The sequence below is a fragment of the Streptomyces sp. NPDC037401 genome (assembly GCF_055602345.1).
This window is the reverse complement of record NZ_JBVJWO010000021.1, coordinates 41,409-98,544: the sequence shown is the minus strand read 5'-3', so window position 1 is coordinate 98,544 and position 57,136 is coordinate 41,409. Positions and strand designations below refer to the sequence as shown.

Genomic DNA, 57,136 nt, shown 5'->3' with positions numbered 1-57,136 from the left:
CGCGGCGGAAGCTGATCCCGTGCGTGGCGCCGTTGCGGTCGACCTCGACGTCGAGCCGGGCGGACAGCGCGTTGACCACGGAGGCGCCGACGCCGTGCAGGCCGCCGGAGGCGGCGTACGAGCCGCCGCCGAACTTGCCGCCCGCGTGGAGCTTGGTCATGACGACTTCGATGCCCGACAGGCCGGTCTTGGGCTCGACGTCGACGGGGATGCCGCGGCCGTTGTCCCGGACCTCGACGGAGTTGTCCTCGTGGAGGATCACTTCGATGTGGTCGCAGAATCCGCCCAGGGCCTCGTCGACGGAATTGTCGATGATCTCCCAGAGGCAGTGCATCAGGCCACGGCTGTCCGTGGACCCGATGTACATCCCGGGCCGCTTGCGGACCGCCTCGAGTCCTTCGAGGACGAGCAGGTGCCGCGCGGTGTAGTTGGAGCCGTCCCGGTCTGCTCCGGTCAGCAGCGCGCTGGAAGGCACGGACGTGTCGGCGGTCACGCAGTTCGCTCCTCGCTGAATTTCTTTTCTGGCCCGGTCGGGCGCAGGAGTGGCTCGGTTACCGCTCAGAGGGTACCGAGGCCTGGTAGAGCCGGTGCAACGCCACCCTTGCGGCATCTTCAGCCTAGTGCAGATCCGTACGGATGTTCGATCCCTCGATGGGGTGAAGCAAACATCACGTTCCCTTCGAGGCATGAACCATTTAGGGTTCGGGCACGTCCTCATGAACAACCGGCAACCCCGCCGGGAGACCATGGACTGCGACCGACAACGCCAAGCAACGCGAAACCGTAGAGCAACGCAATACGGCTCCTTCGCCGCCAACCGGCAACAGCCGGCCAGCTCGGAAGGAAAAGTTTCGAGGAAAAGCCGCGAGCGGGAACGTTTTCGGCCTGGTTGGATGTTGACCCTGGTACGACAGCTCGTCGAGCTAGAGAAGAGGCGACGTGACTACTGTTCTGACACCCGCGACCCCGCTGACGGCCGCTGACCGATGCGACCGTTGCGGCGCCCAGGCATATCTGCGCGTCGTCCTGCTGAGCGGCGGTGAACTGCTCTTCTGCGCCCACCACGGCCGCAAGTTCGAGCCGGAACTCAAGAAGATCGCCGCGGAAATACAGGATGAGACTGAGCGGCTCACGGCCGCTCCGGCCAGCGCCGACACCGAAGACCGCTGACAGGCCTCCATCCCGACGAGCCAGGACCGGTCCAGGACCGGTCGACGGGCGGCCCCCCTGTGAACCAGGGAGGCCGCCCGTCCTCATGTCCGCACGCCGTTACGGCATGCGCTCAGCCGGTCACGAGGCCTGCCAGCGGGGCGATCCGGGTATAGACCCCCGGACTGTCGGCCCTCCCGCAGCCCCGGCCCCAGGACACCAGGCCGATGAGGCGCCCGTTGGCCACCAGAGGCCCCCCGCTGTCCCCCTGGCAGGCGTCCCGGCCACCCCCGGCGTCTCCTGCGCACACCATCTCGCCAGCCGCGTAGCGGCCCTCAGGGCCCCCGGGATAGGCCTCCCCGCAGACCTCGTCGGGGAGCACCGTCACCCGCGCGGAACGGAGCCCGGTCGCGTAGTCGCCGAACCCGCTCGTGTCGCCCCAGCCGTACACGTCCGCCTCGGTGCCCGGCGCGTAGGCCGGATCCCCGGGACCGGCCAGGGGGAGTACGTAGTGTGCCGGAACGGCTTCGCCGAGTGTCAGTACGGCGAGATCGCCGGTATTCGTGAACCGGTCGTACGCGGGATTGATCCGCGCCCCCACGAGCGCGATCTCCCGGCCCTCGTCGGCTCGCAGCTCCGCACGCCCGGTGATCACCCGGAGGTCGCGCAGCGCCTCGACGGGCCCGCCGAGCACCTGCGGGGCCAGGCAGTGCGCCGCGGTGAGCACCTTGGTCGGCGCGACCACCACACCGCCGCAGAACTGTCCCGCACGGATACCTCCGAACCGGTCACGGCTCGCGAGCGCCACCACCCAGGGGCTTTCGGCGGCAAGGACCGGCCTGCCGCCGATCACCACGCTGTCCGCGGCCGCGGGCGGCGCGGGTGCCAGCGGCGCCAGGGCCGCCCCCGCCGCCAGGGTCAGCGCGCCCGCCAGGGTGCAGGCAAAGGGACGACGCATGGGACCTCCTGACTCTGTGTGTACATGACTCCACCCAGAGTGGTACGACCCGGTCCGGCCCGCACCCTCGCGCCCGCACCTTCACCCGTGCATGGCGAAGGCCCGGCCCCGAGGGGGACCGGGCCTCCGGACCGGGCTCCGACCGCGGCGCCGCCGGAAGCGGCGCCCGGATCAGTCGAGGTAGTCGCGCAGGACCTGGGAGCGCGAGGGGTGCCGCAGCTTCGACATCGTCTTCGACTCGATCTGGCGGATCCGCTCGCGGGTCACGCCGTAGACCTTGCCGATCTCGTCGAGGGTCTTCGGCTGCCCGTCGGTGAGGCCGAAGCGCATGGAGACCACGCCGGCCTCGCGCTCGCTCAGGGTGTCGAGCACGGAGTGCAGCTGCTCCTGGAGGAGCGTGAAGGAGACCGCGTCGGCCGGGACCACGGCCTCGGAGTCCTCGATCAGGTCGCCGAACTCGCTGTCGCCGTCCTCGCCGAGCGGGGTGTGCAGGGAGATCGGCTCGCGGCCGTACTTCTGGACCTCGATGACCTTCTCGGGGGTCATGTCGAGCTCCTTGGCCAGCTCCTCCGGGGTGGGCTCGCGGCCCAGGTCCTGGAGCATCTGGCGCTGGACGCGCGCGAGCTTGTTGATCACTTCGACCATGTGCACCGGGATACGGATGGTGCGGGCCTGGTCCGCCATGGCGCGGGTGATCGCCTGGCGGATCCACCACGTGGCGTACGTGGAGAACTTGTAGCCCTTGGTGTAGTCGAACTTCTCGACCGCGCGGATCAGGCCCAGGTTGCCCTCCTGGATCAGGTCCAGGAAGAGCATGCCGCGGCCGGTGTAGCGCTTGGCCAGCGAGACCACGAGACGGAGGTTGGCCTCCAGCAGGTGGTTCTTGGCCCGGCGGCCGTCCTCCGCGATGATCTCCAGCTCGCGCTTGAGCTTGGGGGCGAGCTTGTCGGCGTTCGCCAGCTTGTCCTCGGCGAACAGGCCCGCCTCGATCCGCTTGGCGAGCTCGACCTCCTGCTCGGCGTTGAGGAGCGGGACCTTGCCGATCTGCTTCAGGTAGTCCTTGACGGGGTCCGCGGTGGCACCTGCGACGGCGACCTGCTGGGCGGGCGCGTCGTCCTCGTCGTCGTCGGAGAGCACGAAGCCCTTGGCCTCGCCGCCCTCCTCCTCTTCGCCCTCGCCGGCCTTCGCCGTGCCGGGACCGTCTCCGAGCGCCTCTTCCCCGCCGGGCTCGTCGCCGTCCTTCTTCCCCGCGGTCTTCTTTGCCGCCGTCTTCTTCGCAGCGGTCTTCTTGGCAGGCGCCGCCTTCTTGGCCGCCGCCTTCTTGGCCACGGCCTTCTTCGCCGGCGCGGCCTCTGCCTGGGTCTCGTTCTCGATCTCGCCGGCAAGCGCGTCCACGTCGGCCGCACCGACCGCCGGGGCCTCGTCCGCCGCGGTCTTCACGACGGCCGCCTTCGCCGCTACGGTCTTCGTGGCCGTGCGCTTGACGGGCGCCTTGGCTGCGACGCTCTTGCGGGTGCGCTTGGGCGACTCCGCGGCACTGACCATCAGCGTCACACCCTCTTCCTCGAGGATCTGGTTGAGGCTGCGCAGAACATTCTTCCACTGGGTTGGCGGAATTTGGTCGGCCTCGAAGGCCCGACGCACGTCATCGCCGGCGATCTGCCCCTCGGCCTTGCCTCGCTCGATGAGCGCCATCACAGAGTCGGACTCGGCGATCTCCGGCGGGAGCGTACGGGATGTGCTGGCCGACACGAACAACCTCTCGGAACGATGGGAACGGCTTCCGACCCCGGCCTGGTGCTGGACCGGAGCCGACGACCACCAGCGGGGATGGGCCGGCGGCGCGGGCAGGGCCGGGGAGCTGTACAGCGCCCACAACGGCTGCTGTCTTCCCTCCGTCGGCCATCACCTCTTAGGTCATCGCTCGACCTCGCGGAGCGTTACGCCCAATCTTCGTGGCCCGAGTCACACCGTCTACAGGCAAAACCTCTCATACGGTCCTATGGCGGCGCGGCACCGACCCGTCCGGCGCGCCGCGCTCACACCTGTGTCGCCGGACCCCGAGAGGTCCGGCGACACGCGTGTCGGCCCGCCGCCGCGGCGGCGGCGCGGGGTGCCTGCCACGGCCGTGCCCGCCCGGCGCGTCAGTGCTCGCGCGGTGCCGGGACGACGCGCTCCACCTCCGGATGGACCGTCAGGAGCTGACGCATGGCGTTCTCGGCCCCCAGGGCGTCGCCGGCGGCGAGGGCCTCGACGATCCGGCCGTGGTGGGCGACGGAGGACTCGCTGGGCCGCTCGCAGGCGGTCACGGCGCTGCCGGAGACCTGGAGGGCCGCGGAGACGATCCCCGAGAGGTGCTCCAGCATGCGGTTGCCCGCGACCTGGATCAGGAGGGCGTGGAACTCGTTGTCGGCGCGGGAGAAGGTGATCCCGTCGCCCTGGGCCAGCGCGTGGCCCATGATCTCGACCATGTCGGACAGCCGCTGCTGGATGTCCTGGCGGCCGTGTCCGGCGGCGAGGCGGGCGGCGAGCGGCTCGATGGTCCAGCGCAGCTCGTTCAGCTCGCGCCGCTGGTCCTCGCGCTGCGGCCCGAAGGCGCGCCACTCGATGATGTCGGGGTCGAGGAGGTTCCAGTCGCTGACGGGACGGACCCGGGTGCCGACGTTCGGACGGGCGCTGACGAGGCCCTTCGCCTCCAGGACGCGGAGCGACTCGCGGACGACGGTGCGGGACACCTCGAAGCGCTGGCCGATCTCCTCGGGGACGAGGGGCCGGTCCGCGCCGAGGTCGCCGGAGACGATCATCTGGCCGAGCTGCTGGACGAGTTGGCCGTGCAGGCCACGGCCGCGGCTGCCCGCCGCACGACGGCCGACCCGGCTCAGCTCGACGTCGGCGCCGTCCCAGTGGGGCACGCCGACGCGGTCGGGGGCGGGGGCCTCCGCGTAGGGGTAGCGGTCGAGTTCGCCCGGGCCGGCGAGGCCGGAATCGGCGTGGCGGGCGGCGGTCATCATGGTGTGCGCAAGGGTACTCACGAATCCTTTGTCGGCCTCGGTTCGGCGCCCCTTGAGGTCTTTGGTGAAAAGCACACGAAAGGGTGATCGGTGCCACCTGCGCAATTGACGACTTATCGTAAAGAACCGGGCGCTTTTCGGGGAGTTGCGGTCCCCGGAGTGCGATCCGGACTTCCTGCGCATCCAAACGATCACCAACGGACCCTGTTGCGAAGGCCGGTGAAGCCATACGCGCACAACAGGATCACCAGCGACAACGCCAGGGCCGTGCCGACGGGTTGGGCCAGCACGCGGAACGCCCCCAGGACCAGCCGGTCGGCCTCGGGAGGCCAGTGCGCCCACGTCATCCCGCGCAGCCGCTCGGCGATCCCGGAGGTCTCGTACACCGACGGCCCCGCGAACGCCTTGCGGACGAGCGGCACCACGAGCACCGGTACGGCGAGCACGGCGGCCATCCCCGCTGCGGCGGAGCGGAAGACCCCGGACGCCAGGACCCCGGCCCAGGCACAGCCGACCAGCAGCCCGGCCCAACTCGCCGCCGGGGAGACCCAGTCCCGGGGAACGCGCACCAGGTCGGTGTCGAACACCAGGCGCAGCGCGGCGCCGTCGGCCACGACGGCCAGCGCCCCGATGGCCAGGGCCAGCGCCGCGGAGATCACGAGCTTGGCGGTGAGCAGCCCCAGCCGCCGGGGCACCGTGCCGCGGTCGGCGGCGAGGGCGGGGTAGCGGTACTCCTCCCCGAAGGCCAGCGCGCCCAGCAGTCCGGCGCCGAGCGCGGCAGGCGGCAGCGGCAGGAGTTGCGGCCAGGCGGCCAGCAGCCGGGGCTGCGGCAGGCCGCCGGAGCGCGCGATCAGCAGGGTGAGCAGGGCGGACAGCACGACCGCCGCTGCCGAGACGACGGCGACGGTGCGGGTGCCCGCGGCGCGGCGCAGCTCGTACCGGAAGGGGCGCAGCGGCCCGCCGACGCGGCGCACGGCCGAGGCAGGTCCGGCGGCCCGGGAGGGCTCGGGGGCGTCCGGTCCACCGGCGGCGCCTGTGGGGCGGGAGGCCGTGGTGGCGGCGTCGGGCGGACCGGCGGGGCGGGGAAGGGAGACCGGTCCCGAGTCGCCTGTCTCGTCGGCGAGTTGGTGGACGAGTACACCGTGCAGGAAGGCGGTCTCCCCGACCTCCGCACAGCTGCTGCCGTAGACGGAGAGCCGGTTCCCACCCTCCTCGACGACCTCCACCGACTTCTTCGAGGCCCGGGCCTCGCGGCCGAGCAGGGCCGCCAGGCGGGGGGCGTGCGGGGTCCGTACGGCGACCCGCGGGCGCAGCCGGGTCCGGGCGAAGTCGACCGCCTCCTGGTCGGCGAGGAGCCGCCCGCGGTCGATGCTGACGACGCGGTCGGCGCTGCGGGCGGCCTCTTTGGGGTCGTCCGTCGTGAAGAGGACGGCGCCGCCGAGGTCGGCGTGGCTGCGCAGCAGTCCGTGCAGCCAGAGCTGCTCGCGCGCGGAGAGGCCTGCCGCGGGCTGGTCGAGCAGGAGGGTGCAGGGGTCGGCGAGCAGGGCGGTGGCGAGGCCGAGCCGCCGGTCCATGCCTGCGGAGAGCGAGCCGATCCGCTGGTCGCGCAGCCCGGCGAGGCCGACGACTTCGAGCATCTCGTCGGCCCTGGAGGCCGGCACCCCCACGGCGGCGCAGAGCATCCGCAGCTGGCCGCGGACGGTCCGGGCGGGGTGACCCGGCACATCGCCGAGGAGGGCGCCCACTTCGCGGGCGGGGTGGGCGATCCGGTGGAGGGGGCGGCCGCGGAAATACGTGACTCCGCGGCCGGGCTCCAGCTCCAGCATCAGCCGGAGGGCGGTCGTCTTGCCCGAGCCCGGCTCACCGAGCAGGGCGGTCACCGTCCCGGGCCGCGCCTCGAACGTGAGGTCGTCCACGGCGGGCGGTAGGTTTCTGCGGGGGGCACTGGTCAGTCCGATGGCCTGGAGCATCGCTTCTCCCGCGGGTGGTGAGACCGCTCTGCGGCGCGGTGAATACCACTGGAAGATAACGCGATATGTCCGATTTTTAACGCAACTCGGCCCGGCATGCTCCGAACCTCCCCCGTCAGACCTCCGGGCGCAGCATCGGCGGGTTGAGCAGCGTGGCCCCGCCGGCCCTGAAGAGCTGGGCGGGGCGGCCGCCCTGACGGGTCGTGGTGCCGCCGGCAGGGACCAGGAACCCGGGGGTGCCGGTCACCTTCCGGTGGAAGTTGCGCGGGTCCAGTGCGACCCCCCAGACCGCCTCGTACACCCGGCGCAGCTCGCCCACGGTGAACTCGGGCGGGCAGAAGGCGGTGGCGAGCGAGGAGTACTCGATCTTGGAGCGGGCGCGCTCGACCCCGTCGGCGAGGATCCGCGCGTGGTCGAACGCCAGCGCGGCGGGCCCGTCTCCGTCGTGGCCGAAGCCGCCGTCGTCGCCGAGGAGTTCGTCGACCGGAGCCCAGCGGGCACTGTTGGCGTCGCCGCCTGCCCGCGGGGCGGGCAGGTCGGGGGCGAGGACCAGGTGGGCCACGCTGACGACGCGCATCCGCGGGTCCCGCTTGGGGTCGCCGTACGTCGCGAGCTGTTCCAGGTGGGCGCCGTTGCCGGCACCGGGCTCGGCGGGGTCGTGGGCGCACAGCCCGGTCTCCTCGGAGAGCTCCCGGGCGGCGGCGGCCGCCAGGTCCTCCTCGCCGCGGACGAAGCCCCCGGGCAGCGCCCAGCGGCCCTGGAACGGCTGCTCGCCCCGGCGGACGACCAGCGCGCAGAGCGCGTGGCGCCGCACGGTGAGCACGACCAGGTCGACGGTGACGGCAAAGGGCGGGAAGGCCGACGGGTCGTAGGGCATGACGCGATCATAGTCGTCTCCCTGACGATAAACAGTCCTTTGGTGATCTCCTTCACCGGGCACCCCGGGGCGGGTGCCGATCGGGCCGGGGCCGGCCCGATCGGCGAGCGGCGCCTCAGACGCCGAGCTGCAGCGCGTCGGCGGCCTCCTCCACCATGCCGAGGCCCAGTCGGCTGACGCGGACGGAGAACGGCTCCCCGGCCACGCGCAGGCCGGACAGTCTCAGGGCGCCCAGCGGCGCACCGGCGAGCGGGAACAGGGCCACCGTGCCGGCCGGTGCGTCCGGCCGGATGCCGGCCAGGGCGGTCAGCACGTGGACCCCTGCCGCCGCCGGCACGGCGGCCGGCCGGCAGGCGGCGGGATGCGGCAGCGGGGCGCTGCCCGCGGTGCGCTGCGGGGCCGCGTACATCTCGGGAAGCCGGTGGCCGAAGAATTCGGCGGCGTCCATGAAGCCGCGCAGCAGGGTCCCGGCCTCCTTCTCCAGTCCGGCGGCGGCGAGGCCGGCGACGGCAACCGCGGTCTCGTGGACCCGGACGGCGCCCGAGCGGTGCCCGAAGGGGTTGTGCCCCGGGTCCTTGACGCCGAGGCTGCGCAGCCCCCAGCCCGAATCCATGGAGGGTGCGCCCAGGAGCCTGCCGAGTTGTTCGGTGCGGACGCCGTCGAGGAGCCCGCGCGCGTACTGCCCGCCGCCGAGCAGTCCGGTGTCGAGGAGGTGCGCGGTGACTCCCGCGAGGTACGGCAGCGGGCGGCCGTCGGGGTGGACGGCGGCGGCGGGGGCGCCGCCGGCGGGTCCGTCGATCCAGAAGGCCTCGCCGAACTCGGCTCGCAGGGCGGCGGCCCAGTCGCGCAGCTCGCCGGCTCCCGGGCGGTCGCAGCCGTCCAGGAGGTCGGCACCGAGCAGTGCGGCCCGGTGGGCGTGTGCCTGCGTCTCGCAGCGCCGCGGGCCGCCGCCGGGGTCGGCGAGCAGTCCCCCGTCGGCGGCCTTGCGCAGCCATGCCAGGCAGCGTTCGGCCGCGGGCAGGAGGGCGTCGAGCTCCTTCTCCGGCAGTCCCCAGCGTCTGGCCTCGGCGAGCACGGCAGGGAAGGCCAGCGTGGCCTCCGTGCCCGTGCAGCCGGGGGGCAGCTGCGGGCCCGCTCCACGCAGCGGCCCGGGGATCATCCCGGCGTCGGGGCCGCGGCCGCCGGTCTGCGTACGGGCCAGGGTCCGCATGGTGGCGGCCGCCAGTCCGGTGCCGAGGGGCAGTGCCATCCGGGCGGCCCACAGGGATTCGGCGGGGGCGAGGCCGCAGCGCCAGGGGACGCCGGCTGCGGCGAACATGTCGGACGGCTCGGCCGGGTCGCGCAGCAGCAGGGCGCGCAGGTCGTCGAGGCCGGTGCGCAGCAGTGCCTCGGCCCGCGGGTCGTCGCCCTCGGCCGCGGCTTCGGCCAGGGTGCCCGTCAGCTGGCCCGCCGGGATCCGCGCGGTGCGGTCCTGGAAGGTGCGCAGTTCGATCGTCCGGGACTCCCCCGGGGCGAACTCGAACTCCCAGCGCAGCAGGCCCAGGGCGGCCAGCGCGTCGTCGGGTGCGGGCTCGGCCGTGGTGACGGCGTGCACCCCGAGGCCGCTCCAGCGCAGGCCGGCCGCGTGGACCCCCGCGGGAAGGTCCGGTCCGGCCCGGCCGGCGGCCACCGTGCCCAGCTCGGCGAGGTCGGTGCCGAGCGAGATCTCCACGGGCAGCCGGATCCGGCGGCTCGCGTGGCTGCGCAGGGTGATCCGCTCGGTGCCGTCGGCGTGCCGGATCCGGTCCACGGTGACGTCGGGGTCCGGCCCGGGGTCGGCGCCGGTGCGGACCGTGGCCGTGAAGCCGGCCCGGTCGGCCCCGAGGCTGCGGCCCTGCACCGCCACCGGGTCGCGGCCGGCGACCCTCAGCAGGCAGCGGGACAGGAGCCTGCGGCCGGCCCGGTAGATGCCGTCGAGGCCGCGGCCGGTGAGCTGGCCGTGCTCCGGAGAGATGGCCAGGCACGGGGCGGAGACGGAGATGAGGGCCCCGTGTACGGGCGGGAGTTCGCCTGCGGGCCGGCGGGGCGGGCCGGCGTGCGGCGCGGCCGCGCGGCCGCCGGACGGCGGCTCTGACGGGGGTCTGCGGGCGGGGGGAAGGGTATGGGGCATGCGTCGCCTTGTCTGCGCTCCGGACGGTTCGGCTGGACGGCGGCGCGGGATTGCCCCCTCCACCACCCTGCTGAACGCGTCGGCGGCACGCCGGGTCACGGGCCGGACGCGGGCCCGGGTCCCCGTCACTCCCCGCTCCCCGCGGTGCGCTTCTCCGCCCGCCCCGTGGCCCTGGCACGCCGCCCGGCGGGCGACCCCGCCCGCGGACGGGCCCGGCCGCCCTGGTTGCGGGCGCCGCCCGGGCGCCTGCGGGGCTGTGCGGGGCGACGCGGCTGCTCGCGGCGGCGCCGCTCCTCACGCAGGCACTCCCGGAGGCTCTCCGGGTCGAGCTGCTCGTTGCAGGCGTGGTGCAGGAGCTCGGCGAAGCGGTAGCCGGGGTCGGCCCGCAGGGCGAGGGCCAGGGCGATCCGGGCGTACGGCTCGTCGCCGGTGGACCAGGCGACCCAGCCGGCCAGGGTCAGCGGGGCCGCGGCGTGCTCGTCGTACCCCTCCACGCAGCGGCGGGCGAGGGCCCGCCACAGCCGCAGCGCGGGCAGTGCCTCCTCCCCCTCCATCCACTCCGCCGCGACGTCGCGGATCTCGCGGTCCTGGAGGCCGAGGACGAGCGCGGCCGCCTCCGTGTCGTCGAGGAGCGCGTCGTCCCAGCAGTCCGCGGCCTCGCCCGCGTCCGCGGGCGGCGCCTGGGCGAAGCGCCGGAGCACCCTGCCCGCGAGGGAGATCGTCTCGGCGCCGACCTCCGCGCGGGTGGTGCCGTCGAGCATGCGGGGCACGAGCGCGGCGGCGGCCCGGTCCAGGGCGTGCCCCTGCGCTTCGGCCGCGGGGCCGCCCAGCGGGGCCAGGCGACCCTCCAGGTCCCGCAGCGAGCCGCGTACCTGCAGTCCGGCGTAGGTGGCGGTCGCGGCCGTCACCGAGGTGCCGGGGAGGGCCAGCGGGGTGCCCTCGGGCGGACAGCAGCGCCGGTCGGGGCAGCAGTAGCTCCAGTACCGGCCGCCCGAGATGCACAGCGCCTCCAGCACGGGGACGTCGAGGGCGCCGCAGGCGAGCCGGAGCTTCTGCGCGAGCGGCCGCAGCCCCGTCATCACGTCCAGGCCGCTGCGGCCCGCTTCAGGCTCCCGGCAGAGGAACACGACGATGCCGTCGGGACGGCCGCCGCGCCGGATGCTGCCGGACACCAGGCAGTCGGCGACCTGCCCGGCCAGGTCCTCCCACTCGGCCTGGGCGCGGGGGATTCCGACACGCAGCCGGCCCCCGAACCGGCCGCCGGACCCGTGCACCGCGACCATCACGACCGAGTCGCTCGGATGGAACCCGACCATGTAGGGCAGGGCGTCGGCGAGCTCGCCGGGGCTGCGCAGGGTGATCTGCTCGGCGGGGCGCGACCCCGCGGATTCGTTGAGGTTCGTCATGCCCCGACGGTCCCGCGGACCGGCCGTTTCGCGCGACCCCTGTGGATAAAGTTATCCACAGGCGGGCCGGAGCGTTCGCGCGATGTCACAGGCATCGGGTTGCATGGGGGCATGAACGCAGACCTCAGGGCCTCGGCCGACTCCGTACTCGCACGCCTCGTCGGTGATCCGACAGGAACCGCACGCCTGCGTGAGGACCAGTGGCGGGCGATCGAGGCCCTCGTCGCGGACCGGCGGCGGGCGCTCGTCGTGCAGCGCACGGGCTGGGGGAAGTCTGCGGTGTACTTCGTGGCGACCTCACTGCTGCGGGCCGCCGGCAGCGGGCCCACCGTGATCGTCTCGCCCCTGCTCGCGCTGATGCGCAACCAGGTGGAGGCCGCCGCCCGGGCCGGCATCCGCGCACGGACCATCAACTCCGCCAATCCGGAGGAGTGGGAGACCATCCAGGCCGAGGTGGCAGCGGGCGAGGTCGACGTGCTGCTGGTGAGCCCCGAGCGGCTCAACAACCCCGACTTCCGCGACCAGGTGCTGCCCAAGCTCGCCGCCGCCACCGGCCTGCTCGTCGTCGACGAGGCACACTGCATCTCCGACTGGGGACACGACTTCCGCCCCGACTACCGCCGGCTGCGCACCATGCTCGCCGACCTGCCGCCGGGCGTGCCCGTGCTCGCGACCACCGCGACGGCCAACGCCCGCGTGACCGCGGACGTCGCAGACCAACTGGGCACGGGAGCGGGTACGGACGCGCTGGTGCTGCGCGGGCCGTTGGACCGGGAGAGCCTGAGCCTGGCGGTCCTTCAGCTGCCGGACGCCGCGCACCGGCTGGCCTGGCTCGCCGACCACCTCGACGAACTGCCCGGGTCGGGCATCGTCTACACACTGACGGTCGCCGCCGCCGAGGAGGTGACGGCCTATCTGCGCCACCGCGGCCACACGGTCGCCTCGTACACGGGCAAGACGGAGAACGCCGACCGCCAGCAGGCGGAGGAGGACCTCCAGGCCAACCGGGTCAAGGCGCTGATCGCGACGTCCGCCCTGGGCATGGGCTTCGACAAGCCGGACCTCGGATTCGTGGTCCACCTCGGATCGCCCTCCTCTCCCATCGCCTACTACCAGCAGGTGGGCCGCGCCGGCCGCGGCGTCGAGCACGCGGAGGTGTTGCTGCTCCCCGGCCGCGAAGACGAGGCCATCTGGCAGTACTTCGCCTCGGTCGCGTTCCCGCCCGAGGAGCTCGTGCGCCGGACGCTGGACGTCCTGGCCCGGTCTGACCGGCCCATGTCGCTGCCCGCTCTCGAACCACTCGTCGACCTGCGCCGCACCCGCCTGGAGACGATGCTCAAGGTGCTCGACGTGGACGGCGCGGTGCACCGGGTCAAGGGCGGCTGGACGGCCACGGGCGAGCCGTGGGTGTACGACGCGGAGCGCTACGCCTGGGTGGCGCGGCAGCGGGCCGCGGAGCAACAGGCCATGCGGGACTACGCGGCAGCCGACGGCTGCCGGATGGAGTTCCTGCGGCGGCAGCTGGACGACGAGGAGGCGACGCCCTGCGGCCGCTGCGACAACTGCGCGGGAGCCCGGTACACCGCGGACGTGTCGTCCGCGGCGCTGAACACGGCCCGCGGAGAGTTGGGCCGCCCCGGGGTGGAGCTGGAGCCGCGCCGGATGTGGCCGACGGGCCTGGCCGCGGTCGGGGTGGACCTCAAGGGGCGGATCCCGGCGGGCGAACAGGCCGCCACCGGACGGGCGCTGGGCCGTCTTTCCGACATCGGGTGGGGCAACCGGCTCCGCCCCATGCTCGCTCCGCAGGCCCCGGACCAGCCAATTCCGGACGACGTGGCCAAGGCCGTGGTGGACGTGCTCGCGGACTGGGCCAGGGGCCCGGGAGGCTGGGCGTCGGGCGCGCCCGACGCTCCCGCCCGCCCGGTCGGCGTCGTCGCGGTCCCCTCCCGTACGCGGCCCGCGCTGATCGGCTCGCTCGCCCAACGCATCGCGGAGGTGGGCCGGATGCCGCTGCTGGGCACGCTGGCGTACACGGCCGACCTGCCGGGATACGGCCTTCCCTCGTCCAACAGCGCACAGCGGGTCCGGGGACTGCACGACGCGCTCGCCGTGCCGGCGGAGGTCGCCGACGCGCTCGCCGCGGCGCCGGGTCCGGTGCTCCTCGTCGACGACCGTTCGGAGAGCGGCTGGACGCTCGCCGTGGCCGCGCGCCTGCTGCGCAAGGCGGGAGCGAAGGGAGTGTTTCCGCTGGTCCTCGCGGTTCAGCCCTAGCGTGATGCGTCAGTGGCGGCGCGGCGGGGCAAGGATATGAACGGCATACCGTCTGAATCCGGTCGGTCGAGTCAATTGCTCGTTGCCGCACGCTGACAGGCCACGCAAGAATTGGGGAGCTCCCGCACGGCTCCTCGGCACTGTCACAGGGCCGCGCCGCGGCGCGCCGAAACTCAGCCGTGCCCGTCGACGGGCGTGCAGCCGAAGGGAGGACCGTGGCCTTCGGATTCGCTCCGTCCGCAGCCGTCTCGATGACCGGGTCCGCCGGTACCGCCAACCGCCATGGCCGGCTGCTGGAGCCGTCGGAATGGGCCTCAGCGGGAATTCCCCTGCTGCGCAATCCGCGTGAGCTGGTCAGCGGCCTGCACGCCCGGCACAGCCCAGGACCCTCGACCGCCGTGATCGCCGTCCTCGGCCCCGAGGACCGGCTGGTCGGGAGTGCCTCGTTCACCCAGCGGACGCTGTCCGCGGATGGCTGGGAGTACCGCAACGCCCTGCTGTCACGGCTGCGCCGGGTGATCCCGCACGACCTGCGGCGGCGCACACCGGCCCGGACCGCGGTCCTGCTCTACTGCCGTGAGGGCGACGAGCGGTGGACCGAGGAGGACGGCGCCTGGATGTGGGGCCTGCGCGACGCCTGCACCCTGCACGGCCTCCGCTGCGGGGCGTACATCACGCTGACCAGGGGCGGCTGGCAGGTCCTCGGCGAAGGCCGCGGCGGCCGGCGGCCAGACATAGGCTCGGGACCGGTGAGCCTGGACGCCTCCGGCAGCGATGCCGCCTCCCTCACCCCGCGCACGGGCGGCGGAGCCGTCGAGGTGCTGCGCCGCGCCGCGGCCCGCTGACCCGCAGCCCGTCCGGGCGGTCCCGCCACCGGAGCGCGGCGGGACCACAGGGCGTCAGACGCCCGCGCCCAGAACCGAGTTGATCTGCTGCGGGTCACCGCACACGACCAGCAGCGCGCCCGCCCGGCCCAGGGCCGTGGGCAGCGTTCGAGCGGTCTCGTCGGGAGCGCCGCCGTTGGCCGCGAACACCACGACCGGACGGCCTGCGGCACGCTGGGCCTCGGTCGCGTCCGCGTAGAACACGTCGTCCCGGGCATCGTGCTGCGCCCAGTAGGACGTCTCGCCGAACGACAGCTCGTGCGCCGCCCACGGGTGGGGCTCACCGGTGGTCAGCACCAGGATGTCGCCGGGTGCGCGCCCGGTTTCGAGCAGCAGGTCCACGGCCTCCTCGGCCGCGTCCAGCGCACCCTCTGCCGAGGCCGGGATCAGCTGGATCTGCGGCACGGCGGTCGAAACCGAGGGGGTGGAGGGGACGGAAGGTCCGGCGGCGGGCTGCTCCTGCGCCGTGCGCTGCACGGGCGGGGCGGGCCTGGCAGGACCGGGGCGTCCGGGCCGCGGGACGGCGGCGGGACGCGGACCAGGTACGGGGCGGGGGGTCTGCGCGACCCGGCCGGGGGCCGGGGTGACGCGGGGACCCTGGGCACTCTCGTGAATCTGAGGCTCCTCGGGGATGAGAGGCATAACAAGGATGTCTATCAAACGCCGGTACGAGTATTACCGGCGGGTGGCACATGCATGCGATCAGAAATCGAAGCCGAGTTGGCCTCCGTTTTCCAGTTCCAGCGCTTCCTCGCTCCTGCGGATCTTCTTGAGGTGCTGCCAGCGGGGCAGACCGTCGAGATACGACCAGGAAAGCCGGTGGTACGGGGTAGGCCCCCGCTCCTCCAGCGCCGCGCGGTGCACCGGCGAGGGATAGCCGGCGTTGTCCGCGAAGGCGAAGTCTTCGATTCCGGCGCCCAGTTCCGCCATCATCCGGTCGCGCCGGACCTTGGCGATCACCGAGGCCGCGGCCACCGCGATGCACGAGCGGTCGCCCTTGATGACGGTGCGCACCCGCCAGGGGGCGCCGAGGTAGTCGTGCTTCCCGTCGAGGATCACCGCGTCGGGCCGGACGGGCAGATCCTCCAGGGCGCGCACCGCGGCGAGCCTCAGCGCGGCGGTCATGCCGAGCTCGTCGATCTCCTCGGGCGAAGCGTGCCCGAGGGCGTACGCGGTGACCCACGTCTCCAGGACCTCGGCGAGCGCGTCGCGCCGCTTGACGGTCAGCAGCTTGGAGTCGGTGAGTCCTTCGGGCGGGCGGCGCAGTCCCGTGATCGCCGCGCACACGGTGACCGGACCGGCCCAGGCTCCTCGTCCGACTTCGTCGACCCCGGCGATGATCTTGGCGCCGGTGGTGGCGCGGAGGGAGCGCTCGACGGTGTGAGTGGGTGCTTCGTACGGCATGGCGCCAGCAAGGTTACGCCGCCCGGGGCCGCCCGCGACACCCCGGGCGGCCCCCCTCTCACAGACTGGTCCGCACATCGCATCGCGGACGTTTCCACTCCACTCCGACACGCCCGACCGCTTCACTTCCGCATACATCGCCAGCGGGCCCCGAAGCCTCGGATTTCGCAGCACACTAGGCCAAAAAGCTGGCAAAACTCACATCAACCCCCACACCAGACCGCCGGAACATCGCAGTAGCGAACAGGACCTTCGCGCGCCCTCCCGGTGCGCCCTGCGCACTCCGTCCCGCGACGAAATGGTCCGCGCGCCACCGGCCACGAGCACACCCGTGCCAGGCGGATGGCAGCTAGCGCCCAACGGCCGCCGGCAGCCAGTCCGGCAGCACCTCGGTCTGTTCCAGCCAGGCCCCCGGGACCGTCTCCGGACCGCGTCCTCCCAGCACGCCGCCGACGATGGCGCAGGTGGTGTCCACGTCCCCGCCGACCTGTGCGGTGGTCCAGAACGCCGTCTCGTAGTCGCCCAGGGCGCGGGCGGCCGACCAGAGGGCGAAGGGCACGGTGTCGTGCGCGGTGGTCCGCCGGCCGCAGCCGAGGACCGCGGCCACCGTCGTGGCGTTCCCGTAGTCGAGCATGTCGCGCGCCCTGCGCAGCCCTGCGCCCACGGCGCTGCGCGGAACCAGCGCGATCACCCCGTCCAGCAGCTCGGCGGGCGACGGCGGACCGGCGGGGCTCGCCGCCAGCGCGGCGGCCGCGGCCACGGCCATCGCGCCGCAGACGGCCTCACGGTGCTGGTGGGTCGGGTACGCGGAGATCTCGGCCTGGTGGGTGGCCTGCTCGGGGTCGTCGGCATACCAGGCGCCCAGCGGTGCGATCCGCATGGCGGCGCCGTTCCCCCACGACCCCTGGCCGTTGAACAGGGCGGAGGACAGCTCCCGCCAGTCCTCGCCCTCCCGGACGAGCCGGAGCATGCGGTTCACGGCGGGACCGTAGCCGCGGTCGAAATCGTGGTGCTCGGCGAAGGAGCCCGCCAGGGCGTCCTGGTCGATGCGGCCGTGGTCGGCGAGGACGGCGAACACCGAGCAGGCCATCTCGGTGTCGTCTGTCCACTGCCAGGGGCCGGGCGGCAGCTCGCGCCGCTTGAGCAGCGGGTAGTTCGCGGGGACGAAGAACTGGGAGCCCAGGGCGTCACCCACCGCCAGTCCGCGGAGGCTGGCCAGCGCGCGTGCGAAGCGCCGGTCGGGAGAGGAGTCAGGGGTCATCGCGAGCAACTCTAGCCGTCCAGGTCGTAGGGCTTGGGTGTGGTCCATCTCTCGAAGGGCCGGTCGAGGCGGTAGCGTCCGTCCTCCCCCGGGACCAGCATCCGGAGATCTCCGTTCGGCGGGTTCGACAGGCACTCGAACTCCGCCACCGACCAGTGGAACCACCGCATGCAGAACAGCCGCATCGTGAGGCCGTGCGTGACCAGCAGGACGTTCTGAGGATGGTCGGGCGCCTCGAAGCTGCGGTACAGGCTCTCCAGGAAGGCGCCCACCCGGTCGTACACGTCCGCGCCGGACTCACCCTGGGCGAAGCGGTAGAAGAAGTGGCCGTAGGCGTCCCGGTAGGCCTTCTGCAGCCGGACGTCGTCGCGGTCCTGCCAGTTGCCCCAGTCCTGTTCCCGGAGCCTCGGCTCCTCCCGCACCCGCACCCGGGCCGGATCCAGCCGGAGCTCCCGGAAGGTCTGGAGGGTGCGCCGGTACGGCGAGACGTATGCGCTGACCGCCTCGTCGCCGAACAGCGCACGCAGCCGCACCCCGGCGGCCACGGCCTGGGCGCGGCCCACCGCGGTGAGCCTCAGGGCGTGGTCGGGCTCCCTCTCGTACACCGTGTCGTCGGCGTTGCCCTCCGATTCGCCGTGCCGGAGGAGGACGATGCGCAGCGGTCGTGCCATTCCACGACCCTAAGTCGGACAGCGCCCGAACGGGCGCATCCGAGGGGGCCGAACGGCGCATCAGACGCGGATCACACCGTCCAGGCGCGTTCGAGATCAATGACGTCCCCGGTGAGCGCCTCGATGTCGGCCTCGGTCTGGGCGCGCAGGGAGAGCCGCTCGATCCGCTCCTCGCGGTACTTGCCGTGCTCGGCCTCCGAGTCCCACATCGACAGGACGAGGAACTCCCGGCCCGGCGCCTCGCCGAACAGCCCGCGCAGCATTCCGGGGGATCCGGCCATGGCCGGATTCCACACCTTCTCCTGCATGAGGGCGAAGTGCTCCAGCCGTCCTTCGCGCACCCGGCAGTGCGCGACGCGCAGGACGTCCGCGTCGCCGAAGTGGGGCTGGAAGCCGGTCTTCACGTCGAAGCGGTGGTCGAAGAGCGTGACCCGCGCGTCCTTGAAGGTGCCGTGCTGGGTGGCGGCCAGCCGGTCGTGGGAACGGGCCATGAAGGAGTCGTAAAAGGAACGGCTCTCCCAGAACGCGAAGACGTGCGCGACCCCCTGCCGGCCACGGCTCCAGCCGCCTCCCTGCCCTCGAAAGCCCGGTTCTCCTGGCAGCCCCGCCCATTTTCGCTGCCCGCGTTCGAACCCCCGGCGGTCCACCACCGTGCAGCGAATCCACTTGACCAGCACCGCGCCATCGTACGGCGATCAGCGCGGCCGCGGTCGGACTCCGGCGCAGTAGGTACGAAGCAGTTGCTCCGCATCCGCCTCCGGCAGCGTGATCCCGAACTCCCGGTCGAGCAGCCCGATCAGATCATCGGGCGCGACGGCGCTCCGCTCGGTCTCCCAGCCGGGGAGGAAGCGGGTGAGCTCGTCGTCCACGAGCGCGGCCCGGCGGTCCACCCCCGGCCGCATCGCCACGACTCGCCCGGTGAAGAAGGAGCGCGGGTGCGTGGCGCTCCAGTGGTTCATGAGTTCAAAGTCCACCGGGTACAGCCGCTGCGGCGCGAAGGCGTACAGATCGCGCCACTGCCCGTCGCTCCGCCGGGTGCGCAGCACGAGGACGCCCTCGTCCTCCTCGGCGACGGCGAAGCTCCACGCACCCTGGCGCACCTCGGTGCCCGGACTCAGCGGGACGGGCTCCACCGGCCCTTGGGCGCCGAAACCGGTGTCGGCCAGCCAGGGCCGGCCGTCCACGGTGACGACGAGGAGGGCGTGGGTGACGGGAAGCAGGGCGTCGCCCCGGGTGCGGTTGCGGGCACCGCGCCCGGCCACCTCGAAGCCGACACCCTCCAGGGCAGCGGCGAGCAGGGAGTTCTGCTCGTAGCAGTACCCGCCGCGGCGTCGGCGGACGAGCTTGTCCTCGAGCTCCTTGACGTCGAGCGCGACGGAGCGCCCGAGGGCGACGTCGAGGTTCTCGAAGGGGATGGCACGGGAGTGGTGGCGGTGCAGTTCGTACAACGTGCCGAGGTCCGGCCGGAGTTCCCCCGAGTAACCGATCCTCCGGAGGTAGGCGTCGAGGTCGAGTCCGTCACCGTTCCACATTCCGGCCCCCTGCCGTCGCACTCGCCGCCGCGACCGCGCGGCCCGTTCGCACACATGAGAACACGCCCGGCCGACGGGCCCGGGTGCGGGCCCCCGCCCGCGCACACGCAGGAGGAGGCGGAGCCGATCCTCTCGGCTCCGCCTCCTCCCGGCGGTCAGGTCAGGCCGCTACGGCCTGTCCGGAATCAGCTGCAACCGCTGGTCGAGCCGCAGCCCTCGCAGATGTAGCAGGAGCCGGCGCGCTGCATCTTCGTCCCGCAGGAGAAGCACAGCGGGGCGTCGGCGCTCACGCCGAGCTGCATCTCGACGAGCTCGGCGTTGGTGTGCGCCTGCTTCGGGGCGGGCACCTGGACGACCGGCTGCGGCGCCGGGGCGACGGCCGCCAGCGGGGCCGACTGCGCCAGGGACTCGGTGTCGAGCTCCTCGTCGAGGGGCTCGTAGGAACCGGTGTCCAGGTGGCGCTGGCGCTCCTCGGCGGTGTGGATGCCGAGGGCCGAGCGGGTCTCGAACGGCAGGAAGTCCAGCGCCAGGCGGCGGAAGATGTAGTCGACGATCGACTGCGCCATCCGCACGTCCGGGTCGTCCGTCATGCCGGCCGGCTCGAAGCGCATGTTGGTGAACTTCGAGACGTAGGTCTCCAGCGGGACGCCGTACTGCAGGCCGACCGAGACGGCGATGGAGAAGGCGTCCATCATGCCGGCGAGGGTCGAGCCCTGCTTCGACATCTTCAGGAAGACCTCGCCGAGGCCGTCGTCCGGGTAGGAGTTGGCCGTCATGTAGCCCTCGGCGCCACCGACCGTGAAGGAGGTGGTGATCCCCGGGCGGCCCTTCGGGAGGCGCTTGCGCACCGGGCGGTACTCGACGACCTTCTCGACGGCGGCCCGGATGGTCTCCTCCGTCTTGGCGGTGACCTCCTCCTTCTCCTGCTCCTTCTTCTTGGCGGAGAGGGGCTGGCCGACCTTGCAGTTGTCGCGGTAGATCGCGAGGGCCTTGACGCCGAGCTTCCAGGCCTCGAAGTAGATCTCCTCGACCTCCTCGACGGTCGCCGTCTCCGGCATGTTGACCGTCTTGGAGATGGCACCGGAGATCCACGGCTGGATCGCGGCCATCATGCGGACGTGGCCCATCGGGGAGATGGAGCGCTCGCCCATGGCGCAGTCGAAGACTTCGTAGTGCTCGGTCTTGAGGCCGGGCGCGTCGACGACGTTCCCGTGGTCGGCGATGTGCGCGACGATCGCCTCGATCTGCTCCTCCTGGTAACCCAGGCGGCGCAGGGCCTGCGGGACGGTGCCGTTGACGATCTGCATCGAGCCGCCGCCGACGAGCTTCTTGAACTTGACCAGGGCCAGGTCCGGCTCGACACCGGTGGTGTCGCAGGACATCGCGAGACCGATGGTGCCGGTCGGCGCGAGGACGGAGGCCTGCGAGTTGCGGAAGCCGTGCTTCTCGCCGAGGCGCAGGACGTCCTGCCAGGCCTCGGTGGCCGCCGCCCAGACGGGGGTGTCCAGGTCGTCGGAGCGCGGGGCCACGGCGTTGGCGTCGGCGTGCTGCTTCATGACGCGCTGGTGCGGCGCGGCGTTGCGGGCGTAGCCGTCGTACGGGCCGACGACGCCGGCGAGCTCGGCGGAGCGCTTGTACGCCGTGCCGGTCATCAGCGAGGTGATCGACGCGGCGAGGGTGCGGCCGCCGTCCGAGTCGTACGCGTGGCCGGTGGCCATCAGCAGGGCGCCGAGGTTGGCGTAGCCGATGCCCAGCTGGCGGAAGGCGCGCGTGTTCTCGCCGATCTTCTGGGTCGGGAAGTCCGCGAAGCAGATGGAGATGTCCATCGCCGTGATGACGAGCTCGACGACCTTGGCGAAGCGCTCGACATCGAAGGACTGCTTGCCCTTGCCGTCGTCCTTGAGGAACTTCATCAGGTTCAGCGAGGCGAGGTTGCACGAGGTGTTGTCCAGGTGCATGTACTCGCTGCAGGGGTTGGACGCGGTGATGCGGCCGGACTCGGGGCAGGTGTGCCAGTTGTTGATCACACCGTCGTACTGGATGCCCGGGTCGGCGCAGGCCCACGCGGCCTCGGCCAGCTTGCGGAAGAGCGCCTTGGCGTCGACCTTCTCGATGACCTCGCCGGTCATGCGGGCGCGCAGGCCGAACTCGGTGCCGTTCTCGACGGCCGTCATGAACTCGTCGTTCACACGGACGGAGTTGTTGGCGTTCTGGTACTGGACGGACGTGATGTCGTCGCCGCCCAGGTCCATGTCGAAGCCCGCGTCGCGCAGGGCGCGGATCTTCTCCTCTTCCTTCACCTTGGTGGCGATGAAGTCCTCGACGTCCGGGTGGTCCACGTCGAGCACGACCATCTTGGCCGCGCGGCGGGTGGCGCCGCCCGACTTGATCGTTCCTGCGGACGCGTCGGCGCCGCGCATGAAGGAGACGGGGCCGGAGGCGTTGCCGCCGGAGGAGAGGAGCTCCTTGGAGGAGCGGATGCGGGAGAGGTTCAGGCCGGCGCCGGAGCCGCCCTTGAAGATCATGCCCTCTTCCTTGTACCAGTCGAGGATCGACTCCATGGAGTCGTCGACGGCCAGGATGAAGCAGGCGGAGACCTGCTGCGGCTGGGGCGTTCCGACGTTGAACCACACCGGGGAGTTGAAGCTGAAGATCTGGTGGAGCAGGGCGTAGGTCAGCTCGTGCTCGAAGATCTCGGAGTCGGCGGGCGACGCGAAGTAGCCGTGGTCCTCGCCGGCCTTCGTGTACGTCTTCACGATGCGGTCGATGAGCTGCTTGAGCCCGGTCTCGCGCTGCGGGGTGCCGACCGCGCCGCGGAAGTACTTGCTGGTGACGATGTTGACCGCGTTCACCGACCAGAAGTCGGGGAACTCGACGCCGCGCTGCTCGAAGTTGACCGAGCCGTCGCGCCAGTTGGTCATGACGACGTCACGGCGTTCCCACGCCACCTCGTCGTACGGATGCACGCCGGGAGTGGTGTGGATGCGCTCGATACGCAGGCCCTTGCTCGCCGCCTTGGCTCCCTTGGTGCGGGAACCACGTGCCGGGCCGCTCGCCGTCTCTGTCATGCCGCCTCCCATATACGGGCAAAAACGCCCTAATGTGCCAGCGAAATTCCGTGGCACGGTGTCTGTCTGATCTAGCTGGTCGCCCGGGGCGCGCGAGCGCGCCGAGGGCAAGCGTGTGGCCGCCCTGCCGACCGGCCGCGATGCGGCCGGTCCGGTCAGTCGGCGGCGGAGGCGGGCACGGGAACCGGGGTGGTCCCGCCGGGCCCGCACCCTCCGAGGGGAGGCCGCCGCTCGCGCAGCTCCGCGATGGCGGCCTCGAAGTCTTCGAGCGTGTCGAACGCTTTGTACACGGACGCAAAACGCAGGTAGGCGACGAGGTCGAGTTCCTGCAGGGGGCCGAGTATGGCCAGACCCACGTCGTGGGTGGTCAGCTCGGCGCTTCCCGTGGCGCGCAGCGCCTCCTCGACCCGCTGGCCGAGCTTGGCGAGGGCGTCCTCGGTGACGGGCCGCCCCTGACAGGCCTTGCGCACACCGGAAATGACCTTGGTGCGCGAGAAGGGCTCCGTCACACCGCTCCGCTTGATCACCATCAGTGACGCGGTCTCCACCGTCGTGAAGCGACGGGAGCAGTCCGGGCACTGGCGGCGTCTGCGGATCGACGTTCCGTCGTCGGTGGTGCGACTGTCGACGACACGGCTGTCGGGGTGCCTGCAGAAGGGGCAGTGCATGGCTCTTTCACCCTCCCTTGCGGCACGACTGATGGGCCTCGGAGCGCCGCCTTCCGACGGAGGCAGGACCCTGCCAGGGCTCTCGAAGCAGCCACCAGCATATGCGATGTCGCGGGCCTCGACTGACCGAGGACCACAACTTCTGGGTGGCTTGAGCAATCCAACCACTAGATCTTGGGTTGCGGCGGATTTACACGGCTCAGCGTGTCGCGGGCTTCCATGGCCGGATACGGCCGTGCAGGCTGCCAGACTGGGGCCGGTCGCCCGCCCGGTCGCGATCCGACCCGGAAGGGTACCGTAGTGAGCGGTTCCGGCACCGAACCCGCGTTCGGCAGACCGCTTAAATCGATCGCCTATACACCTCATCATGTGATCACGGCGAGTGAAGTCCGTTTTTTCACTCGAACGTGTGTTTGGCGCAACCTTTCGAAAGCTACTACCGTTGTCGGGCTAGGGAGAACAAGTCGAGAGGGGCCGACGTGACCACCACCGCAGACAGTGCCACCATCACTGCCCAGAACCGCTCCCAGAGCCGACTCGAGCCGGTGCATGCCATGAATGACGCAGCCATGATTCCGGAGGGTGAGGGCGTACGTCCCGCACGCTCCCTGCCCGGCCGCCCCCCCGGCATCCGTGCGGACAGTTCGGGGCTCACGGACCGGCAGCGGCGCGTCATCGAGGTCATCCGGGACTCGGTGCAGCGGCGTGGGTACCCACCGTCCATGCGGGAGATCGGCCAGGCCGTCGGCCTGTCCAGCACGTCCTCGGTCGCCCACCAGCTGATGGCTCTGGAGCGCAAGGGCTTCCTCCGGCGCGACCCGCACCGCCCCCGGGCGTACGAGGTGCGCGGCTCGGACCAGCCCAGCTCGCAGCCCACCGACACCACGGGCAAGCCCGCTGCGTCGTACGTCCCGCTGGTCGGCCGGATCGCGGCCGGTGGCCCGATCCTCGCGGAGGAGTCCGTCGAGGACGTCTTCCCGCTCCCCCGCCAGCTTGTCGGCGACGGTGAGCTCTTCGTCCTCAAGGTCGTCGGCGACTCCATGATCGAGGCGGCCATCTGCGACGGGGACTGGGTCACGGTCCGCCGCCAGCCCGTCGCGGAGAACGGCGACATCGTGGCCGCGATGCTGGACGGAGAGGCCACGGTCAAGCGCTTCAAGCGCGAGGACGGCCATGTCTGGCTGCTCCCGCACAACGCCGCCTACCAGCCGATCCCCGGCGACGAGGCGACCATCCTCGGCAAGGTCGTGGCGGTACTGCGGCGGGTCTGACACCCGTATTACAGACCGGACCCCGGGACCCACTGCGCCGGTCCCGGGGTCCTGCCGTGTCCGGATCTAGCGGCCGTCCGCCTGCGCCGCAGCATCGATCGCCGCCAGCGACTTGCGGACCTGATTGCGGTCCGTCGTGTACCAGAAGTCCGGCAGCGAGGAGCGCAGGAAGCCGCCGTAGCGGGCGGTGGCCAGCCTGGGATCGAGCACCGCGACCACACCCCGGTCACCGGCCGCGCGGACCAGGCGACCGGCGCCCTGCGCCATCAGCAGGGCCGCGTGCGTGGCGGCCACGGCCATGAAGCCGTTGCCACCCGCCTCCTCGACCGACTTCTGCCGGGCGCTCATCAGCGGATCGTCGGGGCGCGGGAACGGAATGCGGTCCATGACCACCAGCTGACAGCTGGGGCCCGGGACGTCGACGCCCTGCCAGAGCGAGAGCGTGCCGAAGAGGCAGGTCCGCGGATCGGCGGCGAAGGCCTTGATCAGCTCGCCCAGCGTTTCCTCACCCTGCAGGAGGATCGGCTGGTCGAGCCGTCCGCGCAGTTCCTCCGCGGCCGCCTGGGCGGCGCGCATAGAGGAGAACAGGCCGAGGGTCCGGCCGCCGGCCGCCTCGACCAGCTCCGTGAGCTCGTCCAGCATGTCGCCGCGCGTGCCCTCGCGGCCGGGCGTGGCCAGGTGCTTGGCGACGTAGAGGATGCCCTGCTTCGGGTAGTCGAAGGGCGAGCCGACGTCCAGGCCCTTCCATACCGGCAGGTCATCGCCCTCGATGCCTTCCGGCGCGAGGCCGAGCGAGGCGCCGACGCCGTTGAAGTCACCGCCGAGCTTGAGGGTGGCCGAGGTCAGGACCACGGACCGGTCCGCGAAGAGCTTCTCCCGCAGCAGGCCCGAGACGGACATCGGCGCGACGCGCAGGGTGGCGCCGAAGCGGTCGTGGCGCTCGTACCAGACGACGTCCCACTCGGAGCCGTTGGTGATCCGCTCCGCCACGTCGTGGATGGTCTCGACGGAGGCGAGGGCCTGCTTGCGGACGGCGTCCTCGTCGTGGACGGACTTGTCGCGGGTCGCGCCGAGGGCCGAAATCACATTGCGCGCTGCGTCGCGCAGCGACATGAGCGCGTACCCCAGGTCCTCGGGGATCTCTTCCAGACGGCCCGGGAGCGCCAGCTCCATCAGCCGCTCGAAGGTCTCGGCTGCGGTCTGGAGGGAGTCCGCCGTCTTTTCGTTCACGAGCTTCGCGGCCCGCTTCACGGCACGGTTGACCTGGCCGGGCGTGAGCTCGCCGGTGGCGACGCCGGTGACCCGGGAGACGAGCTCGTGCGCCTCGTCGACGATCAGCACCTCGTGCTGCGGGAGCACGGGTGCGCCCTCGATGGCGTCGATGGCCAGCAGGGCGTGGTTGGTGACCACGACGTCGGCCAGCTTGGCCCGCTCGCGGGCGGCCTCGGCGAAGCACTCGGCGCCGTACGCGCACTTCGTCGCGCCCAGGCATTCCCGGGAGGACACCGATACCTGCGCCCAGGCCCGGTCGGAGACGCCGGGGGTGAGATCGTCGCGGTCCCCCGTCTCGGTCTCGTCGGCCCAGTCGCGCATGCGCAGCAGGTCCTTGCCGAGCTTGCTGGTCGGCGCGGCGGCCTCGAACTGGTCGAAGAGCCCTTCCTCGTCGTCCTGCGGGGCGCCCTCGTGCAGCCGGTGCAGGCAAAGGTAGTTCGACCGGCCCTTGAGCATGGCGAACTGGGGCCGGCGCCGCATCAGCGGGTGCAGTGCCTCGACCGTGCGCGGCAGGTCCCGCTCGACGAGCTGCCGCTGGAGGGCGAGGGTAGCCGTGGCCACGACCACGCGCTCGCCGTGCGCGAGCGCCGGTACGAGGTAGCCGAGGGACTTTCCGGTGCCGGTGCCGGCCTGGACCAGCCGGTGGGAGTTGTCGTCGATGGCTTCGGCGACGGCTTCGGCCATGGCCACCTGGCCGGGGCGCTCCGTGCCGCCGACGGCGGTGACGGCGGCGTGCAGCAGTTCGGGGAGGGAGGGCTTCGTCATAGCACTGACAACCCTACGCGGCCGCGCTGACAACGCTTCACGGCTGGTGCAGCGGATTGGGCACGGTTCCGTCGACCACGACGCGGTCTCCGGGACGCCGAGATGGTCCTCGTAGATCGCGGAAAGTCCGGGGGTACCTGTGGGGACGTCGGGTCCATCGCCGGGCCGGAGCCGGAGGCGGCGGGGAAAATCGACACAGGACTCCTCGGCCGGGAACTCGGGAACGGCGAGCGGCGTTTTCGGAAATGTCGGGGGAATTCACAGGAGATTGCGCAGGGACCGTTCGCGGATCATCAGGGCGGCGCGCTTCTCCGGGAGGTCGATTTCCGCGGCGAAGCGGAAGCCGGAGCTGAGGAAGGCTGATACGGAGGGGGTGTTGCGGATGTCCGGTTCGGCGATCACGCGCGTGCAGCGGGGACGATTGTCGAGCACGAGGTCGGCCACGGTGCGGAGCAGCAGTGTGCCGAGACCGCGGCCGCGGTCCGTGACGTCTCCGATCAGCAGGTGGATACCGGTGTCGTGGGGGCGCGCCGGGTAGTGCCGGGCGAGCGGGTCGAGATCGGCCCGGTAGATCTCCCAGTAGCTCATCGGGCTGCCGTCGAGCCACCCGATGCAGGGGATGCTGCGGCCGTCGCCGTGCAGCTGTGCCCTCAGGTGTGCGGCGGTCGTCCCGGCCGGTCCCGCGAGTCCCCAGAATGCTGCCACCGCGGGGTCGTTCATCCAGCCGGTGAGCAGTTCCAGGTCGCGCTCGATGCTCACGGGTACGAGCCGGAGGGTGCCCACGGTGGTGGTGGCGGGCCCCCAGTCGGCCGGGGAGTCCAGCAGGTCGGCCTCGGCGAGGAAGGGCAGCATCTCGACGGTGTCGGCGCGGGGGGCGGTGCGGTCGCGGTCTTCGGCGAGGAAGGCCAGGAACTCACCCGGGAGGCGCAGGTCGAGGGTGTCCTCGCAGGGGGATCCCAGGCGCGGTGCGCGGCCGGTTCCCGGAGTGGTGCCGGTGTCGGTGGAGGGCATGGGGCTCTTCTCGGCTTCAGTCGTGGAGGGGGTTGGCGAGGGTGACGTAGACGGACTGGGTGTCCACGGGTCCGACGAGCTCGTCCAGGCCGTGGAGCCGGGTGAGCAGGTTGGCCTTGCAGCGCAGGGTCGGGGAGTCGAGCAGCAGAGCGGGGAGGGGGCCGAGGCCGGAGGCCTTGCCGAGGAAGCGTCGGAAGGCTGCCAGGAGGACGCGTTCGTCTGCGAGGCGCTGGGATCCGAAGGCGCCGATGAGGCCGAGGGCGTTGTTGATGCCGAGGTAGTAGGCGAAGCGTTCGTCGGTCACGGCGTCGGAGACGAAGGTGTCGCTGGCGGTGCCGATGCCGGGCAGGCGGCGGTCCAGTTCGGCGCGGTGGGACTCGCGGAAGTAGTAGCCCTGGTTGTCGCGGTAGCGGCCGCCGACCGGCCAGCCCGCCGGGTCGAGGAGCACGAGGGTGTTCTGCTGGTGCGCTTCGAGGGCGATGCCTGCCAGGGCATCGAGGGCGAGGACCGGCAGGACCACGTGGTCGAGGTAGCGCAGGAACCACTCGGTGGCGACGGCCGAGACGGGGCGGCCGGTGCTCTTGGAGAGGCGGGCGACCGTATCGGCAAGCCGGGAGCTGACGGTGTCGCGTCCCGGCCACGGGCGCGGGGCGGTGAGGGCGGCGATGCAGACCGCGTCGTCGGCGGGGCCGAAGGGGTTGTGGCGGAGCAGGACGTCGAGTCCGGGGACGGGCTCGCCGTCCGGGGTGTCGACGGCGACCCAGGCGGGGTCCCGGACGATGTCGAAGCCGGGGTGGGCGGCCTGCCACTGGTCGCCGAGGCCGGCCCGGAGCAGGCGGTGGACCTCGACGCCGCGGTGGAGTTCCTTGCGGAGGTTCTCCCGGCGGGAGTTGGTGATGGCGACGCCGAGGGAGAGCTTGAGCATCGCGGGGGCACCGGGGCGGTGCACCGTCCGGACCGAGGAGGTGGGGTGCCAGCGGTCCCCGTGGGGGCCGAGGTCGTGGAGCAGGCCGGAGTCGCGCAGTGCGGCGACGGCGGGGCGGTGCAGCAGGTCGCGGGCCTGCCAGGGGTGCAGGGGGAGGAGGGCGGTGTTCGACGGTCGGCGCAGGCTGGGGTCTGCGAACCGGGTGAGGAGGTGGTCGGCGGGGACGGTGCGGCCGCTTTCGGTCCACGCGGAGTCGGTGGCGAGGAGGGAGCGGTCGACGGCCATCCAGTGGAGGGGGAAGGAGCCGTACAACTCGGGTGAATAGAGGCGGGCTTCGGCCTCGGAGAGCCCTTCGCGGCTCTTGGGGGTCGGGTGGAGGGGATGACCGAGGAGAAGGGACTGTTCTGCGGTGAGGAAGAGGTCCAGGCCGGGCGGCGGGGCGGGGTGCCGGCGCCGGTCGGCGATGAACGCGGCGGTGCGGCGGACCGAGTCGGCGACACGGCCGACCAGGTCGGCGCCTCCAAGGGCGCCGCCCTCGCGGACGAGGAGGGCGGCGAGCGTCACGGCGTCGAGTGGCGGGGCCTCGTGCAGGGCTCCTTCGAGCCGCGGCGGGGCGAAGCGGTGCCAGCCGGTCGCGGACCAGTGGCGCACGGGCGTGAGCAGGGCGGCGCCCGAGCACGTCAGCGGGATCCGCAGGAGGTGGCCCTCGGGCCGCGGCAGGTTCGTCTCCCTCACCCAGCAGCGGAGCAGGTTCTCGACGGCGGCGGCTTCGGCGGCGACGGCGGGATCGCGGTGATCGAGCAGATCCGGCAGGCCGGGCGGGTGCGGCTCGTCGGAGGCGCGGGTGGGCGCGGGCTCCGGTGCGGGCGGGCGGAGGCGGGTGACGCCGTCCTTCTGGCGGGGCACGGTCGCCGCGGAGGCCGGCTCGGTCCGGTCCTGCGAGGCATGGGAGGGGCCTTCGGCCGGGGACGGTTCGGGGACGGAGCTGGAGTTCACGGCGGCTTCCTTGGGGAGGGGTCCGGGAGAAGGGATCCGGTTCAGTGCGCGCAGAGGTCCGCTGGGTACCGGGTGCGTTCGGCGGCGGCGACGGCATCGGCAAGCCGGTCGAGCACGGCAGCCGCCTGTTCGTCGGTGAGAGTCAGAGGGGGCAGCAGCCGGACGACGGCGGCGTGGCGGCCGCCGAGTTCCACGATGAGCCCGCGTTCGAGGCACTCCCGCTGCACGGCCGCGGCGAGGGCGGGGGCCGCGGGGGCGGGGTGTCCGGCGGCCGTGGGGGCGTCGGGGTCGACGAATTCCAGGCCGATCATCAGACCGCGCCCGCGGACATCGCCGATGCACGGATGGCTGCCGGCGAGCCCCCGCAGCGCGGCGAGCATCCGGTCGCCGAGTGCGGCGGCGCGCTCGGCGAGGCGGTTCTTGCGGACGTGGGCGAGGGTGGCGGTGCCGGCGGCCATGGCGAGCTGGTTCCCGCGGAATGTCCCGGCGTGGGCGGCGGGCCGCCTGGCGTCGAGGTCCTCGTGGTAGACGACGACCGCGAGCGGGAGGCTGCCCCCGATGGCCTTGGACAGCACCATGACGTCGGGGACCACGCCGGCGTGGTCGACTCCCCAGAAGGCGCCGGTGCGTCCGACGCCGGTCTGGACCTCGTCGGCGATGAGGGGGATGCCGCGCAGGCGGGTGAGCTCGCGCATCCTGCGCAGCCAGGAGTCGGGCGCGGGGAGCACGCCGCCCTCGCCCTGCACGGGTTCGAGGATCATCCCGGCGGGTGCGCCGACCCCGCTTTTCGGGTCGTCCAGGAGGCGCTCGGTCCAGCGGGCGCCGAGCGCGGCGCCCTGCCGGCCGCCGAATCCGAACGGGCAGCGGTAGTCCTGCGGGTAGGGCAGCCGGGTGATGCGGACGAGGTCCGGTGCTCCCCCGGAGGCGTCGAGGGCTCCGGGGGTCATTCCGTGGCAGGCGCCGGTGAAGGCCAGCAGGCCGCTACGGCCGGTGGCGGTGCGGACCAGTTTGATCGCGGCCTCGACGGCGTCGGTGCCGGCCGGGCCGCAGAACTGCACCCGGCCGCGTTCGGCGAGGGGAGCCGGGAGGTTCGCGAACAGCTCGGTGGTGAAGGCGTGCTTGACCGGGGTGGCGAGGTCGAGGACGTTCAGCGGGGCACCGGAGTCGAGGACCTTGCGGATCGCCTCCAGCACGACAGGGTGGTTGTGGCCGAGGGCGAGGCTGCCGGCGCCCGAGAGGCAGTCGAGGTAGCGACGGCCGTCGGCGCCCTCGATGGTCAGCCCGCGGGCGCGGACGGGCACGATCGGCAGGGAGCGGGCATAGGTCCGGGCGGCGGACTCGCGCAGCGCCTGGCGGCGCAGGATCGCTTCGGCTCCCCCCGACGCCGCTCCGTCGGCTCCGGCCGCCGGAGCCGCTGCGGCAGCGTGATCGGTCAAAGCCACGACTCTCGGTCCTCCCGCATGGATTGCCCTTCGAACACGGACGTTGCCCTCGTGTTCCCCCGTACGTACCAACGACGGCGGGCGCAGGGGATCACGGGTGGTCCCGAAGATCCTTGCGGGTGGGGAACCGCAGCCCCGCTCTGCGCCGTCACCAACCTCAGCGGCATAGTGGGGGGTTGCACTCCACGCCTCGAAGCAGCAGGGGGATACACGACATGCGACCGATCCGACCGGCCTCCGCCGCCCCGAGCGGGCGAGCTTCCCGCCGCGGACCCCGGGTTCTGGCGGCCACCGGCCTGTGTGCGGCCCTCGCGCTGACGGCCGGGGCATGCAGCCCCGGTGAGGACGAGAGCGCGGCCAAGCCCACCGTCGCGGTGAGCGAGCCCGCCCCCGGCCCGGGCGGCATCAAGATCCCGGAGCAGTTGAAGGACAAGCTCAGGGAGCACGGCATCGACCTGGACAAGTGGAAGGGCGGTGCCTGGCGGGACTGGAAGAAGGACGACTGGCTCCGTGAAGCCGAGGACTTCATCAACCCGATCATCGAGGACCTGTGGGACCCGGACCGGATGCGGCGGGCCGAGCAGCCCGACCAGCCGGTCGCCGACCCCGACCTCGGCCAGGACCAGGGCGTCACCGACCCGACCCCGGTGCCCGTGCGGGCGCGGTCCGTCGAGGCCCCGTACCACCAGAGCGTGCCCGAGGCCGGCAAGGTGTTCTTCGACGGGCCCGAGGGCTCGATGGTCTGCTCGGCGACCGTCGTGAAGGACCCGGCCAACCCCGGCAAGTCCAACATGGTGTGGACGGCGGGCCACTGCGTGCACGCGGGCAAGAGCGGCGGCTGGTACCGCAACATCGCCTTCGTCCCGTCCTACAACGACGCCGGCGAGTCGGCAGCCGGGCTCAAGGACGCGACGCGCGACGAGGTCGCCCCGTACGGCGTCTGGTGGAGCGACTGGGCGCAGACCTCGGACCAGTGGATCGCCCAGGGCGGTCCGACCGGGGGTGCGGGTGCGCCGTACGACTTCGCGGTGCTGCACGTGACCCCGGAGAAGGAGACGGGCAAGTCGCTGGAGGAGACCGTGGGTTCGGCCCTCCCCGTGGAGTTCGCCGCCCCGTCGGTGCCGAAGATCGCGCAGATCACGGCCACCGGCTACCCGGCGGCCGCGCCGTTCGACGGCCAGCGGGCGTTCCAGTGCGCCGACCGGCCGGGGCGGCTGTCGCTGAACGCGACCGACCCGGTGATGTACCGCATCGGCTGCACCATGACCGGTGGTTCCTCGGGCGGCGGCTGGGTGGCCGCGGGACGTGACGGCGAGCCGGCCCTCGTGTCCAACACGTCGATCGGCCCGGTCTCGGCGGGCTGGCTGGCCGGTCCCCGGCTCGGCGCCGAGGCGAAGGCGATCTTCGGTGCGGTGAGCGGCAAGTTCGCCGGACGGTAGTCACGACGGGTCCGTGGGGGGGGGGGGGGGTCCCCCCCCCCCCCCCCCCCGCAACAGAGGCGAAGAGGCCCGGGCGCGAGGGGGGGGGGGGGGGGGGGGGTTCGGCGTCGGGGGGCGGGGCGGGGGTGGGCGACGAGCGCCGGAGGGGGGGGGGGTGGGGGGGGCCCCCCCCCCCCCCCCCCCCCCCCCCCCGGACCCCGCAGCGCGAAGGGCCCCGGCCCCCTGTGGTCAGGGGGCCGGGGCCCTTCGTGTCAGCCGGTCCGGCCGGGCGTCAGCCCTTGGCCGGTACGTACGGCGCCAGGTCGGCGGCCAGTTCGTCGTTGACCCGCGCCTTGAGGAGGGTGCCCTCCGGGGTGTGCTCCTCGGAGATCACCTCGCCCTCGGCGTGTGCCCGTGCGACCAGCCCGCCCCGGGTGTAGGGCACGAGCACCTCCACCTCGACCGACGGCCGGGGCAGTTCGGAGTCGATGAGCGCGAGCAGCTCCTCGATGCCCATGCCCGAGCGGGCCGAGACGGCGATGGAGTGCCGCTCGATCCGCAGCAGGCGCTGAAGCACCAGCGGGTCCGCCGCGTCGGCCTTGTTGATCACGACGATCTCGGGCACGTCGACCGCGCCGACCTCTCGGATCACCTCGCGCACCGCCGCCAGCTGCTCCTCCGGCGCCGGGTGCGCGCCGTCGACCACGTGCAGGATGAGGTCGGAGTCGCCGACCTCCTCCATCGTGGAGCGGAACGCCTCGACGAGGTGGTGGGGCAGGTGCCGGACGAATCCGACCGTGTCGGCCAGGGTGTAGACCCGGCCGGTGGGCGTCTCGGCCCGGCGCACGGTCGGGTCGAGGGTGGCGAACAGGGAGTTCTCCACCAGCACGCCCGCGCCCGTGAGGCGGTTGAGCAGCGAGGACTTGCCGGCGTTGGTGTATCCGGCGATCGCGACGGACGGGATCTTGTTGCGCCGCCGCTCCTGCCGCTTGATGTCACGGCCGGTCTTCATCTCCGCGATCTCCCGGCGCATCTTCGCCATCTTCTCGCGGATCCGGCGCCGGTCCGTTTCGATCTTGGTTTCACCGGGGCCTCGGGTGGCCATGCCGCCACCGCCGCCGCCACCCATCTGCCGGGACAGCGACTGACCCCAGCCGCGCAGTCGCGGCAGCATGTACTGCATCTGCGCGAGGGCGACCTGCGCCTTGCCCTCACGGGACTTGGCGTGCTGGGCGAAGATGTCGAGGATCAGCGCGGTCCGGTCGACCACCTTGACCTTGACGACGTCTTCGAGGGCGATGAGCTGGCCGGGGCTGAGCTCGCCGTCACAGACCACGGTGTCGGCACCGGTCTCCATGACGATGTCGCGCAGCTCACGAGCCTTGCCCGAGCCGATGAACGTGGCCGGGTCCGGCTTGTCGCGGCGCTGGATGACACCGTCGAGGACGAGGGCGCCGGCGGTCTCGGCGAGGGCGGCGAGCTCCGCGAGGGAGTTCTCCGCATCGCCGACGGTCCCCGAGGTCCAGACGCCCACCAGCACCACGCGCTCGAGGCGCAGCTGGCGGTACTCGACCTCGGTGACGTCTTCGAGCTCGGTGGAGAGGCCCGCGACACGGCGCAGGGCCGCACGCTCGGAGCGGTCGAACTGGTCGCCGTCCCGCTCTCCGTCGATCTCGTGGCTCCAGGCGACGTCCTCTTCCATCAGGGCATCGGCCCGAAGGCTCTCGGTGAAGCTCTGCGCGTCCTGCACGTCCTGCGCGTCCTGGGAAGCGGAAGAAGAGGAGGTCATTGGATCCTTACGTCGATACGAGTCTTCTGTGTCGGCTACAACGTGTGACGGCCCGGGAAGATTCCCGGGGCCCTGCTCCGGGCGGAGATCCCGTCCGGGCGGCGCCGCCGACCCGTCGATAGTGACATGCCCTTTCCACGGGCGTCACACCCTTTTCGCCGCCGACCACTCGGGGTGGCCCGGCATGGGCGGGGTCTTCTGCCCGTACAGCCAGGCCTTGAAGAAGGGCTCGAGGTCCCGGCCCGCGAGATCCGAGGCCAGCCGGACGAAGTCCGCGGTGCCCGCGACGCCGTCCTTGTGGTCGGCGACCCAGCGTCGCTCCAGCTGCTCGAAGACGTCGGTGCCGATCTCCTGCCGCAGGGCGTACAGGACCAGCGCGGAGCCGTCGTAGACGACGGGCCGGAACAGCCCGATCTTCTGGCCGGGCGGCGCGGGCTTCGGGGCGGCGGGCGGCCCGCCGGCCGCCCGCCACTGGTCGGAGCGCTGGTACGCCTCGCGCATGCGCCGCTCCAGGGAGTACTTCCCGAGCCCGTCCGCGTACAGGGCCTCGTACCAGGTGGCGTGGCCCTCGCTGAGCCAGAGGTCGGACCACGAGCGCGGGGTGACGCTGTTGCCGAACCACTGGTGGGCCAGTTCGTGGACCATCACCGCCTCGACGTACCAGGCGGGGTAGGCGGGCTCGGTGAACAGGGCGCTCTCGAACAGGGAGAGGGTCTGCGTTTCCAGTTCGAAGCCGGTACGTGCGCGGGCGATGAGCACGCCGTAGTTCTCGAAGGGGTAGCGGCCGACGCGTTCCTCCATCCACGCGAGGTGCCCGGGGGTCTTCGCGAGCCAGGGCTCGAACCGCTCCCGGTCGGCGGCCGGCACGACGTCGCGCACGGGCAGCCCGCCGGGGCCGGTCCGGTGCACGACCGCGCTCTTCCCGATGGACACCTGGGCGAGCTCGGTGGCCATGGGGTGCAGGGTCCGGTACGTCCAGGTGGTGGCGGCCCGGGTGCCGGAGCGGACCGTGGACTCGGGGATTCCGTTGGCGACCGCGGTCAGGCCGTCGGGGGCCGTGACGCGGATGGTGAACCAGGCCTTGTCGGAGGGGTGGTCGTTGCACGGGAAGACCCGGTGGGCGGCGTCTGCCTGGTTGGCCATGGCCAGACCGTCCTCGGTGGGCACCCAGCCGCCGTCGCCGCTGCCTCGCGGGTCGCTGGTGTGCTTGACGGTGATCCGGAGCGCTGCGCCCGGCGGGACCGGGTGCCCGGGTGTGAGCACGAGGTCCTCGCCGACCGTCTCGAACTGCGCCGGGGCGCCGTTGACCTCGGCCGATGCGACCGTGCCGTGGGTGAAGTCGAGGTTGATCCGGTCGAGGGGCCGGAGGGTGGTGGCGTCGATGGTGGTGACGGCGTCGAGCGGCCGGCTGTTGCTCGCGTACGTGAAGGAGAGGTCGTAGGCGAGGACGTCGTAGCCGGGGTTGCCGAGCCCGGGGAAGAGGGGGTCCCCGATCCCGAGGGCCGCGGGCGGCGGTACGACGGCGGCGACCAGGGTGAGCGACGCGGCGGCGAGCAGGGCGGCACGCAGGCGGCGGGAGGTGAGCTGCATGCATCACCGCTACCAGCGCCCGCGGCGCACCGGCGGACGGCGCGCGACGGCCCCACCCGAACGGGAGACAGTGCCGGGCCCGGGGTGACGTCAGGCGCGGCTGACGTCGTAGACGCCGGGGACCTCGCGCATGGCCCGCATGAGGGCGGGCAGGCCCGTCGCGTCGGGCAGCTGGACGGTGTAGGTGTGCCGCACCCGCTGCTGGGCGGGGGGTTCCACGGTGGCGGAGACGATATCGGCGCCTTCGCGGGAGATGGCCTCGGTGAGGTCGGCCAGGAGATGGGGGCGGCCGAACGATTCGGCGACCAGGGTGACGCGGCAGTCGGCGGTGGCCCGCCAGTGCACGGCGACGGACGTACGGCCGACCGACCGCATCCGCTCCACGGCGGCGCACTGCACTCGGTGCACGGTGACGGCGCCGCCGCGTACGACGAATCCGGCGACGGCGTCGGGCGGCACCGGCGTACAGCACCCGGCGAGCCGTACGGTCGCGTCGGGCAGGTCGGCGACGGCATTGCCGCCGCCCCCGCGCAGCGAGGTCATCGGCAGCGGGGCCCGGGGCGCGGCGGGGGGCGCGGCGGGCCCGTCGGGGTGGGCCTGGAGCCAGCCGCTGATGGCAATGCGGGCGGCCGGGGTGCGGGCGTGGTCGAGCCACTCGGGCGCGGGTCCGGAGGAGGCGTCCTGGCCGAGGAGCAGCTGCACGGTGTCGCCGTCGGCGAGCCGGGTGCCGAGGGCGGCGATGCGTCCGTTGACCCGGGCGCCGATGCAGCCGTGGGCGGCTTCGCCGTGCTGGGCGTAGGCGGCGTCGACGCAGGTGGCGCCGGCGGGCAGGCTGACGGTGGCGGGGCCCGGGCCGTCGGCCATGAAGACGGTGATCTCCCCGTCCTGGGCCAGTTCCGCGCGCAGGGAGGTCCAGAAGGTGTCGGGGTCGGGCGCGGACTGCTGCCAGTCCAGGAGGCGGGAGAGCCAGCCGGGGCGGGTGGGGTCGATGCGCTCGCCGGGGGCGGCGGGGTCGGCCGGGGCGGCGGTGTCGGCGGTGGCGTAGGGATTGCCGAGGGCGATGACCCCGGCCTCGGCGACGCGGTGCATGCGGTGGGTGCGGATGAGCACTTCCGCGACGGCGCCGCCGGTGGTGGCCACGGCGGTGTGCAGCGACTGGTAGAGGTTGAACTTGGGCGCCGCGATGAAGTCCTTGAATTCCGAGATGACCGGGGTGAAGCAGGTGTGCAGCTCGCCGAGCACGCCGTAGCAGTCGGCGTCCTCGGCGACGAGGACGAGCAGCCGTCCGAAGTCGGAGCCGCGCAGCTCGCCGCGTTTGAGGGCGATGCGGTGGACGGAGACGAAGTGCCGGGGGCGTACGTGGACCTCGGCCGGGATGCCGGACTCGCGCAGCACTGCGCGCATGGCGTCGGCGGTGGCGGGCAGCGGGTCGTCCTCGGTGGCCTGGGCGGCGATGAGGGCGCGGGTGTGCTCGTACTCCTCGGGGTGCAGGATCGCGAAGACGAGGTCTTCGAGCTCGGACTTGAGGGCCTGGACGCCGAGGCGTTCGGCGAGCGGGATGAGGACGTCGCGGGTGACCTTGGCGATGCGCGCCTGCTTCTCGGGGCGCATCACGCCGAGGGTGCGCATGTTGTGCAGCCGGTCGGCGAGCTTGATGGACATGACGCGGACGTCGTTGCCGGTGGCGACGAGCATCTTGCGGAAGGTCTCGGGCTCGGCGGCGGCGCCGTAGTCGACCTTTTCGAGTTTGGTGACGCCGTCGACGATGTAGCAGACCTCGTCGCCGAACTCCGCCCGCACCTGGTCGAGGGTCACGTCGGTGTCCTCGACGGTGTCGTGGAGCAGAGAGGCCGTCAGGGTGGTGGTCTCGGCGCCCAGTTCGGCGAGGATGAGCGTCACGGCGAGCGGGTGGGTGATGTACGGTTCGCCGCTCTTGCGCATCTGGCCGCGGTGCGAGGTCTCCGCGAGGAGGTACGCGCGGCGCAGGACGGCCAGGTCGGCGTCGGGATGGTGGGCGCGGTGGGCCTCGGCCACGTGGCCGATGGCGTCGGGGAGGCGGTCGCGGGAGGCCGGTCCGAGCAGCGCGGCCCGGCCCAGCCTGCGCAGATCGATCCTGGTGCGGCCGCGTCTGCGGACGGCGGGCCCGCTCAGGCGGAGCTCCGGGCCCGTGTCGGGGTTCGTGGCCTCTGCACTCATGGGGCACCTCCGGCATCGACCGGCGGTGACGGGCAGGGGGTGAGCCCTCTGGGCCGGTGTCTGATGTTACCGACCCCACCACGTGGCGCAGTCCGGCTCTCGCTCAGCGTGAACCGGATCACCCATTCGAGGGAAGCTTCAGCCGAAAGCCGTTTCGGTCAGCCAGTCGGGATCGATCTCGCCTTCGGCCACGATCACGGCGGGTCCGGTCATCTCGACGGAGCCGTCGGGCTGCTCGGTGATGACGAGGGTGCCGCCGAGGACGTCGACGGTGTACGTGACGGGCTGTCCGGTGACGGCGGGGTCGGTGCCGTCGCGGCGGGCGGTGGCGACGGCCACGGCGCAGGCGCCGGTGCCGCAGGAGCGGGTCTCGCCCGAGCCGCGCTCGTGGACGCGCATGGCGACGTGGCGCGGGCCGCGGTCGGCGACGAACTCGACGTTCACGCCGGTGGGGTAGGCGGCGGCCGGGCTGAACGGCGGGGCGGTGAGCAGGTCACCGGCCTCGGCGAGGTCGTCGACGAAGGCGACGGCGTGCGGGTTGCCCATGTTGACGTTGCGGGCGGGCCAGGTGCGGTCGCCGACGGAGACGGAGACGTCGCCTTCGGGGAGCAGGGCGCGGCCCATGACGACGGTCACGGCGCCGGTCTTGTCGAGGTGGGCGCGCTTGATCCCGCCGCGGGTGGCGACGGCGATGTCGCCGGCTTCGACGTGGCCGGCGTGGTGCAGGTAGCGGGCGAAGACGCGGACGCCGTTGCCGCACATCTCGGCGACGGAGCCGTCGCTGTTGCGGTAGTCCATGAACCACTCGGCCTCGGCTGCCATGTCCTGCGCCTCGGGGTGGGCGGCGGAGCGGACGACGTGCAGCACACCGTCGGCACCGATGCCGGCGCGCCGGTCGCACAGCCTGGCGACGGTCGCGGGCGCGAGGTCCACGGCGTTGTCCGGGTCCGGAATGATCACGAAGTCGTTCTCGGTCCCGTGGCCCTTGAGGAAGGAGAGGTGTGTGCTCGTCACCCGGCCATGGTACGGGGACGGGCCGCGGCGGCGCCGGGGCGCCCGGTCCGTGGACGGCGGCCCGGTCGGCGGGGGCCCGGCGGAGGCGAGGGGTCCGGCGGAGGGGGCCAGCGGAAGCGAGGGGGCTAGCGGAGGCGGGCGACGCGCAGGACGGCGAGGAAGGCGACCGCCAGGACCACCGCGGCGTACAGGGCGACGATGCGCCAGTCGGGGCGGGTGCCGGAGCCGCGGGCGGGCAGGCCGGGCCAGGTGTAGCCGACGCGGCGGGCGGCCATCATGCCCCAGCCGCCGGCGCAGCAGCTGATCAGCAGGCCGAGCATGGCCACGACCGCGCCGCCGTCGCCGAACTCGAAGGCGAGGGGGAAGGCGAACATCAGGGAGCCTGCGGCGGCCAGCATCACGATCGGGGCCAGCTGCCAGATGCGCAGCTTGCGCTGTGGCCGCAGCTCGACCTCGAACTCGGGGACGGGTTCCTCGTGCTCGGGGCCGTCGGGGCTGAGCCGGTCCGAATCGGCGGGCAGCCCCAGTACGGCGGGCACCGCGGGGACGGCAGGAAGTACCGACTCCGGATCCCGTCCGGTGCCGTCGCGCCCGGTGTCTCGAGGGCCGGCCTCCATCGCCACGTGCCCTCCCCACTAGGACTTCGCTTCGCCGAGTTTGATGATGGCACGCCCGCGGACCCCCGACGGGCGTCCGGAGCGTCCCGATGCCATCACGTGATCAGGCTGTAACCGCTCGTTCGACCAACGACTGCGCGAGTCCGGCCAGTTCCCCACGGTCGGCGGCGGCCCCGCTGAGCCAGTGGACCCGCGGGTCGCGGCGGAACCACGAGTCCTGCCGGCGGGCGAAGCGCTTGGTCGCCCGTACCGTCTCGGCGCGCGCCTCGTCCTCGGTGCACTCCCCCGCGAGGGCGGCCAGCACCTGCTGGTAGCCGAGGGCGCGGGAGGCGGTGACGCCGTCGCGCAGCCCGCGGGCCTCCAGGTCGCGGACCTCTGCGACGAGTCCGGCCTCCCACATCCGGTCGACCCGCAGGGCGATGCGCTCGTCCAGTTCGGGGCGGGCGACGTCGACGCCGATCTGCACGCAGTCGTAGACGGATTCGGGGCCGGGCAGGTTCGCGGTGAAGGGGCGGCCGGTGATCTCGATGACCTCCAGCGCGCGGACGATGCGGCGGCCGTTGCTGGGCAGGATCGCCTCGGCGGCCGCCGGGTCTGCGGCCGCGAGCCGGGCGTGCAGGGCGCCGGGGCCGCGCAGGGTCAGCTCCTCCTCCAGCCGGGCGCGCACGGCCGGGTCGGTGCCGGGGAACTCGAGGGCGTCGATCGCCCCGCGCACGTAGAGGCCGGAGCCGCCGACCAGCACCGGCGTGCGGCCGGCGGCGAGCAACCGGTCGATCTCGGCGCGGGCCAGCCGCTGGTACTCGGCGACGCTGGCGGTCTCGGTGACGTCCCAGACGTCGAGGAGGTGGTGCGGGATCCCGCCGCGCTCCTCGGTCGTCAGCTTCGCGGTGCCGATGTCCATCCCGCGATAGAGCTGCATGGAGTCGGCGTTGACGACCTCGCCGCCGAAATACCGGGCGAGGGCGACGCCCAGATCGGACTTTCCGGCCGCGGTGGGGCCGACGACGGCGATGACCCGCGGTGCGGGAGCTGCAGTTCTCACCGACCCAGTCTCGCAAACACCCGGGCCACTACCCGAACGAGCGACGTGACGCCCCGTGAGCGGGGTCGTTGCCCTTGCGAGGTTCCGTCGGCCCGGCGAGCGGCCGACCCCTGGGGCCGGCCCGGCCGGCCCAGTACGCCGACGCGGAACTTCGGCCGCACGAGTAACGTTATGGGAGTAGACATGGGCGTGTTTGCACGGTTTCGCCGCAAGGCCAAGGACGCCGTCGAGGCAGCTGCCGAGGAGGCCCCGGCCCCGGATCTGACCGCAGAGCCGGAAGCTGCCGAAGACGAGGCGGCTGCCGCCGAGGGGGCCGCGACGACGGAAGACGTGGAGATCCCGAAGCAGCAGTCGGCGGAGGAGGCGGCGGACAGCGAGGCCGGCGAGGGCGCCCGCAGGTAGGTATCCGCCAAGAGAAGGTGACCCATGGGCCTGCTGGACAATCTCAAGGCCAAGCTCGCGCCGGCGAAGGACAAGGTCGGCGACCTCGCGCAGCAGCACGAGGGGACGATCGGCGAGCGCCTGGACAAGGTCGCGAAGGCCGTGGACTCCAAGACCAAGGGCAAGTACAGCGGTCAGATAGCGAGCGGCACGGGGAAGGCGAAGGACGCCCTGGGCAAGATCGCGCACAAGGACGACCCGAGTGGCCCCGGCACCACTCCGGGCACCACCCCGGGCAGCGGCCCGGGCAGCGGCCCGACGGCCCCCTGACGCCGACGCGACGCCGTCCACGGCGAAAGGGGCGCGGGGAGTGACCCCGCGCCCCTTTCCCGTTTCTGTTCGCCGCCCTCGCGGGCTAGGACCAGGCGGCCACGAAGTAGCCCACTCCGTACGGCGCGTCCTCGAAGAGCAGTCGGCCGTCGAGGCCGGCTGCTTCGGCCGCGCCCGCGAGCACCTGCCAGGGCGCGCGGCCCGCGGCCTGCACCGCGGAGGCGAGCTCCGCGTCGACGGCCGCCAGCGCCGCGGTGTCCGCCGAGCCCAGTGCACGGGCGGCCGCCGCGTCGAAGGGCGCGGCTCGCTCGTCGAGGTAGCCGGGGGCCTTGAGCGTGCGGCAGGCGCTGCCGTCGCCCATCACCAGGAGCGCGACGCGGTCTGCCCGGTCCGCGAGTTCGCGGCCCGTCGCCAGGCACGCCTCGGTGGACAGGTCTTCGGCGACGCCCAACCCCTCGACGGGGGCGGCCGACCACGCCGTGTGGTCGAGCAGCCAGGCGGCCACGACCAGGGAGGCGGGCAGGTCGCGGCCTTCCGGGCTTTCCCCGGCCGGCTCGGCTTCCTTCCCGGGCCCGGGGGCCGCGCCCAGGACCACGTCGGCGGCCACGCCGAATCCCCGCAAGGAGCCGCGGGCGCCCTGCGGGTGCGGTCCGCGGCCCTGCGGTCCGGCGGGCCCGACCACGACCAGCAGGTCGGGCCGGGACGCGGCGAGGACCGCGAGGGCGTCGGAGCATGCGGTCCGCGCGTCGGCGAGTTCTTCGGCCGCCCCGGCCGCGACCTGCGGCACGAGCAGGGGCGGGCACGGGCATACGGCAGCGGCTACGAGCATGATCCGCAGCGTAGTACGCCTCGGACGGACCCGGGATCCGGCAGCGCGCCCGGCGCGGATGCCGTTCCGCACCGGGCTGCGCCGGTCTCAGGGCACGGCGTCCTCGGGCGGCTGCGGATGCGACTGCTGCGGATGCGACTGCTGCGAGTCCCAGACCAGCTCCGCCGCCCGGAACACCAGGTGGTGGGTCGAGGTCCGGTTCGAGATCCGTACGTAGTACGAGCCGTCCAGCCGCCGGTAGATCTCCCGCCTGCGCTCACGGAAGATCAGGTCCGGCCCGGCGGTGTGCGCCGCCTGCAGCAGCGCCTGCTCGGCCTCCTCGCGGGAGCCGTCGAGCGTCGCGACGGTCTCCGCGTGCCCCGAGTCGTGCATGGCCGTCGCGTTCGTCGAGTGCTGCGTGATGATCCACTGGCCCATGCTCCGGTCCCCCCGGTGATTGCTGTCAGTTGATGGAGCAACCACCCGTGGCGGCGGGCAGCGGTGCGGGTACGCCGATGGCCGGCAGGCCGAGCATAACGCCGGCGGGCTGCGCCGGGGCGGCGTTCCGCTTCTCCCAGGCGTCGCCCGCGCGGGTGCGCCGGACCCGGGTCGTCGGGCCCTCGGCGAGCAGGTGGTGCGGCGCGGCGTACGTGATCTCGACGGTCACGACGTCGCCGGGGCGGACCTCGGTCTCCGGCTGGGTGAAGTGGACCAGGCGGTTGTCCGGGGCGCGGCCGGAGAGGCGGTGCGTGGCCCCGTCCTTGCGGCCTTCGCCCTCCGCGACCATGACCTCCAGGACGCGGCCGACCTGCTTCTTGTTCTCCTCCCAGGAGATCTCCTCCTGGAGGGCGACCAGGCGCAGGTAGCGCTCCTGGACGACCTCCTTGGGGATCTGGTTCTCCATGTCGGCGGCCGGGGTGCCGGGGCGCTTGGAGTACTGGAAGGTGAAGGCGTTCGCGAAGCGGGCCTCGCGGACCGTGTGCATCGTCTGCTCGAAGTCCTCCTCGGTCTCGCCGGGGAAGCCCACGATGATGTCGGTGGAGATGGCGGCGTGCGGGATCGCTGCGCGCACCTTCTCGATGATCCCGAGGAACCGCTCCTGCCGGTACGAGCGGCGCATGGCCTTCAGGATCGTGTCCGAGCCGGACTGCAGCGGCATGTGCAGCTGCGGCATGACGTTCGGCGTCTCGGCCATCGCGGCGATGACGTCGTCGGTGAAGTCGCGCGGGTGGGGCGAGGTGAAGCGGACCCGCTCCAGGCCCTCGACCTGGCCGCAGGCGCGCAGCAGCTTCGAGAAGGCCTCGCGGTCGCCGAGGTCGGAGCCGTAGGCGTTGACGTTCTGGCCGAGCAGGGTGATCTCGGAGACGCCTTCGGAGACCAGCGTCTCGATCTCGGCGAGGATGTCGCCGGGCCGGCGGTCCTCCTCCTTGCCTCGCAGGGCGGGGACGATGCAGAACGTGCAGGTGTTGTTGCAGCCGACGGAGATCGAGACCCAGGCGGCGTAGGCGGACTCGCGGCGGGTCGGCAGGGTGGAGGGGAAGGCCTCCAGCGACTCGGCGATCTCGATCTGCGCCTCTTCCTGGATGCGGGCGCGCTCCAGGAGGACGGGCAGCTTGCCGATGTTGTGCGTGCCGAAGACCACGTCGACCCACGGGGCCCGCTTGACGATGGTGTCGCGGTCCTTCTGGGCCAGGCAGCCGCCGACGGCGATCTGCATGCCGGGCCGCTTGGTCTTCATGGGGGCGAGGCGGCCGAGGTTGCCGTAGAGCTTGTTGTCGGCGTTCTCACGCACCGCGCAGGTGTTGAAGACGACGACGTCCGCGTCCCCGTCGGCGCCCTCGGGCGCGCGGACGTAGCCCGCGCCCTCCAGGAGACCGGAGAGCCGCTCGGAGTCGTGCACATTCATCTGGCACCCGTAGGTGCGCACCTCGTACGTCTTCGTCACCTGTCCAGGGTAAAGGGGCCCGACCGTGACATGTGCCGCGGCGGCTGGCAGGATCGCGAGCATGCCCCCCGCACTCCCCCGGCTCCCCCGGTTCCGGACCAGCAGGCGTCGCGCCCTGCTGGGCGCGGTGGCCGGATTCGCTGTGTTCGGCCTCCTGCTGTGGTGGCTGGTGCCGGCCGGGAAGCAGGAGCCGCAGGGGCCGCTGACCTTCAGCACCGGTGCGCGCACGGGCGTCTACCAGCTCTACGGCGAGCTGCTGGAGCAGGAGCTCGCGCACGACCTGCCCAAGGTGGACGTCACGCTGCTGAGCAGCGAGGGGTCCCGGCAGAACCTGCAACGCATCGCGACGGGGCAGGCGGACTTCACCATCGCCACGGCGGACGCGGTCTCGAAGTACCGCCAGGACGACCTGCCCGGCGCCGACCGGCTGCGCGGGTGCGCGCGGCTGTACGACGACTACGTCCAGCTGGTGGTCCTCAACCAGGCCCGGATCGAGTCGGCGAAGGACCTGCGCGGCAAGCGCGTGGCCATCGGGCAGCCGGGGTCGGGGGTGCGGCTGATCGCCGAGCGGCTCCTCGCGGCGGCGAAGCTGGACCCCGCGACGGACATCACACCGGTGTCCATAGGGATCGACACGATGCCGACGGAGCTGGAGGCGGGCCGGATCGACGCGTTCTTCTGGTCGGGAGGCCTGCCCACGAACCCCGTGAAGGCGCTGTCGGAGCGCACCAGCATCCGGCTGGTGCAGCTGGGCGACCTGATCAAGGAGCTGCAGCGGAGCGGGACCCCGGCCCGGTACTACAGGGCCGCGGTGGTGCCGCAGGAGGCGTACCCGCGGGCGCAGAACGGCTCGGGCGTCCCGACGCTCGCGGTGCCGAACCTGCTCGTCACCACGGACCGCACGGACGCGGACCTGACCGAGGCGCTGACCCGGACGGTGATCGGCAGCCGTGACCGGATCGGGCTGGACGTGCACGCGGCGCAGCTGGTGGACCTGCGGACGGCGATCTACACGGATCCGCTGGAGCTGCACGAGGGCGCGGCGCGCTACTACCGGTCCGCGAAGCCGTAACCCCGGCGGGACGCGCTGCCGTACGCCCGGGCGGAAGTCCGTCAGGCGGGCAGCAGCTCTACGGCGGCGGCTGCCGCGCCGATGAGGCCCGCGGAGGTGCCGAGTGCGGCCGGGACGACCGTGAGGCCGCTCACGAAGGACAGCGTCGCGTACGACGCGAGGTGTGCGCGCAGCGGACCGAAGAGCACGTCCCCGGCGGTGGCGACGCCTCCGCCGACGACCGCGATGTCGGTCTCGACCAGCGTGGCGGTGGCCGCGATCGCCGCGGCCAGGGCCCGCCCGGCGCGGTCGAAGGCGGCCCGTGCGACCGGATCGCCCTCGCGGGCGGCCTGGGCCACTCCGGCGGCCGTGGGGTCGGCGCCGGTCCAGCCCTGGGCGAGGGCCCAGCGGGCGATGGCGGTGCCGGACGCGATGGATTCGACGCAGCCGCGCCCGCCGCAGGCGCACGGGTCTCCGTCGAAAGCCACCGAGATGTGACCGATGTGGCCCGCGTTGCCGGTGGGACCCGGGTGGAGCCGGCCGCCGAGGACCAGGCCGCCGCCCACGCCCGTCGAGACGACCAGGCACAGCGCGTTGTCGTGGCCGCGGGCCGCGCCCAGCAGGTGTTCGGCGGCCGTCATGGCCACCCCGTCCCCGACCAGGACGGCGGGAACGTCCGCGCCGTGCCGGACCAGCTCCGCCGAGGTGCGGGCGAGTACGGGGAAGTCGCGCCACGCGCCGATGTTGACCGGGCTGACCGTGCCCCGGGACGCGTCGACCGGGCCCGCGCTGCCGATGCCGCAGCGCTCGACGGAGGACCACAGCGGGTCGGCCGCGAGCTCGGCGACGACGGCCGCGACGGCCGCCATGACGGCCTCGGGGCCGGTGCCGCGCGGGGTGGGGCGGCGCGCTCCGGCGCTCATCGTCCCGTCCGGGCGGACCAGGGCGCCGGCGATCTTCGTACCGCCGATGTCGATGGCCACGGTGGTCCCGGCGGCGGCGCCGAAGGTGGCGCGCGGGGTGGGGACGGTGGAGGCGGGGGTGGTCACGGGGTCTCCTGAGGACGGTCGGAATCAATATGCGCGCGCCGGCGGGGCGGTGCTCCCGCGGGGCTCGAGCCGCGGCAGCTCGCCCTCCACGGCACGCGGCGGGGTGCCCGACAGCACGTCGAGCAGTTCGCGGGCGGCCAGCCGGCCGAAGCCGGGGGTGTCCCGGACGAGGGCCGTCAGCGGAGGGTGGGTGACCCGGCAGAGCAGCGAGTCGTCCCAGGCCAGGATGGACAGCCGGTCGGGTACGGGGATCCCCCGGCCGGCCGCGACGGCCAGCCCCGCCACCGCCATCACGTCGTTGTCGTAGACGATCGCGGTGGGCGGCGCCGGGGAGTCGAGCACCTCCCGGGTGGCCCGGGCGCCCTCGGCGTCGGAGTAGTCGGTGACGACGGAGCGCACGTCCCCGGGATCCAGGCCGAGCCGGGCCGCCTCCCTCTCCAGGGTGCGGATCCGGCTGTCGGTGTGGGCGAGTTCGGGCAGCCCGGCGACGTGCACGATCCGCCGGTGGCCCAGCGCGTGGAGGTGTCCGAGCACGCAGGCCATCGCGCGGGCGTCGTCGGCCCAGACCGAGGAGAGTCCGGGCGGCTGCCGGGTCTCGCCGATCGCGACGGCGGGCAGGCCGAGCGAGGCGAGCAGCGCGGGGCGCGGGTCCTCGGTGCGGGGGTCGACGACGAGGACGCCGTCCACGCGGCGTTCGGCCCACCAGCGCCGGTAGAGGGCGCACTCCTCCTCCAGGGATCCGGCCACCTGGAACAGCAGGGCGGTTCGGGCCTGCGCGAAGACCTCCTGGATACCGGAGACCAGCTGGAGGAAGAAGGACTCGACGCCCAGGGTCTGCGCGGGCCGGGCGAGGACCAGGCCGACCGCTCCGGCGCGTTCACCGGACAGCGCGCGGGCCGCGCTGTTGGGCTGCCAGCCCAGTTCCTCGGCGAGCCGGCGGATCCGGGCCCGGGTGTCCGGGGAGACGCCCGGCCGGTCGTTGAGCGCGAAGGACACGGCGCTCTGCGACACCCCGGCCCGGCGGGCGATGTCCTTGATGGTGGGTCTGCGCGGCATGGCCTCGTCCTCCGGTCGGCAGGGGCCCCTTGTGCCCGCAGAGCTTAAGCGCTTTAGTACCGGCAGTCCCCGGGTGGCGGCACTCCGTTTCATCCGGACCCGGGACGTCCGCCGACGTCCCGGTGCGTGAACGGGCATCCTCGGGCGCCCCCGGGCATCCCCGGGCGTCCCCGGACGAGGGAGCGGCGGATGGCGGACAGGCACGGGACGGACGACGGGCCCACGGACGACGGGGGCGACGCGCGCGACGCGTACGCAGGCGTACGGGAAGCGGGCGGGCGGGACGCGCGCGGCCGGGACGCAGGCGGCCAGGATGCGGGCAGACCCCGGGCGGACTGGCCCCGGGCGGACGCCGGTGACCGGACCGGCAGGACCCTGCGCTTCGGCGTGAACTACACCCCCTCCCAGGGGTGGTTCCACCACTGGCTCGACTTCGACCTCGACGCGGTGCGGGCCGACCTCGACTCGGTCGCCGCGCTCGGCCTCGACCACGTCAGGGTCTTCCCGCTCTGGCCGCTCTTCCAGCCCAACCGCACCCTGATCCGGCCGCGCGCCGTGGCACAGCTGGTGCAGCTCGCGGACGCGGCCGCCGAGCGCGGTCTCGACGTCGCCGTGGACGGGCTGCAGGGGCACCTGTCGAGCTTCGACTTCCTGCCCGCGTGGACCCGGACCTGGCACCGGCGCAGCATCTTCACCGACCGGGAGGTGGTCGCGGCGCAGGAGGAGTACCTGCGCACGCTCGCCGTGGCCCTGGCCGGGCGGCCGAACTTCCTGGGGATGACGGTCGGCAACGAGATCGACCAGTTCGCGGACGACCCGCACCCGGACCCCGACCGGATCACCCGCGACCAGGCGGGCGCCTGGCTGCAGCGGATGCTCGCAGCGTGCGAGGCGGGGGCGCCGGGCCGGTTCCACCTGCACGCGGGGTACGACGCCGTCTGGTACCGGGACGGACATCCCTTCACCCCGGGCCACGCGGCCCGGCTGGGCGCGGCGACCGCCGTCCACTCCTGGGTGTTCAACGGCACGGCGCAGCGCCACGGCCGTACCGGTACGGCCACCGAGCACCACGCCGCCTATCTGATCGAGCTGTCCAAGGCCTGGGCGGCGGACCCCCGGCGTCCGGTGTGGCTCCAGGAGGTCGGCGCCCCGGCCCCGCTGATCGGTCCCCGGCACGCGGCCGCCTTCGCCTCCGCGACCCTGGCCAACGCGCTGGACTGCCCGGACGTATGGGGCGTGACCTGGTGGTGTTCGCACGACGTCTCGCGCGAGCTGGCCGACTTCCCCGAGCTGGAGTACGGCCTCGGACTGCTGGACAACGACCGGAAGCCGAAGCCGGCGGGCGAGGCCCTGGCGCGGATCGCCGGGCAGTGGCGCGGCCGCGCCCACCACCCGGCGCCGCGGACCACGGCCCTGGTCCTCGACGTCGGGGGTGCCGAGGCCGCGCCGGGCCGGTCGGTGTGCGCCCCCGGCGGTGTGTTCTTCGAGGCCTGGGCCCGGCTGACCGCGTCCGGGGTCCGCCCGGCCGTGGTCCTGGCCGACCGGGCGGACGACCGGGCGCACCTGGCCGCCCGCGGCATCACGGCGCTGGTCACCCCGTCCGAGGCCGGCTGAGCGCCCCGCGCGCGGGGTGCCGCCTCGCACGTGTCCACCCGTTCCACCCGTCGGATTCCGTACCCGTACGGCCCGTTCCGGTTCCACTGCCCGTACACGTCCCGCTGCCGCTCCCGTGCCTGTCAACCGTCTCCTTTCGCCCTCCCCTTCCGAGGAGTCACGCATGCCCGCGACCGACCACGGCGGCGACGCCCGCCGCCCGTTACCTCCGACCCGCCGCCGGCTGCTGGCCGCCGGGGCGGGGGCCGCCGCCGCGCTGTGCACGCCGGGCGCCGCGCGCGCCTCCGGCGGGTCCGCGGACCCGGGCCGGGTGCCGCCGCCGGACCTCGCGCCGTACGCCTCGTACTGGTTCCCCGACTCGCTGCCCCAGGGCACCCCGGGACCCGGCATCGTGTGGCGGTCGCTGAAGGAGTGGGCCCCCGAGTCCGATCCGGACCTCGCGTACAACACCGCGAGCGTTCCGCTCGCCGAGCGGTTCACGCCCGTCCCGCTGCACGCCGGTGCCCGCGCCGGCCAGGCGGGGATCGCCTCGCTCGTGTCGTTCGGGGGGACCGCGGGCCATCCGGCGCAGGGCGCTCCGACCGCCGACTTCTACGCGTTCGGGCACTGGGCGTACATCGACGAACTGGTCTTCTGGGGCGGCTCGTCGGGCGAGGGGATCATCCTCGCTCCGACCGCGCCCGTGGTGGACGCGGCGCACCGCCACGGGGTGCGCGTGCTCGGCAACGTCTTCCTGCCGCCCGTGGCGTACGGGGGCGACCTGCGGTGGACGCGCGAGCTGGTGCAGCGCGACGCCCTGGGCCGCTACCCGCTGGCCGAGAAGCTGGCGCAGGTCGCACGGGCGTACGGCTTCGACGGCTGGTTCGTGAACGCCGAGACCGACGGCGGCGACGGTGAACTGGCCGGCCGGATGCGCCGGTTCCTGCGCGCGCTGCGCGCGGCCGGGGAACCGGAAGGCCTGCGGATCACCTGGTACGACGCGATGACCGCGTCCGGCCGGGTGGCCTGGCAGGGCGCGCTCAACGAGCACAACCGCGCGTTCTTCGAGGACCGCGCCGGGACGGTCGCGGACGGCATGTTCGTCGACTTCCGCTGGACGGCGAAGAGCCTGGCCGCGTCCGGCGCGCTGGCGGACCGGATCGGCCGCAGCCGGTACGAGCTGTGGGCGGGGGTGGACGTCGAGTCCCGGGGCTGGGACTCCCCGGTGGACTGGGAGGCGTTCGTGCCGCGCGGGCGCGGGCACGTGACCGGCTTCGCCTTCTACCGCCCCGAGTGGACCCGCAACCACCTCGCCGACCGCAGCCCGGGGGCCTTCCACGCGGCCGACGACCGCTTCTGGACCGGCGCCGGCGGGGCCCCGTACGGTCCGGGCGAAGTAGGCGACGCGGCCGGCGCAGGCAGTGTCGGCGGCGCAGACGGCGCGGGCGGTCCAGCGGCCCCGGCCGGCTGGCTGGCGCCCGCCGCGGTGGTCGCCGACCGGTCCACCGTCACCGCGCTGCCGTTCGCGACCAGCTTCAACACCGGCCACGGGGAGCGCTGGTACGAGCGGGGCAACGTCGCCTCGCCCGCGCCCTGGAACCACCTCGGCCTCCAGGACGTGCTGCCGGGACGCCGCCGGGCGGTGCCGTCGGGCGGCCCGCAGCCGTCCGTCACCCTGGACTTCGCGGACGCCTGGCGCGGCGGCTCCAGCCTGCTCGTCGAGGGGGAGGCGAGCATGCCGGCGACCGTGGAGCTGTACGCCACCCGGCTGCCGCTCTCCCTGCACACCGTCCTGGAGCTCACCCACAAGACCGTGGCCGGGGCGGTCACCGTGGAGGTCGGCGTGGCGACCCGGGAGGCGGCGGGTCCCGGAGAGCCGGTCCCGTACACCTGGCTGCCCGCCGGGGCCCCGGGCGCGGGCCGCGGCTGGCACACCCGCCGGGTGCCGCTGGCCGCGCTCGCCGGGACGACCGCGCACGGGCTGGCGGTCCGGCTGACGGGGCGCGGCGGGCAGCCGGTGCGCTGGCGGCTCGGCGCTCTTGCGGTCCGGAACGCCGCCGTGCGTCCGTCCGCACCGCCGGTCCTGCGGGTGGACGCGGCGGCCCGCGAGGGCGCGACGGCGGCTCTGCGGCTTTCGTGGACCCGCTCCCCCGGCCCGGTCCGCCACTACGAGCTGCACCGGGTGCTGCCGGACGGCGGCCGCCGCTTCCTCGGCGGCACGAGCGGTACGGCCCTGTACGTGCCGGGGGTCGCGCGGGCTGGCCGCGAGCGCGCCGCGCTGTTCGAGGTGCGGGCGGTGGGCGTGCTGTACACGGCCTCGGGCCCGGCGCGCACGGCGTACGCCTGGTAGCGGTCCGGCAGCCGCGCGCCCGCGCCCTGCGGGCGCCCGGTCAGGCTCCGGGCGGAGTGCGGGGGACGGCGACCGTGACCCGGAGGCCGTGCGGCGGGTTCGTCTCGTACGAGAGGGACCCGCCGCTCTTGGCGAGCAAGGCACGGGAGATCGACAGGCCGAGCCCGGATCCCTTGACGTTCTGGTGCCGGCCGCTGCGCCAGAAGCGGTCGCCGATGCGCTCCAGCTCCTCTTTGGTCAGGCCCGGTCCGCGGTCGCTGACCACGACGGTGGCGCGGAGCCCCTCGACCCCGACGCCGACCGTGACCTCTTCTCCCGAGGGGGTGAACTTGAGCGCGTTGTCGATGACGGCGTCGAGCGCGCTGGACAGCGCGATGGGATCGGCCCACCCGGTGACGGCGGCCAACCCGGTTCCGGTCAGCCGTACGCCCTTCTCCTCGGCGTACGGGCGCCAGGCCGTGACGCGTTCGCCCGCGAGCGCGCCGATGTCGACGAGGGAGGTCTCGGCGGAGGCGTGCTCGGCCAGGGCCAGGTCCAGCAGGTCGTCGAGCACCTGGGCCAGCCGCTTGCCCTCCGTGCGCACCGAGGCGATTTCCTCGTTGCCCTCGGGCAGTTCCAGGGCGAGCAGCTCGATGCGCAGGAGCAGCGCGGCGAGGGGGTTGCGCAGCTGGTGCGAGGCGTCGGCGACGAAGGCCCGCTGCTGCTCCAGCACTTCTTCGACGTTGTCGGCCATCTCGTTGAACGAGCGGGCCAGGCGCCGGAGTTCCGGCGGGCCACCGGAAGCCGCGACGCGGGAGTTGAGCCGGCCGGTCGCGATGTCGTGCGTGGCCGCGTCGAGGATCCGTACGGGCCGCAGGACCCAGCTCGTCAGCCGCAGGGCCGCGCCGAAGGCCACCAGCATCGCGGCGGCGAGCCCGGCGCCGATGAGCAGCCACCCGCTCAGGATCCGGGACCGCATCTGCCCGGTCGGCGAGTCGGTGACCACGACGGCGACGACGTCTCCGTCCAGGACCACCGGGGAGGCGACGACGAGCCGGCCGTGGTGCTGCCAGGGCCACACCTGGGGCGGGTCGTGGCTGCGGCGGCCGGCGAGTGCCTCCTCGAAGGCGCGGCGGCCCTGCCCGGTCTCGGGGAGGTTCCACCAGCCGGGGGCCCTGGCCATGGCGTTGTCGTCGCGGAGGAAGACGCCGGCCCGGATCCCGTACAGCTCCTGATAGCGCGCCAGCTCGAACTGGAGGGTCTCCCGGCGCTCGTCGGTGCCCTCGGATCCCCTGGCCTCCGCGTCCTTGACGAACTGCGCGAGCGCCGCGAACCGCGCGGTGTCGTCGATCCGGTCGACGACGACGTGCTGCTGCTGGGCGGCCGCGAGGCTGACCGCGAGCGGGAAGCCGAGCGCGAGCAGCACGCCCGCCATCAGGATGACGAGCAGGGGGAGCAGCCGGGTGCGCACCGCGGGAGGCCGTCAGGGGGCGGAGGTCGGGGCGACGAGCCGGTAGCCGACGCCGCGGACCGTCTCGATGAGCGCGGGCATGCGCAGCTTGGAGCGGAGCGAGGCGACGTGCACTTCGAGCGTGCGGCCGGTCCCCTCCCAGCTGGTGCGCCAGACCTCGCTGATGATCTGCTCCCGGCGGAAGACGACACCGGGCCGCTGGGCGAGCAGCGCGAGCAGGTCGAACTCCTTGCGGGTGAGCGGTACGTCGACGCCGTCGACGGTGACGCGGCGGGTGGGCAGCTCGATGCCGACCGGGCCGAGGCGGACCACGGTGCCGGTGGCCTGGCCGGGGTCGTCGGCGCCCGCGGTGCGCCGGCTGACGGCGTGGATGCGGGCGAGCAGCTCGCCGGTGTCGTACGGCTTGACGACGTAGTCGTCGGCGCCCATGTTCAGCCCGTGGATCCGGGAGCGCACGTCGCCGCGCGCGGTCACCATGATCACCGGGGTGGCGGTGCGCTTGCGGATCTTGCCGCAGACCTCGTAGCCGTCCTGGTCGGGCAGGCCGAGGTCGAGGAGGATCACTCCGAAGGGCGGTGCGGAGGGCGGGGCTCCGGCGGGCAGCAGTGCCTGGAGCGCCTCTTCGCCGCTGCGGGCGTGCACCACCTGGAAGCCGTGGCGCGCGAGGATCGCGGACAGGGCCGCCGCGACGTGGTCGTCGTCCTCGACGAGCAGAAGTCTCACAGGGGTCCCCCTCTCCGGATGTGTTCTTGCTCCGGCCCTCACCTGGTCACGTAAGGGCCACCATGCATCCACGCTGATGAAGAGCCCCACGTCAAGGGGGTTCCGCTCCGGCGCGTCTTCCGTTATGCACCCGGTACGAGTACACGGCCCGCGTTCACACAGAGTGCCGGGCCGAGGCCGTATCGTTATGCTCAATTCTCGCTCAGATGTGATGACGCTGCGCTCACGGTCTCACTACTGTCCTTCCAACCGAGGAGGACGGAGCAAGAAGCCGATGAGCGGAGTATCAGTGGACAAGGGCACGAACGACGCGGCGCCTGTCGCCGACAGCCTGGTCGTACTGAGCAACGTCAACAAGCATTTCGGCGCGCTGCACGTGCTCCAGGACATCGATCTGAGCATCGCCCGCGGCGAGGTCGTGGTCGTGATCGGCCCGTCCGGATCCGGCAAGTCGACGTTGTGCCGAACCATCAACCGCCTGGAGACCATCGACTCCGGCACGATCACCATCGACGGCAAGGAACTGCCGTCCGAGGGACGTGAACTGGCCCGGCTGCGCGCCGACGTCGGCATGGTGTTCCAGTCGTTCAACCTCTTCGCACACAAGACCGTGCTGGAGAACGTCACGCTGGGTCAGCTCAAGGTCCGCAAGGCGGACGGTCCCGCGGCGATCGAGAAGGCCCGTGCCCTGCTCGACCGCGTGGGCGTGGGCAGCCAGGCGGACAAGTACCCCGCGCAGCTCTCGGGCGGCCAGCAGCAGCGCGTGGCGATCGCCCGCGCCCTGGCCATGGACCCGAAGGTGATGCTGTTCGACGAGCCCACCTCGGCGCTGGACCCGGAGATGATCAACGAGGTCCTGGAGGTCATGCAGCAGCTCGCCCGCGAGGGCATGACCATGGTCGTCGTCACCCACGAGATGGGATTCGCCCGGTCGGCGGCCAATCGGGTCGTCTTCATGGCCGACGGCAAGATCGTCGAAGAGGCCACGCCCGAGCAGTTCTTCAGCAACCCCCGCAGCGACCGTGCGAAGGACTTCCTTTCGAAGATCCTGCACCACTGACCGTTCCTTCTGGTACTGATCCGGTCAGCAGTATGCGCAACGTCAACAACGTCTCACCCGAGGGAAGTTCACCATGAAGGTTTCCAAGGCCGGCGCGGCGGCCGCCGCGGTCGTCGCCCTCGCCCTGACTGCCACCGCGTGTGGCAACGGCGACGACAAGGGCTCCGCGGGCGGCGACTCGGTCGTCGTCGGCATCAAGTTCGACCAGCCGGGCCTCGGCCTGAAGACGCCGGACGGCAAGTACACCGGCTTCGACGTCGACGTGGCGAACTACGTGGCCAAGGAGCTCGGCTACAAGAAGGTCGAGTTCAAGCAGGCCGTCTCGGCCGAGCGCGAGAACCTGATCAAGAACGGTGACGTCAAGTTCATCGTCGCGAGCTACTCGATCAACGACAAGCGCAAGGCGGAGGTCGACTTCGCGGGTCCGTACTTCCTGACCCACCAGGACCTGCTGGTCCGCGCCGACGACAACTCCATCACCAAGCCCGAGGACCTCAACAGCAAGAAGCTGTGCTCGGTCGCCGGCTCGACCTCGGCTCAGAACGTCAAGGAGAAGCTGGCCCCCAAGGCCGACCTGCAGCAGGTCGGCGGCTACTCCGAGTGCCTGACCGGTCTGGAGAACAAGTCCGTCGACGCCCTCACCACCGACGCCTCCATCCTGGCCGGCTACGCCGCCCAGCCCGCCCACCAGGGCAAGTTCAAGCTCGTGGGCCTGTCCATGAGCGACGAGAACTACGGCATCGGTCTGAAGAAGGGCGACAAGGAGCTCCAGACCAAGATCAACGCCGCCCTGAAGAAGATGGTCGACAGCGGTGAGTGGGAGAAGGCCGTGAAGGCCAACTTCGGCCCGGCGAACTACAAGAACGAGCCGGCCCCGAAGATCACCGAGGGCAGCTGACCGAAACGGTGCGGCGCGCCGCCGGCCTACCACCGGCGGTGCGCCGCACCGGCCATCCTGGGGAGAGCGCAGGGCAATCGTGTTCGACTTTCTAGACAATCCGCAGTACGACGTGCTCGGCGCCTTCTGGGTGACGGTGCAGCTCACCGTCTACTCGGCCATCGGCTCCCTGATCTGGGGCACGATCCTCGTCGGAATGCGGGTCAGCCCCGTTCCGCTGATGCGGAGCTTCGGCACCGGCTACGTCAACGTGGTGCGCAACACCCCGCTGACGCTGGTGATCGTTGCCTGCTCGCTGGGCCTGGGCTCGACCCTCGGCATCGAGCTCGGCGGCGACACCTTCGAGGAGAAGGGCTTCCGGCTCGCCGTCCTCGGCTTCATCGCGTACACCGGAACCTTCGTGTGCGAGGCGCTGCGCTCGGGCATCAACACCGTCCCGCAGGGCCAGGCCGAAGCCGCTCGTGCGCTGGGTCTGAACTTCTTCCAGGTGCTGACCCTCATCGTGCTGCCGCAGGCGTTCCGCGCGGTGGTCGCGCCGCTGGCGAACGTACTGATCGCCCTGACCAAGAACACCACGGTGGCGGCCGCGATCGGCGTCGCCGAGGCGGCCCTGCTGATGAAGGAAATGATCGAGAACGAGGCCGACGCGCTCTTCGCCGTCTTCGCCGTCTTCGCCTTCGGGTTCATCGTTCTCACCCTCCCGACCGGACTGATCCTCGGCTGGGTGGCCAAGCGAGTGGCGGTGAAGCGATGAGCTCCGTGCTGTACGACACGCCCGGGCCCAAGGCCCGGCGGCGCAACCTGATCACGGCGGTCGTGTTCGTCCTCGCCTGCGCGGCGGCACTGTGGTGGATTCTGTCCGTCATGGCGGACAAGGGCCAGCTGGACGCGGACAAGTGGAAGCCGTTCGTAGCGGACGGACAGATCTGGACGACGTACCTGCTGCCCGGCCTCGGCGAGACGCTCAAGGCCGCGGCGCTCGCGATCGTGATCGCCCTGCCGGTGGGTGCGCTTCTGGGCATCGGCCGGCTCTCCGACCACGCGTGGGTACGGGTCCCGGTCGGCGCGGTCGTCGAGTTCTTCCGGTCCATCCCCGTGCTGATGCTGATGATCTTCGGCAACCAGCTGTTCGTACAGTTCACGAACGTCAGCTCGGACGTCCGCCCGCTCTACGCGGTGGTCACCGGCCTCGTGCTCTACAACGCGTCGGTCATCGCCGAGATCGTCCGGGCCGGCATCCTGTCCCTCCCGAACGGGCAGACCGACGCGGCCAAGGCGATCGGCATGCGCAAGGGCCAGATCATGCAGTTCATCCTGCTCCCGCAGGCTGTGACCGCCATGCTCCCCGCGCTGGTCAGCCAGCTGGTCGTGATCCTCAAGGACACCGCACTCGGCGGCGCCGTCCTGGGCATCGGCGACCTGATGTCGCAGTACCGCACGATCCCGGCCAACTACGGCGCCAACACCATCGCCACGCTCGTGGTGATCGCGCTGATCTACATCGCGGTGAACTTCGTCCTCACGACCTTCGCCTCCTGGCTCGAGAAGCGGCTGCGCGCCTCGAAGAAGAGCACGGGCGCGGTCCTGCACCCGGAGGACGTCGAGGAGATGTCGGCGACCCCCGGTCCGGCCGGCCCCGCCTCCGGACCGGTCGACAAGGCCTGACCCGGACTCAGGATGCAGAAGTGACCCGTGTGGTGGGGGGGGGGGGGGGGGGGGGGGGCGACCGCGGGGGGGGGGCGCCCCCCCCCTGCCAACCGCCGGCGCCTCCCATCCCCCGCAGAAGCAAGAAATAGCGAGTCGGGAGTGCGTGTT

47 protein-coding genes (1 of these 47 running past the window's edge) are annotated in these 57,136 nt (G+C 72.7%); 14 read left to right on the top strand and 33 right to left on the bottom strand.

Annotated elements, in window-relative coordinates; all coding sequences use genetic code 11:
- A protein-coding gene (locus ACZ7H1_RS23065) for a DNA gyrase/topoisomerase IV subunit B (RefSeq protein ID WP_470789183.1) crosses the window boundary here: on the bottom strand, positions 1-493 show its 5' end (the start). It extends 1,628 nt beyond the left edge of the window; only the first 493 of its 2,121 coding nucleotides appear in the window; it begins with the start codon at positions 491-493; its stop codon lies off the left edge, out of view.
- Positions 494-939: 446 nt separating this feature from the next.
- Here ACZ7H1_RS23065 and ACZ7H1_RS23060 point away from each other — a divergent pair, with 446 nt between their 5' ends.
- Positions 940-1,170: a DUF7455 domain-containing protein gene (locus tag ACZ7H1_RS23060; RefSeq protein ID WP_328968168.1), complete on the top strand. Its 231-nt coding sequence runs from the start codon at positions 940-942 to the stop codon at positions 1,168-1,170.
- Positions 1,171-1,282: 112 nt separating this feature from the next.
- Here ACZ7H1_RS23060 and ACZ7H1_RS23055 read toward each other — a convergent pair whose 3' ends face one another.
- From ACZ7H1_RS23055 to ACZ7H1_RS23025, 7 genes are all read right to left on the bottom strand, one after another.
- Complete coding sequence (locus ACZ7H1_RS23055) at positions 1,283-2,107, bottom strand: S1 family peptidase (RefSeq protein ID WP_470789181.1); 825 nt, start codon at positions 2,105-2,107, stop codon at positions 1,283-1,285.
- A gap of 171 nt (positions 2,108-2,278) precedes the next feature.
- The gene (locus tag ACZ7H1_RS23050; protein ID WP_470789179.1) at positions 2,279-3,859 is read right to left on the bottom strand and encodes an RNA polymerase sigma factor; all 1,581 of its coding nucleotides are present in this window, start codon (positions 3,857-3,859) and stop codon (positions 2,279-2,281) included.
- 392 nt (positions 3,860-4,251) lie between these two features.
- A complete protein-coding gene (locus tag ACZ7H1_RS23045; RefSeq protein WP_470789178.1) occupies positions 4,252-5,139 on the bottom strand; it encodes a FadR/GntR family transcriptional regulator in 888 nt (295 codons plus the stop codon).
- Positions 5,140-5,309: 170 nt separating this feature from the next.
- The gene (locus tag ACZ7H1_RS23040; RefSeq protein WP_470789176.1) at positions 5,310-7,088 is read right to left on the bottom strand and encodes an ABC transporter ATP-binding protein; all 1,779 of its coding nucleotides are present in this window, start codon (positions 7,086-7,088) and stop codon (positions 5,310-5,312) included.
- Between the two features lie 115 nt (positions 7,089-7,203).
- Positions 7,204-7,965 carry an NUDIX hydrolase gene (locus ACZ7H1_RS23035; protein ID WP_470789175.1) on the bottom strand — a complete coding sequence of 254 codons (762 nt, stop codon included), beginning with the start codon at positions 7,963-7,965 and terminating at the stop codon, positions 7,204-7,206.
- Positions 7,966-8,080: 115 nt separating this feature from the next.
- Positions 8,081-10,114: a glycogen debranching N-terminal domain-containing protein gene (locus ACZ7H1_RS23030; RefSeq protein ID WP_470789173.1), complete on the bottom strand. Its 2,034-nt coding sequence runs from the start codon at positions 10,112-10,114 to the stop codon at positions 8,081-8,083.
- 125 nt (positions 10,115-10,239) lie between these two features.
- A complete protein-coding gene (locus ACZ7H1_RS23025; protein WP_470789171.1) occupies positions 10,240-11,520 on the bottom strand; it encodes a DUF4192 domain-containing protein in 1,281 nt (426 codons plus the stop codon).
- A gap of 111 nt (positions 11,521-11,631) precedes the next feature.
- Between ACZ7H1_RS23025 and ACZ7H1_RS23020 the strand changes: the two genes are divergently transcribed.
- On the top strand, positions 11,632-13,791 hold the full coding sequence (locus tag ACZ7H1_RS23020; RefSeq protein WP_470789169.1) for a RecQ family ATP-dependent DNA helicase: 2,160 nt from the start codon (positions 11,632-11,634) through the stop codon (positions 13,789-13,791).
- A gap of 215 nt (positions 13,792-14,006) precedes the next feature.
- A complete protein-coding gene (locus tag ACZ7H1_RS23015; protein ID WP_470789167.1) occupies positions 14,007-14,636 on the top strand; it encodes a hypothetical protein in 630 nt (209 codons plus the stop codon).
- A 54-nt stretch (positions 14,637-14,690) separates the two neighbouring features.
- On the opposite strand, the gene ACZ7H1_RS23010 is transcribed toward ACZ7H1_RS23015, so the two are convergent.
- The 8 genes from ACZ7H1_RS23010 to nrdR form a co-directional block, all read right to left on the bottom strand.
- Positions 14,691-15,317: a hypothetical protein gene (locus tag ACZ7H1_RS23010; protein WP_470789165.1), complete on the bottom strand. Its 627-nt coding sequence runs from the start codon at positions 15,315-15,317 to the stop codon at positions 14,691-14,693.
- Between the two features lie 60 nt (positions 15,318-15,377).
- Positions 15,378-16,079, bottom strand: a complete 702-nt coding sequence (locus tag ACZ7H1_RS23005; RefSeq protein ID WP_470789163.1) for a ribonuclease HII — start codon at positions 16,077-16,079, stop codon at positions 15,378-15,380.
- Positions 16,080-16,428: 349 nt separating this feature from the next.
- Positions 16,429-17,340: an ADP-ribosylglycohydrolase family protein gene (locus ACZ7H1_RS23000; RefSeq protein WP_470789162.1), complete on the bottom strand. Its 912-nt coding sequence runs from the start codon at positions 17,338-17,340 to the stop codon at positions 16,429-16,431.
- An 11-nt stretch (positions 17,341-17,351) separates the two neighbouring features.
- Positions 17,352-18,011, bottom strand: a complete 660-nt coding sequence (locus ACZ7H1_RS22995) for a histidine phosphatase family protein (RefSeq protein WP_470789160.1) — start codon at positions 18,009-18,011, stop codon at positions 17,352-17,354.
- A gap of 71 nt (positions 18,012-18,082) precedes the next feature.
- Positions 18,083-18,688 carry a YdbC family protein gene (locus ACZ7H1_RS22990; RefSeq protein ID WP_470789158.1) on the bottom strand — a complete coding sequence of 202 codons (606 nt, stop codon included), beginning with the start codon at positions 18,686-18,688 and terminating at the stop codon, positions 18,083-18,085.
- 18 nt (positions 18,689-18,706) lie between these two features.
- Complete coding sequence (locus tag ACZ7H1_RS22985) at positions 18,707-19,543, bottom strand: arylamine N-acetyltransferase family protein (RefSeq protein WP_470789156.1); 837 nt, start codon at positions 19,541-19,543, stop codon at positions 18,707-18,709.
- A gap of 185 nt (positions 19,544-19,728) precedes the next feature.
- On the bottom strand, positions 19,729-22,611 hold the full coding sequence (locus ACZ7H1_RS22980; RefSeq protein ID WP_470789154.1) for a vitamin B12-dependent ribonucleotide reductase: 2,883 nt from the start codon (positions 22,609-22,611) through the stop codon (positions 19,729-19,731).
- Positions 22,612-22,766: 155 nt separating this feature from the next.
- Positions 22,767-23,279 (bottom strand): transcriptional regulator NrdR, encoded by a 513-nt coding sequence (nrdR, locus tag ACZ7H1_RS22975; protein ID WP_470789153.1) that lies wholly within the window; start codon positions 23,277-23,279, stop codon positions 22,767-22,769.
- Positions 23,280-23,758: 479 nt separating this feature from the next.
- Between nrdR and lexA the strand changes: the two genes are divergently transcribed.
- Positions 23,759-24,550, top strand: coding sequence for a transcriptional repressor LexA (lexA, locus tag ACZ7H1_RS22970; RefSeq protein WP_470789151.1), 792 nt, complete (start codon positions 23,759-23,761; stop codon positions 24,548-24,550).
- A gap of 66 nt (positions 24,551-24,616) precedes the next feature.
- On the opposite strand, the gene ACZ7H1_RS22965 is transcribed toward lexA, so the two are convergent.
- The 4 genes from ACZ7H1_RS22965 to ACZ7H1_RS22950 form a co-directional block, all read right to left on the bottom strand.
- A complete protein-coding gene (locus tag ACZ7H1_RS22965; RefSeq protein ID WP_470789149.1) occupies positions 24,617-26,587 on the bottom strand; it encodes an ATP-dependent DNA helicase in 1,971 nt (656 codons plus the stop codon).
- 258 nt (positions 26,588-26,845) lie between these two features.
- Positions 26,846-27,598, bottom strand: coding sequence for a GNAT family N-acetyltransferase (locus ACZ7H1_RS22960; protein WP_470789147.1), 753 nt, complete (start codon positions 27,596-27,598; stop codon positions 26,846-26,848).
- Between the two features lie 16 nt (positions 27,599-27,614).
- Positions 27,615-29,519, bottom strand: coding sequence for an IucA/IucC family protein (locus ACZ7H1_RS22955; protein WP_470789146.1), 1,905 nt, complete (start codon positions 29,517-29,519; stop codon positions 27,615-27,617).
- A gap of 41 nt (positions 29,520-29,560) precedes the next feature.
- Positions 29,561-30,961: a diaminobutyrate--2-oxoglutarate transaminase family protein gene (locus ACZ7H1_RS22950; RefSeq protein WP_470789145.1), complete on the bottom strand. Its 1,401-nt coding sequence runs from the start codon at positions 30,959-30,961 to the stop codon at positions 29,561-29,563.
- Between the two features lie 215 nt (positions 30,962-31,176).
- On the opposite strand from ACZ7H1_RS22950, the gene ACZ7H1_RS22945 reads away from it, so the two are divergent.
- Entirely contained in the window at positions 31,177-32,400 is a 1,224-nt protein-coding gene (locus ACZ7H1_RS22945) for a trypsin-like serine peptidase (protein WP_470789144.1), read from the top strand.
- Positions 32,401-32,671: 271 nt separating this feature from the next.
- Here ACZ7H1_RS22945 and hflX read toward each other — a convergent pair whose 3' ends face one another.
- From hflX to miaA, 6 genes are all read right to left on the bottom strand, one after another.
- The gene (gene hflX, locus ACZ7H1_RS22940; RefSeq protein WP_470789142.1) at positions 32,672-34,168 is read right to left on the bottom strand and encodes a GTPase HflX; all 1,497 of its coding nucleotides are present in this window, start codon (positions 34,166-34,168) and stop codon (positions 32,672-32,674) included.
- 144 nt (positions 34,169-34,312) lie between these two features.
- The gene (locus ACZ7H1_RS22935) at positions 34,313-35,758 is read right to left on the bottom strand and encodes a M1 family metallopeptidase (RefSeq protein WP_470789141.1); all 1,446 of its coding nucleotides are present in this window, start codon (positions 35,756-35,758) and stop codon (positions 34,313-34,315) included.
- A gap of 90 nt (positions 35,759-35,848) precedes the next feature.
- Entirely contained in the window at positions 35,849-37,954 is a 2,106-nt protein-coding gene (locus ACZ7H1_RS22930; protein WP_470789139.1) for a RelA/SpoT family protein, read from the bottom strand.
- 138 nt (positions 37,955-38,092) lie between these two features.
- The gene (dapF, locus tag ACZ7H1_RS22925) at positions 38,093-38,968 is read right to left on the bottom strand and encodes a diaminopimelate epimerase (protein WP_470789138.1); all 876 of its coding nucleotides are present in this window, start codon (positions 38,966-38,968) and stop codon (positions 38,093-38,095) included.
- A 125-nt stretch (positions 38,969-39,093) separates the two neighbouring features.
- On the bottom strand, positions 39,094-39,585 hold the full coding sequence (locus ACZ7H1_RS22920; RefSeq protein ID WP_470789241.1) for a hypothetical protein: 492 nt from the start codon (positions 39,583-39,585) through the stop codon (positions 39,094-39,096).
- 103 nt (positions 39,586-39,688) lie between these two features.
- The gene (gene miaA, locus ACZ7H1_RS22915; protein ID WP_470789136.1) at positions 39,689-40,627 is read right to left on the bottom strand and encodes a tRNA (adenosine(37)-N6)-dimethylallyltransferase MiaA; all 939 of its coding nucleotides are present in this window, start codon (positions 40,625-40,627) and stop codon (positions 39,689-39,691) included.
- 183 nt (positions 40,628-40,810) lie between these two features.
- Between miaA and ACZ7H1_RS22910 the strand changes: the two genes are divergently transcribed.
- The gene (locus tag ACZ7H1_RS22910) at positions 40,811-41,029 is read left to right on the top strand and encodes a gliding motility protein (RefSeq protein ID WP_470789135.1); all 219 of its coding nucleotides are present in this window, start codon (positions 40,811-40,813) and stop codon (positions 41,027-41,029) included.
- A gap of 24 nt (positions 41,030-41,053) precedes the next feature.
- On the top strand, positions 41,054-41,338 hold the full coding sequence (locus tag ACZ7H1_RS22905) for an antitoxin (RefSeq protein ID WP_470789134.1): 285 nt from the start codon (positions 41,054-41,056) through the stop codon (positions 41,336-41,338).
- An 85-nt stretch (positions 41,339-41,423) separates the two neighbouring features.
- Here ACZ7H1_RS22905 and ACZ7H1_RS22900 read toward each other — a convergent pair whose 3' ends face one another.
- The 3 genes from ACZ7H1_RS22900 to miaB form a co-directional block, all read right to left on the bottom strand.
- Positions 41,424-42,167 (bottom strand): class III extradiol dioxygenase subunit B-like domain-containing protein, encoded by a 744-nt coding sequence (locus tag ACZ7H1_RS22900; RefSeq protein ID WP_470789133.1) that lies wholly within the window; start codon positions 42,165-42,167, stop codon positions 41,424-41,426.
- An 87-nt stretch (positions 42,168-42,254) separates the two neighbouring features.
- Entirely contained in the window at positions 42,255-42,584 is a 330-nt protein-coding gene (locus ACZ7H1_RS22895) for a hypothetical protein (RefSeq protein WP_470789131.1), read from the bottom strand.
- Between the two features lie 25 nt (positions 42,585-42,609).
- The gene (miaB, locus tag ACZ7H1_RS22890) at positions 42,610-44,091 is read right to left on the bottom strand and encodes a tRNA (N6-isopentenyl adenosine(37)-C2)-methylthiotransferase MiaB (RefSeq protein WP_470789130.1); all 1,482 of its coding nucleotides are present in this window, start codon (positions 44,089-44,091) and stop codon (positions 42,610-42,612) included.
- A gap of 61 nt (positions 44,092-44,152) precedes the next feature.
- Between miaB and ACZ7H1_RS22885 the strand changes: the two genes are divergently transcribed.
- Complete coding sequence (locus tag ACZ7H1_RS22885) at positions 44,153-45,163, top strand: TAXI family TRAP transporter solute-binding subunit (RefSeq protein ID WP_470789129.1); 1,011 nt, start codon at positions 44,153-44,155, stop codon at positions 45,161-45,163.
- 41 nt (positions 45,164-45,204) lie between these two features.
- Here ACZ7H1_RS22885 and ACZ7H1_RS22880 read toward each other — a convergent pair whose 3' ends face one another.
- Positions 45,205-46,125: an ROK family protein gene (locus ACZ7H1_RS22880; protein ID WP_470789239.1), complete on the bottom strand. Its 921-nt coding sequence runs from the start codon at positions 46,123-46,125 to the stop codon at positions 45,205-45,207.
- Between the two features lie 90 nt (positions 46,126-46,215).
- Positions 46,216-47,247: a LacI family DNA-binding transcriptional regulator gene (locus ACZ7H1_RS22875; RefSeq protein WP_470789128.1), complete on the bottom strand. Its 1,032-nt coding sequence runs from the start codon at positions 47,245-47,247 to the stop codon at positions 46,216-46,218.
- Positions 47,248-47,436: 189 nt separating this feature from the next.
- Here ACZ7H1_RS22875 and ACZ7H1_RS22870 point away from each other — a divergent pair, with 189 nt between their 5' ends.
- On the top strand, positions 47,437-48,861 hold the full coding sequence (locus tag ACZ7H1_RS22870) for a glycoside hydrolase 5 family protein (protein ID WP_470789126.1): 1,425 nt from the start codon (positions 47,437-47,439) through the stop codon (positions 48,859-48,861).
- 163 nt (positions 48,862-49,024) lie between these two features.
- Positions 49,025-51,190, top strand: a complete 2,166-nt coding sequence (locus ACZ7H1_RS22865; RefSeq protein ID WP_470789124.1) for an endo-beta-N-acetylglucosaminidase — start codon at positions 49,025-49,027, stop codon at positions 51,188-51,190.
- Between the two features lie 40 nt (positions 51,191-51,230).
- On the opposite strand, the gene ACZ7H1_RS22860 is transcribed toward ACZ7H1_RS22865, so the two are convergent.
- Positions 51,231-52,640, bottom strand: a complete 1,410-nt coding sequence (locus ACZ7H1_RS22860; RefSeq protein ID WP_470789123.1) for a sensor histidine kinase — start codon at positions 52,638-52,640, stop codon at positions 51,231-51,233.
- Between the two features lie 12 nt (positions 52,641-52,652).
- The gene (locus ACZ7H1_RS22855; RefSeq protein WP_470789121.1) at positions 52,653-53,363 is read right to left on the bottom strand and encodes a response regulator transcription factor; all 711 of its coding nucleotides are present in this window, start codon (positions 53,361-53,363) and stop codon (positions 52,653-52,655) included.
- Between the two features lie 274 nt (positions 53,364-53,637).
- On the opposite strand from ACZ7H1_RS22855, the gene ACZ7H1_RS22850 reads away from it, so the two are divergent.
- From ACZ7H1_RS22850 to ACZ7H1_RS22835, 4 genes are all read left to right on the top strand, one after another.
- Complete coding sequence (locus ACZ7H1_RS22850) at positions 53,638-54,423, top strand: amino acid ABC transporter ATP-binding protein (RefSeq protein WP_470789120.1); 786 nt, start codon at positions 53,638-53,640, stop codon at positions 54,421-54,423.
- A 73-nt stretch (positions 54,424-54,496) separates the two neighbouring features.
- Positions 54,497-55,321 carry a glutamate ABC transporter substrate-binding protein gene (locus ACZ7H1_RS22845; RefSeq protein WP_470789119.1) on the top strand — a complete coding sequence of 275 codons (825 nt, stop codon included), beginning with the start codon at positions 54,497-54,499 and terminating at the stop codon, positions 55,319-55,321.
- Between the two features lie 79 nt (positions 55,322-55,400).
- On the top strand, positions 55,401-56,075 hold the full coding sequence (locus tag ACZ7H1_RS22840) for an amino acid ABC transporter permease (protein WP_470789117.1): 675 nt from the start codon (positions 55,401-55,403) through the stop codon (positions 56,073-56,075).
- The gene (locus ACZ7H1_RS22835; protein WP_470789116.1) at positions 56,072-56,986 is read left to right on the top strand and encodes an amino acid ABC transporter permease; all 915 of its coding nucleotides are present in this window, start codon (positions 56,072-56,074) and stop codon (positions 56,984-56,986) included. The genes ACZ7H1_RS22840 and ACZ7H1_RS22835 overlap by 4 nt, the downstream gene beginning before the upstream one ends.
- Positions 56,987-57,136 lie beyond the last annotated feature (150 nt).

Excerpts from the sequence above, each read along its gene's own strand:
- ACZ7H1_RS23055 (WP_470789181.1), bottom strand. The coding sequence starts at position 2,107 with ATGCGTCGTCCCTTTGCCTGCACCCTGGCGGGCGCGCTGACCCTGGCG.
- ACZ7H1_RS23040 (WP_470789176.1), bottom strand. The coding sequence starts at position 7,088 with ATGCTCCAGGCCATCGGACTGACCAGTGCCCCCCGCAGAAACCTACCG.
- ACZ7H1_RS23035 (WP_470789175.1), bottom strand. The coding sequence starts at position 7,965 with ATGCCCTACGACCCGTCGGCCTTCCCGCCCTTTGCCGTCACCGTCGAC.
- ACZ7H1_RS23030 (WP_470789173.1), bottom strand. The coding sequence starts at position 10,114 with ATGCCCCATACCCTTCCCCCCGCCCGCAGACCCCCGTCAGAGCCGCCG.
- ACZ7H1_RS23025 (WP_470789171.1), bottom strand. The coding sequence starts at position 11,520 with ATGACGAACCTCAACGAATCCGCGGGGTCGCGCCCCGCCGAGCAGATC.
- ACZ7H1_RS23020 (WP_470789169.1), top strand. The coding sequence starts at position 11,632 with ATGAACGCAGACCTCAGGGCCTCGGCCGACTCCGTACTCGCACGCCTC.
- ACZ7H1_RS23010 (WP_470789165.1), bottom strand. The coding sequence starts at position 15,317 with ATGCCTCTCATCCCCGAGGAGCCTCAGATTCACGAGAGTGCCCAGGGT.
- ACZ7H1_RS23005 (WP_470789163.1), bottom strand. The coding sequence starts at position 16,079 with ATGCCGTACGAAGCACCCACTCACACCGTCGAGCGCTCCCTCCGCGCC.
- ACZ7H1_RS23000 (WP_470789162.1), bottom strand. The coding sequence starts at position 17,340 with ATGACCCCTGACTCCTCTCCCGACCGGCGCTTCGCACGCGCGCTGGCC.
- ACZ7H1_RS22995 (WP_470789160.1), bottom strand. The coding sequence starts at position 18,011 with ATGGCACGACCGCTGCGCATCGTCCTCCTCCGGCACGGCGAATCGGAG.
- ACZ7H1_RS22985 (WP_470789156.1), bottom strand. The coding sequence starts at position 19,543 with ATGTGGAACGGTGACGGACTCGACCTCGACGCCTACCTCCGGAGGATC.
- ACZ7H1_RS22980 (WP_470789154.1), bottom strand. The coding sequence starts at position 22,611 with ATGACAGAGACGGCGAGCGGCCCGGCACGTGGTTCCCGCACCAAGGGA.
- nrdR (WP_470789153.1), bottom strand. The coding sequence starts at position 23,279 with ATGCACTGCCCCTTCTGCAGGCACCCCGACAGCCGTGTCGTCGACAGT.
- ACZ7H1_RS22965 (WP_470789149.1), bottom strand. The coding sequence starts at position 26,587 with ATGACGAAGCCCTCCCTCCCCGAACTGCTGCACGCCGCCGTCACCGCC.
- ACZ7H1_RS22960 (WP_470789147.1), bottom strand. The coding sequence starts at position 27,598 with ATGCCCTCCACCGACACCGGCACCACTCCGGGAACCGGCCGCGCACCG.
- ACZ7H1_RS22945 (WP_470789144.1), top strand. The coding sequence starts at position 31,177 with ATGCGACCGATCCGACCGGCCTCCGCCGCCCCGAGCGGGCGAGCTTCC.
- hflX (WP_470789142.1), bottom strand. The coding sequence starts at position 34,168 with ATGACCTCCTCTTCTTCCGCTTCCCAGGACGCGCAGGACGTGCAGGAC.
- ACZ7H1_RS22935 (WP_470789141.1), bottom strand. The coding sequence starts at position 35,758 with ATGCAGCTCACCTCCCGCCGCCTGCGTGCCGCCCTGCTCGCCGCCGCG.
- ACZ7H1_RS22930 (WP_470789139.1), bottom strand. The coding sequence starts at position 37,954 with ATGAGTGCAGAGGCCACGAACCCCGACACGGGCCCGGAGCTCCGCCTG.
- ACZ7H1_RS22920 (WP_470789241.1), bottom strand. The coding sequence starts at position 39,585 with ATGGAGGCCGGCCCTCGAGACACCGGGCGCGACGGCACCGGACGGGAT.
- ACZ7H1_RS22910 (WP_470789135.1), top strand. The coding sequence starts at position 40,811 with ATGGGCGTGTTTGCACGGTTTCGCCGCAAGGCCAAGGACGCCGTCGAG.
- ACZ7H1_RS22905 (WP_470789134.1), top strand. The coding sequence starts at position 41,054 with ATGGGCCTGCTGGACAATCTCAAGGCCAAGCTCGCGCCGGCGAAGGAC.
- ACZ7H1_RS22900 (WP_470789133.1), bottom strand. The coding sequence starts at position 42,167 with ATGCTCGTAGCCGCTGCCGTATGCCCGTGCCCGCCCCTGCTCGTGCCG.
- ACZ7H1_RS22895 (WP_470789131.1), bottom strand. The coding sequence starts at position 42,584 with ATGGGCCAGTGGATCATCACGCAGCACTCGACGAACGCGACGGCCATG.
- ACZ7H1_RS22885 (WP_470789129.1), top strand. The coding sequence starts at position 44,153 with ATGCCCCCCGCACTCCCCCGGCTCCCCCGGTTCCGGACCAGCAGGCGT.
- ACZ7H1_RS22875 (WP_470789128.1), bottom strand. The coding sequence starts at position 47,247 with ATGCCGCGCAGACCCACCATCAAGGACATCGCCCGCCGGGCCGGGGTG.
- ACZ7H1_RS22870 (WP_470789126.1), top strand. The coding sequence starts at position 47,437 with ATGGCGGACAGGCACGGGACGGACGACGGGCCCACGGACGACGGGGGC.
- ACZ7H1_RS22865 (WP_470789124.1), top strand. The coding sequence starts at position 49,025 with ATGCCCGCGACCGACCACGGCGGCGACGCCCGCCGCCCGTTACCTCCG.
- ACZ7H1_RS22850 (WP_470789120.1), top strand. The coding sequence starts at position 53,638 with ATGAGCGGAGTATCAGTGGACAAGGGCACGAACGACGCGGCGCCTGTC.
- ACZ7H1_RS22845 (WP_470789119.1), top strand. The coding sequence starts at position 54,497 with ATGAAGGTTTCCAAGGCCGGCGCGGCGGCCGCCGCGGTCGTCGCCCTC.
- ACZ7H1_RS22835 (WP_470789116.1), top strand. The coding sequence starts at position 56,072 with ATGAGCTCCGTGCTGTACGACACGCCCGGGCCCAAGGCCCGGCGGCGC.